General features: G+C 60.8%; 60 protein-coding genes and 2 pseudogenes (2 of these 62 cut by a window edge). 38 read left to right on the forward strand and 24 right to left on the reverse strand.

Translation table 11 applies throughout. The features are described 5' to 3' along the window. Window positions 1–927, forward strand: partial view of a recombinase family protein gene (locus ACE10X_RS17795; RefSeq protein ID WP_375764430.1) — the 3' portion only. Its footprint begins 588 nt before the window's first position; 927 of the gene's 1,515 nt are visible here — the last part of the coding sequence; the start codon falls outside the window, past its left edge; it ends in the stop codon at window positions 925–927. Window positions 928–1,011: 84 nt separating this feature from the next. Here ACE10X_RS17795 and ACE10X_RS17800 read toward each other — a convergent pair. Beyond that, window positions 1,012–1,373, reverse strand: a pseudogene (locus ACE10X_RS17800) (SOS response-associated peptidase family protein); the annotation flags it as partial. Between the two features lie 22 nt (window positions 1,374–1,395). Here ACE10X_RS17800 and ACE10X_RS17805 point away from each other — a divergent pair. Continuing rightward, complete coding sequence (locus tag ACE10X_RS17805; RefSeq protein ID WP_276325833.1) at window positions 1,396–1,518, forward strand: hypothetical protein; 123 nt, start codon at window positions 1,396–1,398, stop codon at window positions 1,516–1,518. A 348-nt stretch (window positions 1,519–1,866) separates the two neighbouring features. Here ACE10X_RS17805 and ACE10X_RS17810 read toward each other — a convergent pair whose 3' ends face one another. Continuing rightward, entirely contained in the window at window positions 1,867–2,124 is a 258-nt protein-coding gene (locus tag ACE10X_RS17810; protein ID WP_225162474.1) for a hypothetical protein, read from the reverse strand. 226 nt (window positions 2,125–2,350) lie between these two features. On the opposite strand from ACE10X_RS17810, the gene ACE10X_RS17815 reads away from it, so the two are divergent. Beyond that, window positions 2,351–2,683, forward strand: coding sequence for a hypothetical protein (locus tag ACE10X_RS17815; protein ID WP_225162473.1), 333 nt, complete (start codon window positions 2,351–2,353; stop codon window positions 2,681–2,683). A 29-nt stretch (window positions 2,684–2,712) separates the two neighbouring features. Here the strand turns inward: ACE10X_RS17815 and ACE10X_RS17820 are convergent, their stop codons facing one another. The 3 genes from ACE10X_RS17820 to ACE10X_RS17830 form a co-directional block, all read right to left on the reverse strand. Beyond that, window positions 2,713–2,946: a hypothetical protein gene (locus tag ACE10X_RS17820; protein ID WP_225162472.1), complete on the reverse strand. Its 234-nt coding sequence runs from the start codon at window positions 2,944–2,946 to the stop codon at window positions 2,713–2,715. Between the two features lie 278 nt (window positions 2,947–3,224). Beyond that, window positions 3,225–4,328, reverse strand: a complete 1,104-nt coding sequence (dinB, locus tag ACE10X_RS17825; RefSeq protein WP_375764431.1) for a DNA polymerase IV — start codon at window positions 4,326–4,328, stop codon at window positions 3,225–3,227. A 93-nt stretch (window positions 4,329–4,421) separates the two neighbouring features. After that, entirely contained in the window at window positions 4,422–4,961 is a 540-nt protein-coding gene (locus ACE10X_RS17830) for a hypothetical protein (protein ID WP_375764432.1), read from the reverse strand. A 696-nt stretch (window positions 4,962–5,657) separates the two neighbouring features. Here ACE10X_RS17830 and ACE10X_RS17835 point away from each other — a divergent pair. Together ACE10X_RS17835 and ACE10X_RS17840 are read left to right on the forward strand one after the other, a co-directional pair. After that, complete coding sequence (locus tag ACE10X_RS17835) at window positions 5,658–5,831, forward strand: hypothetical protein (protein ID WP_155258656.1); 174 nt, start codon at window positions 5,658–5,660, stop codon at window positions 5,829–5,831. 239 nt (window positions 5,832–6,070) lie between these two features. After that, a complete protein-coding gene (locus ACE10X_RS17840; RefSeq protein WP_225162469.1) occupies window positions 6,071–6,712 on the forward strand; it encodes a TetR family transcriptional regulator C-terminal domain-containing protein in 642 nt (213 codons plus the stop codon). An 11-nt stretch (window positions 6,713–6,723) separates the two neighbouring features. On the opposite strand, the gene ACE10X_RS17845 is transcribed toward ACE10X_RS17840, so the two are convergent. Beyond that, window positions 6,724–8,337 (reverse strand): AMP-binding protein, encoded by a 1,614-nt coding sequence (locus ACE10X_RS17845; protein WP_038381859.1) that lies wholly within the window; start codon window positions 8,335–8,337, stop codon window positions 6,724–6,726. A 279-nt stretch (window positions 8,338–8,616) separates the two neighbouring features. Here ACE10X_RS17845 and ACE10X_RS17850 point away from each other — a divergent pair, with 279 nt between their 5' ends. From ACE10X_RS17850 to ACE10X_RS17865, 4 genes are all read left to right on the forward strand, one after another. Further along, on the forward strand, window positions 8,617–9,822 hold the full coding sequence (locus ACE10X_RS17850) for an ABC transporter substrate-binding protein (protein WP_038381858.1): 1,206 nt from the start codon (window positions 8,617–8,619) through the stop codon (window positions 9,820–9,822). A 14-nt stretch (window positions 9,823–9,836) separates the two neighbouring features. Continuing rightward, window positions 9,837–10,982 carry an acyl-CoA dehydrogenase family protein gene (locus ACE10X_RS17855; RefSeq protein WP_038381876.1) on the forward strand — a complete coding sequence of 382 codons (1,146 nt, stop codon included), beginning with the start codon at window positions 9,837–9,839 and terminating at the stop codon, window positions 10,980–10,982. Window positions 10,983–11,049: 67 nt separating this feature from the next. Further along, on the forward strand, window positions 11,050–11,859 hold the full coding sequence (locus ACE10X_RS17860; RefSeq protein WP_038381857.1) for an enoyl-CoA hydratase/isomerase family protein: 810 nt from the start codon (window positions 11,050–11,052) through the stop codon (window positions 11,857–11,859). Window positions 11,860–11,891: 32 nt separating this feature from the next. Continuing rightward, window positions 11,892–12,998, forward strand: coding sequence for a nitronate monooxygenase family protein (locus ACE10X_RS17865; protein ID WP_038381856.1), 1,107 nt, complete (start codon window positions 11,892–11,894; stop codon window positions 12,996–12,998). Window positions 12,999–13,480: 482 nt separating this feature from the next. Here the strand turns inward: ACE10X_RS17865 and ACE10X_RS17870 are convergent, their stop codons facing one another. The 8 genes from ACE10X_RS17870 to ACE10X_RS17905 all read right to left on the reverse strand — a co-directional run bounded on the left by ACE10X_RS17870 (window position 13,481) and on the right by ACE10X_RS17905 (window position 20,090). Next, window positions 13,481–14,329, reverse strand: a complete 849-nt coding sequence (locus tag ACE10X_RS17870) for a VOC family protein (protein ID WP_038381855.1) — start codon at window positions 14,327–14,329, stop codon at window positions 13,481–13,483. Window positions 14,330–14,355: 26 nt separating this feature from the next. Next, window positions 14,356–15,246 (reverse strand): VOC family protein, encoded by an 891-nt coding sequence (locus tag ACE10X_RS17875; RefSeq protein WP_051002550.1) that lies wholly within the window; start codon window positions 15,244–15,246, stop codon window positions 14,356–14,358. After that, the gene (locus tag ACE10X_RS17880; RefSeq protein ID WP_028342784.1) at window positions 15,243–15,821 is read right to left on the reverse strand and encodes a TetR/AcrR family transcriptional regulator; all 579 of its coding nucleotides are present in this window, start codon (window positions 15,819–15,821) and stop codon (window positions 15,243–15,245) included. Before ACE10X_RS17880 ends, ACE10X_RS17875 begins: the two co-directional genes overlap by 4 nt. Window positions 15,822–15,975: 154 nt before the next feature. Further along, complete coding sequence (locus tag ACE10X_RS17885; protein WP_028342783.1) at window positions 15,976–16,299, reverse strand: non-heme iron oxygenase ferredoxin subunit; 324 nt, start codon at window positions 16,297–16,299, stop codon at window positions 15,976–15,978. Further along, on the reverse strand, window positions 16,296–17,057 hold the full coding sequence (locus tag ACE10X_RS17890; protein ID WP_038381854.1) for an SDR family NAD(P)-dependent oxidoreductase: 762 nt from the start codon (window positions 17,055–17,057) through the stop codon (window positions 16,296–16,298). The genes ACE10X_RS17885 and ACE10X_RS17890 overlap by 4 nt, the downstream gene beginning before the upstream one ends. Window positions 17,058–17,070: 13 nt before the next feature. Further along, complete coding sequence (locus ACE10X_RS17895; RefSeq protein ID WP_038381873.1) at window positions 17,071–17,556, reverse strand: aromatic-ring-hydroxylating dioxygenase subunit beta; 486 nt, start codon at window positions 17,554–17,556, stop codon at window positions 17,071–17,073. A gap of 10 nt (window positions 17,557–17,566) precedes the next feature. Next, window positions 17,567–18,862, reverse strand: coding sequence for an aromatic ring-hydroxylating dioxygenase subunit alpha (locus ACE10X_RS17900; protein ID WP_375764433.1), 1,296 nt, complete (start codon window positions 18,860–18,862; stop codon window positions 17,567–17,569). A 16-nt stretch (window positions 18,863–18,878) separates the two neighbouring features. Beyond that, window positions 18,879–20,090 carry an NAD(P)/FAD-dependent oxidoreductase gene (locus tag ACE10X_RS17905; protein WP_304555891.1) on the reverse strand — a complete coding sequence of 404 codons (1,212 nt, stop codon included), beginning with the start codon at window positions 20,088–20,090 and terminating at the stop codon, window positions 18,879–18,881. A 77-nt stretch (window positions 20,091–20,167) separates the two neighbouring features. Between ACE10X_RS17905 and ACE10X_RS17910 the strand changes: the two genes are divergently transcribed. The 6 genes from ACE10X_RS17910 (at window position 20,168) to ACE10X_RS17935 (ending at window position 26,236) form a co-directional block, all read left to right on the forward strand. Further along, window positions 20,168–21,316: an amidohydrolase family protein gene (locus ACE10X_RS17910; protein WP_375764589.1), complete on the forward strand. Its 1,149-nt coding sequence runs from the start codon at window positions 20,168–20,170 to the stop codon at window positions 21,314–21,316. Between the two features lie 73 nt (window positions 21,317–21,389). Continuing rightward, window positions 21,390–21,791, forward strand: coding sequence for a hypothetical protein (locus tag ACE10X_RS17915; RefSeq protein ID WP_375764434.1), 402 nt, complete (start codon window positions 21,390–21,392; stop codon window positions 21,789–21,791). A gap of 5 nt (window positions 21,792–21,796) precedes the next feature. After that, the gene (locus ACE10X_RS17920) at window positions 21,797–23,311 is read left to right on the forward strand and encodes an AMP-binding protein (RefSeq protein ID WP_375764435.1); all 1,515 of its coding nucleotides are present in this window, start codon (window positions 21,797–21,799) and stop codon (window positions 23,309–23,311) included. 30 nt (window positions 23,312–23,341) lie between these two features. After that, window positions 23,342–24,151, forward strand: a complete 810-nt coding sequence (locus ACE10X_RS17925; protein WP_375764436.1) for an alpha/beta fold hydrolase — start codon at window positions 23,342–23,344, stop codon at window positions 24,149–24,151. Continuing rightward, the gene (locus ACE10X_RS17930) at window positions 24,148–24,927 is read left to right on the forward strand and encodes a 2-keto-4-pentenoate hydratase (RefSeq protein WP_375764437.1); all 780 of its coding nucleotides are present in this window, start codon (window positions 24,148–24,150) and stop codon (window positions 24,925–24,927) included. The genes ACE10X_RS17925 and ACE10X_RS17930 overlap by 4 nt, the downstream gene beginning before the upstream one ends. 79 nt (window positions 24,928–25,006) lie before the next feature. Continuing rightward, window positions 25,007–26,236 carry an ABC transporter substrate-binding protein gene (locus ACE10X_RS17935; protein WP_038381850.1) on the forward strand — a complete coding sequence of 410 codons (1,230 nt, stop codon included), beginning with the start codon at window positions 25,007–25,009 and terminating at the stop codon, window positions 26,234–26,236. Window positions 26,237–26,648: 412 nt separating this feature from the next. On the opposite strand, the gene ACE10X_RS17940 is transcribed toward ACE10X_RS17935, so the two are convergent. Further along, a complete protein-coding gene (locus ACE10X_RS17940; protein WP_157787831.1) occupies window positions 26,649–26,957 on the reverse strand; it encodes a hypothetical protein in 309 nt (102 codons plus the stop codon). Window positions 26,958–27,192: 235 nt separating this feature from the next. Beyond that, window positions 27,193–28,083, reverse strand: a complete 891-nt coding sequence (locus ACE10X_RS17945; protein WP_375764438.1) for a 3'-5' exonuclease — start codon at window positions 28,081–28,083, stop codon at window positions 27,193–27,195. Between the two features lie 343 nt (window positions 28,084–28,426). On the opposite strand from ACE10X_RS17945, the gene ACE10X_RS17950 reads away from it, so the two are divergent. Beyond that, window positions 28,427–28,639 carry a hypothetical protein gene (locus tag ACE10X_RS17950; RefSeq protein ID WP_038381847.1) on the forward strand — a complete coding sequence of 71 codons (213 nt, stop codon included), beginning with the start codon at window positions 28,427–28,429 and terminating at the stop codon, window positions 28,637–28,639. Between the two features lie 15 nt (window positions 28,640–28,654). Here the strand turns inward: ACE10X_RS17950 and ACE10X_RS17955 are convergent, their stop codons facing one another. Continuing rightward, window positions 28,655–29,320 (reverse strand): SOS response-associated peptidase, encoded by a 666-nt coding sequence (locus tag ACE10X_RS17955; protein WP_038381846.1) that lies wholly within the window; start codon window positions 29,318–29,320, stop codon window positions 28,655–28,657. A 10-nt stretch (window positions 29,321–29,330) separates the two neighbouring features. Next, entirely contained in the window at window positions 29,331–29,537 is a 207-nt protein-coding gene (locus tag ACE10X_RS17960; RefSeq protein WP_028342771.1) for a hypothetical protein, read from the reverse strand. Window positions 29,538–30,231: 694 nt separating this feature from the next. Between ACE10X_RS17960 and ACE10X_RS17965 the strand changes: the two genes are divergently transcribed. The 4 genes from ACE10X_RS17965 to ACE10X_RS17980 all read left to right on the forward strand — a co-directional run bounded on the left by ACE10X_RS17965 (window position 30,232) and on the right by ACE10X_RS17980 (window position 33,621). Further along, window positions 30,232–30,429, forward strand: a complete 198-nt coding sequence (locus ACE10X_RS17965; protein WP_369525398.1) for a hypothetical protein — start codon at window positions 30,232–30,234, stop codon at window positions 30,427–30,429. Window positions 30,430–31,103: 674 nt separating this feature from the next. Next, entirely contained in the window at window positions 31,104–31,490 is a 387-nt protein-coding gene (locus tag ACE10X_RS17970; protein WP_369526742.1) for a thermonuclease family protein, read from the forward strand. Window positions 31,491–31,520: 30 nt separating this feature from the next. After that, a complete protein-coding gene (locus ACE10X_RS17975; protein ID WP_244435628.1) occupies window positions 31,521–31,787 on the forward strand; it encodes a hypothetical protein in 267 nt (88 codons plus the stop codon). A gap of 643 nt (window positions 31,788–32,430) precedes the next feature. Next, the gene (locus ACE10X_RS17980; protein WP_038381869.1) at window positions 32,431–33,621 is read left to right on the forward strand and encodes a hypothetical protein; all 1,191 of its coding nucleotides are present in this window, start codon (window positions 32,431–32,433) and stop codon (window positions 33,619–33,621) included. Window positions 33,622–33,941: 320 nt separating this feature from the next. On the opposite strand, the gene ACE10X_RS17985 is transcribed toward ACE10X_RS17980, so the two are convergent. Together ACE10X_RS17985 and ACE10X_RS17990 are read right to left on the reverse strand one after the other, a co-directional pair. Further along, a complete protein-coding gene (locus tag ACE10X_RS17985; RefSeq protein WP_038381844.1) occupies window positions 33,942–35,138 on the reverse strand; it encodes a lipid-transfer protein in 1,197 nt (398 codons plus the stop codon). Window positions 35,139–35,149: 11 nt separating this feature from the next. Continuing rightward, entirely contained in the window at window positions 35,150–36,709 is a 1,560-nt protein-coding gene (locus tag ACE10X_RS17990; RefSeq protein ID WP_038381843.1) for a class I adenylate-forming enzyme family protein, read from the reverse strand. Between the two features lie 138 nt (window positions 36,710–36,847). Here ACE10X_RS17990 and ACE10X_RS17995 point away from each other — a divergent pair, with 138 nt between their 5' ends. The 9 genes from ACE10X_RS17995 to ACE10X_RS18035 all read left to right on the forward strand — a co-directional run bounded on the left by ACE10X_RS17995 (window position 36,848) and on the right by ACE10X_RS18035 (window position 44,881). Next, the gene (locus tag ACE10X_RS17995) at window positions 36,848–37,480 is read left to right on the forward strand and encodes a TetR/AcrR family transcriptional regulator (RefSeq protein WP_028343928.1); all 633 of its coding nucleotides are present in this window, start codon (window positions 36,848–36,850) and stop codon (window positions 37,478–37,480) included. A gap of 276 nt (window positions 37,481–37,756) precedes the next feature. Further along, the gene (locus tag ACE10X_RS18000; protein ID WP_157787830.1) at window positions 37,757–38,287 is read left to right on the forward strand and encodes a cupin domain-containing protein; all 531 of its coding nucleotides are present in this window, start codon (window positions 37,757–37,759) and stop codon (window positions 38,285–38,287) included. Between the two features lie 122 nt (window positions 38,288–38,409). Continuing rightward, the gene (locus ACE10X_RS18005; RefSeq protein ID WP_375764439.1) at window positions 38,410–39,273 is read left to right on the forward strand and encodes a fumarylacetoacetate hydrolase family protein; all 864 of its coding nucleotides are present in this window, start codon (window positions 38,410–38,412) and stop codon (window positions 39,271–39,273) included. A gap of 425 nt (window positions 39,274–39,698) precedes the next feature. Next, on the forward strand, window positions 39,699–41,351 hold the full coding sequence (locus ACE10X_RS18010) for a carbohydrate porin (RefSeq protein ID WP_304555878.1): 1,653 nt from the start codon (window positions 39,699–39,701) through the stop codon (window positions 41,349–41,351). A 234-nt stretch (window positions 41,352–41,585) separates the two neighbouring features. Next, the gene (locus tag ACE10X_RS18015) at window positions 41,586–42,308 is read left to right on the forward strand and encodes an autoinducer binding domain-containing protein (protein WP_051003399.1); all 723 of its coding nucleotides are present in this window, start codon (window positions 41,586–41,588) and stop codon (window positions 42,306–42,308) included. Window positions 42,309–42,578: 270 nt separating this feature from the next. Continuing rightward, on the forward strand, window positions 42,579–43,157 hold the full coding sequence (locus ACE10X_RS18020) for an acyl-homoserine-lactone synthase (RefSeq protein WP_038388774.1): 579 nt from the start codon (window positions 42,579–42,581) through the stop codon (window positions 43,155–43,157). Window positions 43,158–43,316: 159 nt separating this feature from the next. Then, window positions 43,317–43,769, forward strand: a complete 453-nt coding sequence (locus tag ACE10X_RS18025; RefSeq protein ID WP_157788212.1) for an isochorismatase family protein — start codon at window positions 43,317–43,319, stop codon at window positions 43,767–43,769. A gap of 325 nt (window positions 43,770–44,094) precedes the next feature. Next, a complete protein-coding gene (locus ACE10X_RS18030; RefSeq protein ID WP_155258737.1) occupies window positions 44,095–44,241 on the forward strand; it encodes a hypothetical protein in 147 nt (48 codons plus the stop codon). A 16-nt stretch (window positions 44,242–44,257) separates the two neighbouring features. After that, entirely contained in the window at window positions 44,258–44,881 is a 624-nt protein-coding gene (locus ACE10X_RS18035) for a thermonuclease family protein (protein WP_375764440.1), read from the forward strand. 246 nt (window positions 44,882–45,127) lie between these two features. Here the strand turns inward: ACE10X_RS18035 and ACE10X_RS18040 are convergent, their stop codons facing one another. Then, window positions 45,128–45,268, reverse strand: a complete 141-nt coding sequence (locus ACE10X_RS18040; protein ID WP_196238231.1) for a hypothetical protein — start codon at window positions 45,266–45,268, stop codon at window positions 45,128–45,130. Window positions 45,269–45,418: 150 nt separating this feature from the next. Here ACE10X_RS18040 and ACE10X_RS18045 point away from each other — a divergent pair, with 150 nt between their 5' ends. The 7 genes and pseudogenes from ACE10X_RS18045 to ACE10X_RS18075 all read left to right on the forward strand — a co-directional run bounded on the left by ACE10X_RS18045 (window position 45,419) and on the right by ACE10X_RS18075 (window position 49,257). Next, window positions 45,419–45,613 (forward strand): helix-turn-helix domain-containing protein, encoded by a 195-nt coding sequence (locus ACE10X_RS18045; RefSeq protein WP_375764441.1) that lies wholly within the window; start codon window positions 45,419–45,421, stop codon window positions 45,611–45,613. A gap of 67 nt (window positions 45,614–45,680) precedes the next feature. Then, the gene (locus tag ACE10X_RS18050) at window positions 45,681–46,142 is read left to right on the forward strand and encodes a S26 family signal peptidase (RefSeq protein ID WP_304555869.1); all 462 of its coding nucleotides are present in this window, start codon (window positions 45,681–45,683) and stop codon (window positions 46,140–46,142) included. A gap of 345 nt (window positions 46,143–46,487) precedes the next feature. Then, on the forward strand, window positions 46,488–46,898 hold the full coding sequence (locus ACE10X_RS18055; protein ID WP_155258738.1) for a hypothetical protein: 411 nt from the start codon (window positions 46,488–46,490) through the stop codon (window positions 46,896–46,898). A 55-nt stretch (window positions 46,899–46,953) separates the two neighbouring features. Then, window positions 46,954–47,124 (forward strand): annotated as a pseudogene (locus ACE10X_RS18060) (PilZ domain-containing protein); the annotation flags it as partial. Then, window positions 47,066–47,695: a P-type conjugative transfer protein TrbG gene (trbG, locus tag ACE10X_RS18065; RefSeq protein WP_375764442.1), complete on the forward strand. Its 630-nt coding sequence runs from the start codon at window positions 47,066–47,068 to the stop codon at window positions 47,693–47,695. The pseudogene ACE10X_RS18060 and the gene trbG, both read left to right, overlap by 59 nt. Beyond that, window positions 47,692–48,981, forward strand: coding sequence for a TrbI/VirB10 family protein (locus tag ACE10X_RS18070; RefSeq protein WP_304555866.1), 1,290 nt, complete (start codon window positions 47,692–47,694; stop codon window positions 48,979–48,981). The genes trbG and ACE10X_RS18070 overlap by 4 nt, the downstream gene beginning before the upstream one ends. Before the next feature lie 3 nt (window positions 48,982–48,984). Next, entirely contained in the window at window positions 48,985–49,257 is a 273-nt protein-coding gene (locus ACE10X_RS18075; protein WP_051003395.1) for a DUF2274 domain-containing protein, read from the forward strand. A gap of 191 nt (window positions 49,258–49,448) precedes the next feature. On the opposite strand, the gene groL is transcribed toward ACE10X_RS18075, so the two are convergent. Together groL and ACE10X_RS18085 are read right to left on the reverse strand one after the other, a co-directional pair. Continuing rightward, window positions 49,449–51,089, reverse strand: a complete 1,641-nt coding sequence (gene groL, locus ACE10X_RS18080; RefSeq protein ID WP_304555864.1) for a chaperonin GroEL — start codon at window positions 51,087–51,089, stop codon at window positions 49,449–49,451. Between the two features lie 90 nt (window positions 51,090–51,179). Next, complete coding sequence (locus ACE10X_RS18085) at window positions 51,180–51,494, reverse strand: co-chaperone GroES (RefSeq protein WP_028344525.1); 315 nt, start codon at window positions 51,492–51,494, stop codon at window positions 51,180–51,182. 291 nt (window positions 51,495–51,785) lie between these two features. On the opposite strand from ACE10X_RS18085, the gene ACE10X_RS18090 reads away from it, so the two are divergent. Both ACE10X_RS18090 and ACE10X_RS18095 read left to right on the forward strand, forming a co-directional pair. Beyond that, a complete protein-coding gene (locus ACE10X_RS18090) occupies window positions 51,786–52,082 on the forward strand; it encodes a hypothetical protein (RefSeq protein ID WP_028344526.1) in 297 nt (98 codons plus the stop codon). A gap of 468 nt (window positions 52,083–52,550) precedes the next feature. Next, window positions 52,551–54,149 carry an FAD-binding oxidoreductase gene (locus tag ACE10X_RS18095; protein ID WP_038384009.1) on the forward strand — a complete coding sequence of 533 codons (1,599 nt, stop codon included), beginning with the start codon at window positions 52,551–52,553 and terminating at the stop codon, window positions 54,147–54,149. A 348-nt stretch (window positions 54,150–54,497) separates the two neighbouring features. Here the strand turns inward: ACE10X_RS18095 and ACE10X_RS18100 are convergent, their stop codons facing one another. After that, window positions 54,498–54,828, reverse strand: partial view of a site-specific integrase gene (locus tag ACE10X_RS18100; protein WP_028344528.1) — the 3' end only. 767 nt of this gene lie beyond the right edge of the window; only the last 331 of its 1,098 coding nucleotides appear in the window; its start codon lies beyond the right edge, outside the window — the gene reads right to left on this strand; the stop codon is at window positions 54,498–54,500.

The raw sequence follows: 54,828 nt of genomic DNA on the forward strand, positions 1-54,828 counted from the left end.
AAATGGATTTTCGCGCAATGTCTCAAGGGAAAATGCGATGCATGGATAGCGAGAGAGCTGAACCGCCGCAATGTGCAGACATCCACGGGGCACCCTTGGAATCCTGCGCTCATCTATCGCATTCTCAAAAACGAAGCCTTTATCGGAAACCTCCTTTACAATCGGGTCTCGCGCAAACTCAAGGGGCCAAGAGTCATCAATTCACCCGACCAGTGGATTCGCGTGGAACGGTGCATTGACCCGGTGATCAGCGTGTCCACCTTCGAACGCGTCCAAAAGATTCTTGCTAACCGGCGTGTCGAGGTATCAGAAACTGAAATGCTAGTTCGATTGCGCCGGACCCTCAAAAAAAGAGGACGGTTGAGCACCGGTATCATCAATAGCACTGTCGGATTGCCGAGCTTCCACACTTTCATTCGCCATTTCGGAACTATTCGAGAAGCTTACCGGTTGATCGGTTATACTTCCGAACGGGACCATACATACATTGATGCGAAAGAGCATTGGGCAGGGGAGATAGGAGCGCTGTGCCGGGAGATCGTGGCGGATCTCAAAGCGCTCGGCATAAAAGCAAACTCATCGGACGATCAACTCCTTATCGGAAGGGAGGTCTTGCTGGACTTTCGCGTTGCTCGCGCATATCGCTATCCCGCGTGTCTAAACCAGTACCGCATTCCATTCATTCGAAAGGTGATCTGCCGGTGGGTCGTCGTCATCAGGCTGACCAACGACGCCAAGTCGGTGCTCGACTACGTGCTGATCCCGAAAACAGGCTTGGTCAAACCAGATACGAGAGATGGCGTAAGAATAAGCGATGCCGCGCGAGACCGCCTTGGTTTTGAGATCTTCAAGTCGCCGCATACCCTGTCAATGGGGATACATCGAAAGCTTTCGCTTGGACGAACGGGAACTCGCAAGGTCAAATAACTGGCGCCGCTTCCGGAGCGCTTGCCAACAGCAAGGCTCATGACGTAGCCGGGTCCTCGTTCCGTCCCCTGGTTCACAGTCGCAAAGCTTATCGTCCCGCAAAGGTCGTTGCAGCGCTCTTGCCTCATCTCACGGCGCTCGCTCCATACGTCGCGCTCCTCGTCTGTAGTGAGGACAACGGGCATGACTTTGAGGTGGATTGACTCAACGACAGCGTTCGCCGGCCTCGCCAAAAAGCCATAAACGTTGTGAGGACCTGGGATCGACTTTGACTTGGTGCCCGATCACCCCCTTGATCGTGGTCCAGATGCCGGCGAAGGCCGTCAGCGGCCGATCGTCGTCAAGCGCGAACCAAACCACGTCCTTTTTCTTGGTCTCCAGGTTCGGCTCCGGAGCACACCGAAGCTATTGAACGGCACCAGGGAGCGGTTCTCCGGCTTAAGCCAGCCCGCAGCACATCGCTCAAGCATGAGGCTTTCCGCCTTTGTCGTCGAGGGCCTTGTCGGCTACGCGACCTTCGGCCATTGCCTCGACAGCCTCGACAACGTTTCGCCGCGCGGCTCGATCCTTAATCGCGCGGAATGCCCGTAGCAGTCGGAAGATGTCTGCCGCGTCTCGAGCGAGTTGCTCCTTCGTCAAAGGTGAATCCCCGCAATGGCCGCTGAAACGGACCGTGGAATCGAAAAGGACCGTCCAAGGGGCGGTCCTTTCCGGCCGGCTGCAATGGGCCTGTAAAAACTCGAAAGGTGAAAAATGCTCTGCAAGTTACGATAACATCGGCAGGGATTGTATTACGGCCGTCCTGCCTCTCCCGAAATCCGGATCAATACGGTGTTCTTGCCGTCGAACGAGCCGTGGCTGGGACAAGTGCAGTATGCGGCGATCCGACAGCTGCGCCGCCGCGGCGGTCAGAAGCCTAACAGGCGCTTGGCGGGACCCTCACTGGAGGACCTTCGGTAGCACGACAACGACATCGATTTCCCGGCCGATGATCTGCGACGCAACGATTGCGATGGGCAGGGCGAAATTGTCCTCGATTTCGGCTGCGCTCGATTCGTCTCTTGCGTAGACATACAGAAGATACCCGTCGATCTCCGCAAAGCGGATGCCGGCGAACACGCGGTCAAACGTTCCCGCGCCAACGATGAACGCCATTCTCGCCTGTATCGCGTAGTTCTGGATTTCGGTCAGGTCCATCTTGTTACCGTTAGGGATATTGCGTTGCTCGACATGTTAGATGTTTACGCCTCCTGCTGGCGGCAAGGGCTGTTTTTCAGAATCGAGCCGAAGGGCGAGCTCCGGACTGGGTGAAGGCGGTCCGCTTTGAGTTACCAACGGAAGGGCTCCTGGCCTATAAGAGGATGAGGTCACCGGTTAAGCCCGGTTACCTTTGACCGTCTCATGGTTCAGCAAGGCGCGCAGAGTGAACAACCCAGAAGCCGTCGCCGCAATCGTGTCGGCCCTCCGGGAGGCTCACGGGGACAACGTTGCTCGCGCCTTCCTTGCTGATGGGGTAACCCTTGCGGCGCTTGTCGACGCAGTTTTCTCCCTCCCGATAAAGAATAGTGTGGCAGTCAGAACGATCGCCCGCGCGCTCGAATCCGGAGATTTTGTTATCTCACCCGACGTCGGGCCGCTTTGGCACGTCAGATATGTGTACAGCCACCCGGGCTCGATGACCGTCGTAGACATGGTGGTGCTGACACCCGAGAGGACGTTCACGAGCACCGAGATCTCGTTGCAGCTGCGCGGGTGATCCCCATTGCAGTTCGGGCCTCAAGGACTCTATTGCAATTCCTGGATATGGCCGGTGCTGTCGACGAGAATGGACCGTTCCTTCCCATCCCGTGTGGCCTTGAACGTCTTGATCTTGCCAGATGGCACTTCGCGGATTTGCGAATAGCCAGCTGCTTCAAGCCTTGCCTTGATATTTTCCAAGGTGAGGGCAGATGCTGCCGCTGGGGCGTCGAAAACCGTCAGAAAGCAAAGGGCAGCGAGCTTTTGCGCTTTCATGTCCATTAGTCGATCTGAGTTGCCGATGATGCCGTCTCCTTGTCACAGCAGAATTGGACCAATTCTGCCCACTGTCTAGCGAGAAATGCATGGAAAGCGCTTAAGATGATTCAATGGGAAGCGGCGGTCGTTCGATGGACTGAGCGCGGAAGGGGCCGGCGAGTTCTGCGTGAATGCTACCCATGAAATTTCGCCCGAAGCGCGGTTTTCGCTCGGTCAGGTCATCCGGGGCCGGCTTGCGCAGCAGGCGCGATCTGAAATTAGAGGTGCGTCTATCGAGAGTGCTAAATCGGGAGATCGAGTTGAGGTTCCGCTCGGTCTTGGTCATGGAGCGCTGACAGCGACACGCCCAGCAAGCGTACGGATTTCGGCAAGGGCATCTCGTGCCGTAACAGGTCGAGAGCCAGACGCTCGAGGTCAGCGCGGTTAGATACCGGGCTAGACACCGATCTGCTGCGGGTAATGATCTCGAAATCGAAGAACTTGACCTTTAGCGTCACCGTGCGCCCTCGGCTGCCGGTGCTTTCGCAATGCCGCCAGACCTTGTCGATGAGCGACTGGAGCTCGACCGCCAGGGCGTCGAACGCTGTCAAATCGTTCGAGAATGTATTCTCTGCGCCGATGGACTTTCGTATCCGGTTCGCTCGAACCGGACGCTCGTCGACGCCGCGCGAGATGCAGTAGTAGTAGGCGCCGGATTTGCCGAAATTCGTGTTCATGAACTCGAGCGTCTGGTTGCGGATGTCGAGCCCGGTGAAGATGCCGAGGCCGTTGAACTTGGCTGTCGTCGCCGGGCCGATGCCGTGGAATCGGCCAACGGGGAGATTCTCCACGAAGGCAGGCCCCATCCCGGGTGTGATGACGAACTGGCCGTTGGGCTTACGATGGTCGGACGCGAGCTTCGCCAGGAACTTGTTGTAGGAGATTCCGGCAGAGGCCGTGAGGCCGGTTTCGGCGAGGATTTTGGCCCTGATAGCGGTAGCGATCTCGGTTGCGAGCGCGATCTTCTGAATGTTCTCGGTGACGTCGAGATATGCCTCGTCCAGCGACAGCGGCTCGATGATTTCCGTGTGCTCGGCGAAGATGTCCCGGATCTGCCGGCTGACGGCCTTGTAGACCTCGAAACGCGGCTTCACGAAAACCAGCTCCGGACACTGACGCTTTGCGGTGACCGACGGCATTGCTGAGCGGACCCCGAACTTGCGGGCCTCGTAACTCGCTGCGGCCACGACGCCGCGTTCTGCGGAGCCACCGACGGCCAGTGGCTTGCCGCGCAAGTCGGGATTGTCCCGTTGCTCCACCGACGCGTAGAACGCGTCCATGTCGATATGAATGATCTTGCGCGGTCGGGCCTCGCCGCTGTTCCGCGCCTGGTCTGGCGAATTCATTCGGAGACAGTACTCGAGGCCGTCGCGCGCGGGAATGGCGGGGAAAACGGGGAAAAGTCCGGTTCCGAACTGGCCGGTCGGACGTCGTGAGCCTCATGTTACCAACTCGCTATTGGACTTCGGCGATATCGCCCAGGCTTGGACGTTTTGGCCTTCGCCCGGAGTGTTTGTCTTCATTTCGTTGCGAGCCTTTTCATGAAGCAGTTTGACGAGCGGACGACCGCTAACCTCGATGTTGTTCTGGATGAAGTCTGCCGCGATCTCCCGAACGGCGGTGGCGATCACGAAACCAGGAAGTTCATCGCGCGAAAGCTGCTGCGGGCCGCCCAGCAGGGGAAAAAGACGCTTGGGGCTCTTGGGCGCGTTGCTCGACAGGCCTTGCAGGGGATTCCGGAAGACCGTCCAGCGTAACGCGCTGGGCAGGGTCTGCTGCTTCGCAACCAGGCGTTGATTGGAGTTTACGGCAAGTAAGCGGGGAGTGTTATGTACGATGTTTATTTGAACAGGAGCAACGAGCTTCTGGTTGTTATTCGGGGTGGCTCTATCCCTTCGGCAATCGCCGGAAGGTGGCGCAAACAGAAGCGTGTCGTTCGATCTGTCAGCCACGGTATTCGCGACGACGTCCGGCAGCATGGTTATCATCATCGCAATCTGGCGAAGCGATTGGTCGCCTCGACGAGGGCGGGGCTGCAGTAGGGATTATATTGCGTCGCACGGTGGGTGCTTGATCTCACCACAGTTTCGGGCTGACGCTATTCGACTGGCGTCTCAGGCACGATCGGAGATTGCGCCAATCGCAGGGAGATAAACCACCAGGAATCGCGCCGGGAGAGCGGGCCAACTAGTAGTGATCAGGACCGAACGTTGCTGCGCCCGTGATTGATTTTTGCCGAGATCTCCCTGCGAGATGCCTCGCATGAGGCCGTCGCGAAAGATACCCAATCAGCGCCGGGCCTCTTGCTCCGACTTCACTGAATTGCAGCCATAGCAACGAAACACATGGACCGCTTCGTACTTACCAACGGAGCGTAGTTCGGCCAACAGGGCCATATGACGACCGCAAACGTCACATTTGCATGCGAGCGCTTCCGTCTCTTGCCTGGACAGTGTTGGCATAGCGAACGTCCCATGCGCTATCCGCCGAGGGTTCGATCATGGGCCTCAGAACACGCTCGTTGTATCCGTGCGAATACGGGCTCTTGGTTTCCGGCGACGCTCTCCGCGTCCTTGATGGACCTTATATGTTATCGTCATGCCCCGAATGGGCTAAGCCTCCGTCGCAGTCGCGGCGTGTGGAATGTTGGACATCAACATCGCATACTGAGTGGCATGACGACCAAGACGCCTCATTTTCAGCCGGAGAAGACAAAAGACGGTCGCTGGTTTGTAGCGGTCAAGACCGGCAATGGGCCGGATTCTCACATCGGAGATTTTGATACGGAAGCCGACGCGGAGCGCTGGATTGCAACCAAGGCGAAGTACTGGCCTGGCAGAGAGAGCTGAAGTGCCGGGCTCCACTCTCCTGCGAATGCAGGCAATGCTAGCCTAATCCAGGCCAAATACCGGAAAATGGCTTGCATCGTTCCTGAAGCTTAACGGGAAAAACCAACGTGGTTTTTGCGATCCGGCACCTTGCTTCAGCGCAAAAGCTCTCACATGGGCGCGGGTGCGAAATTGAATGGACATTCAAAGAAATTCGATGATTTAGTGTGCCCGGTGAGCCGGGAAGAGGAGATCGTTGCTTGCAGAAAGCGGAAAAACGGGCGCGGGGACGCCCGGTGGGATCGTCCGATCAGGAAGCAAAGCGACATGAGTTCGTGATCGCAGTCATGAAGGCGATCGCGGAGCGCGGCTACAAGGACGTGACAGTGGCGACCATTTGCGAGGCGGCCGGCTTTTCGCGCGGTCTGATCGGGCACTATTTTCCTGGGAAGGACGCGTTGTTGCTTCACGCGGTAGGGGAAGTGGCCAAGGATTTTGAACTGGCGACGAGAGCTGCGGCGGAGGCGGCCGGCCAAGATCCGCTTGACCGCTTGCACGCTATCGTCAGCGCAAGTTTTCGGGCGCCCGTGTTCACGCCGGAAAGGGTCCTGGTCTGGGTCGCTCTGGCCAGCACGTCGCGCTGGTCTCCTGATCTTGCCGAGATTTATCACAAGCTGAACCGGCCGTATCGCCGTGGCTTGGCCAACCTTATGCAGCGCGCCGCGAATGCGCGGGGTGCCAAAGTTAATCCCGACCGTCTTGCGATCACGCTCACTCAGCTTACCGAAGGTCTGTGGTCCGGCTGGGCTGCCGATCCAAGAACGATATCCGCCGCGGAGGGAGAAGCGGCTTGTCACGACCTTCTCGACGCGTTCTTTCCGCCAAGAAGAGTGGCAAACTGAGGAGCTTGTAGCTAACTGCGCTTCTTCATTCCGCGCAGGTCAATTGCGCCGGTGAGGGTCCGGGGATCCAAGCCGGGTGCGAAGATTTGCGCCTTGTTGATCTTCTGAGTAGCGGTGACTGGCATCCGATCGAGGAACAGAATCCATCCGGGAGCCTTGTAGTAGGCGAGCTGCTCCTTGCAATAGTTGGCGATGTCGTGCGCAAGCTGATAGTTGGCCATACGGTTCGGGGCAGGGACGACGCAGGCAAAGATCTCTTCTCCCGCCTTCTCGTCAGGGACAGCCAGAATCGCAATCTGATCAACCGCGGGGTGCCGGCAAAGTACGGTCTCCACTTCGGTGGCCGCAATGTTTTCGCCAGAGCGCCGGATCATGTTCTTGCGCCGATCGACGAAATAGATGATCCCGTCTTCGTCCTGGCGAACAATGTCGCCCGAATGCCACCAGCCTCCGCTCCACCCGGCCTCGGTTGCGGCCTCGTCATCGAGATAGCCGGCAAAGAAGCCTTTGCGAGGATTTTCGCCGGCCAGCCGGACGACAAGCTCGCCTTCGGCTCCTGCCGCAACGTCGCTGTTGTGTTCGCCGACTACCCTTGCCTCGAGTGGACCAACCGCACGCCCGATCGCCCGAACGCCGATTGGCCGCGGGTCCTGATCGTTGGCCGTCCAGCGTCCAACCTCAGTCATCCCCCAAACCTCGAGATGAGGAATGCCAAAGCGTTCCTCGAATTCGCGGTGAATGGCAGGCTCCATTCCTGCGCCAAAGCCAAATCGGACGCCATGCGCACGTTCGTCCGGCGAACTGTCCAGGGCGACCAAGGCCTGTGGTACGGCTCCGATGTAATGCACGATGGTCGCCCGGGTGGTTGATACCTCGTTCCACCAACGCTTCGCCGAAAAATACTCGGGACGGATTACGCATCCCTGCGACAGCAGCATCGGCATCAGGGCGACTACGCCAGCATGGACGTGGAAGACCGGCATCGGGTTGAATAGGCGATCTTGGCCCGGCGCGATCGAAAAGCGGCCGCCGCTTCCTGCAAGAATAAAGAACCATTCGCCGGCGGAGAGCCAATAGTCGTTTGTGGTCAGGCAGCCTTTCGGGCGGCCAGTCGTGCCGGATGTATAGAAAATCCCTGCCTCGGTTTTTCGATCGAGCGTGCCGGCGGCCGCAGGTCGTTCCGGCGAGGGCAGCCGTTCCGGCAAGCTGTCCACGGTGAGGACGACGAACTGACCTGCCAATTCGTCCGCAACTGCAGTCAGCCGTTCAACGTGATGGGGAAGGGCGACCGCAAGGACCACGCCGCTGTGCTGCATCTGGTAGAGCAGTTCGGCGTGTCGGTGATCGGGGTTAACCGGTACCACGCTTGCTCCCACCGCATTGAGCGCTAGCAAGTGCAGAAAATAGTCGGGTCTGTTCTCGACGAGCAAGGCGACGCGATGTCCAAGCCCGTATCCGGCGCGCCTGTAGCATTCGGCGAGAGCCGCCACGCGCCGCATGACATCATGGTAGGTCCACTCAATTCCATCGGGAGCGTAGGAGGTGCCGGCTGGCACGCAGATGAAGGCGTTGTCCGGCGCTGCGGCTGTACTCGCGCGAAATGCTTCGAAGATCGTCTCGGGCACTGTCGTCCTTCTCCCAGGCCATTGCGGGCAAGTTCGACCAGCCGCTTGGGCCGGTCCCAGGCCGCGACTAGCCGCAATTTTGTCTACCGATCGGGCACGCCCGACTTGCGCGTTCCATGGCGGCAGGTCGCATCGATCGCCTTGTTCCGCTCTTCCGGCTCCAAGAACGATCCTAAGGGGGCGGCGGAAGAAGGCAATAATAATTTTGTTGAACGTCCGACAAATTATGCCATCATGGCGATGGAAGCCCAATAATCAAACAACGGTGGGGAGGTGAGCATGCTTTGGAGATGGACCGGGATTGGGGTCATCGCGCTGCTGGTCGTGGGGCCGGTGGCCGCGCCGGCCAGCGAAGATACGCCTGTCAAGATCGGCGTTCTCGGCGACCAGTCGTCGGTTTATTCCGCTGCCGGGGGGCGAGGCAGCGTCGAGGCGGCAAAGCTCGCAGCCGAAGATGCGGGGCCGGTGCTCGGCAAGCCGGTCGAGATCGTCTCGGCGGATTTCCAACTGAAGGTCGATGTCGGCGTTGCGATCGCGAGGAAGTGGTACGACGAGGAGAATGTGGACGCGATCATCGACGTGCCGTTCTCGGGCCTTGCCTTGGCTATCGCCGACATGACCAAGAGCAAGAAGAAGCTCGCGCTGTTCAATGCGGCGGCTAGTTCGGAGCTTACCGGCACGAAATGCTCGCCCTATGTCGCGCAGTGGACTTACGACACGTATTCGTTGGGGCATGGGCCGACCACTGGTCTCGTCAGTCGCGGCGAAAATTCATGGTTCTTTCTGACTAACGACACCGTGTTCGGCGCGAGCCTTGAAGGCGATGCGTCCGCGGCCGTCAAGGCCGGCGGAGGCACGGTGATCGGCTCGGTGCGTACGCCGACAGGCGCGACGGACTTCTCGTCGTTCCTGCTGCAGGCGCAAGCCTCCAAAGCGAAAGTGATCGGCGTCGTTGAGGCGGGTGCCGATCTTGCCACCGTTCTCAAGCAGGGCGAGGAGTTCGGCCTTAAATCACGGGGCCAGCGTCTCGCGGCGCTGATGGCCACGATCGACGCCATTCACGGCGTCGGTCTGAAGGATTCCCAGGGCATCATCGTTGCCGAAGCGTTTTACTGGGACCAGAACAACGAGACGCGCGCATTCGCCAAGCGGTTCTATGAGCGGATGAATGCCATGCCGACGCAAGTGCAGGCCGGCGCCTACAGCGTCGTCAATCACTATCTGAAGGCAGTCAAGGCCGTCGGCTCCAAGGATCCCGATAAGGTGATGGCCAAGATGCGGGAGATGCCCATCAACGACTTCATGTCGCACAATGCCAAGCTGCGGGCCGATGGCCGCGTACTCCGCGATCTCTACCTCTTCGAGGTGAAGTCGCCGAAGGAATCCAAGGTCGCCTGGGACTATTATAAGCAGATCGCCGTGATCCCTGCGGACAAAGCGGTGCGGCCGCTCGATCAGGGCGGCTGCCCGCTGGCAAGTCAATGACCCCGGATCAGCGCATGACCGCGACGCGTGATCTCGCCGAACTTGATCTCTTCCGTCAGACTGTTCGTCGCTTCCTTGCAGAGGAAGTCGCACCGAACGCGGATGCGTGGCGTACGAGGGGATATATCGACCGCGATCTGTGGCGCAGGGCAGGCGCGCTCGGCCTGCTTTGCGCCAGCTCTCCGGAGGCATATGGCGGTGGCGGCGGCGATTTCTGGCACGAGGCCGTCATCATCGAGGAGCTCGCGTGGATCGCGTTTCCCGATTTCAGCATACCGCTGCAGAATGTGATCCTGGCGCCTTATTTGACTCAGTACGGCACCGAGGAACAAAAGCGCCGCTGGTTGCCGCGCATGGCCAGCGGCGATCTTGTGGCGGCGCTCGCGATGAGTGAGCCGGGCGCCGGATCCGACGTCAGGGCCATCAGGACCCATGCGCGTCGGGACGGCGACGCGTATGTCGTCAACGGGCAGAAGACCTTTATCACGCACGGCCACACCGCGGATCTGATCTGCCTCGCCGTCAAGACCGATGCCGCTGACGACAACGGCGTTCGCGGCTTCAGCCTGCTGGTCATCGAAACCGCGAACACGGCCGGATTCCAGCGCGGGCGCCGGCTCGACAAGGTCGGCCTCAAGGCACAGGATACGGCCGAGCTGTTCTTCGATGATGCGCGCGTGCCGGTCGGCAATCTGCTTGGAGGCGTTGAGGGCCGCGGATTTTATCAGCTGATGGAGCAACTCGCCAAGGAGCGCATCAATATCGCCATGCAGGCGCTTGCCTTGAGCGAAGCCGCGCTGGCCGAAACCGTCACCTATGTCAAAGAGCGGAAGGTATTCGGCAAACGTCTGATCGAATTCCAGAACACGCGGATGGTGCTTGCCGAAGCCAAGACCGCCGCTTCCGTTACGCGTACATTTCTCGAATCCTGCATCGAACGGCTAATCGCCGGAACACTCGACGCGGAAACCGCGGCGATGGCGAAATGGTGGGCGACCGAGAAGCAGTGCGAGATCATAGACCAATGCGTGCAGCTGCACGGAGGTTACGGCTACATGCTGGAATATCCTGTCGCGAGGATGTGGTGCGACGGTCGTATCCAGAAGATCTGGGGCGGCTCCAACGAGGTCATGAAGGAATTGATTGCGCGGGCTTTGTAACCAGAACGACGGGACCAGACCGGCCGCGCAAGAGATCAGAGAACAACCATCCTGATTGGAGTCGACGATGAACCAGTACGCCAAATATGAATGCCTGAAGGTAGAGGTTGCCGACAAGATCGCGACCGTGACGTTGAATCGGCCGCAAGCGCGCAATGCCATCAACCAAAAGCTGATCCGCGAGCTGCGGACGATCTGGGACGACGTCGCCGACGATCATGCCGTCAATGTCGTGATACTGACAGGCGCCGGCGACTTCTTCAGCGTCGGCGGCGACGTGAAGGCGATGTCGGAGCGACCGGGCGGCGACGTGCTTGAGGAAGGCGAAGTGCATGACCCCATGATCAGCCGGCGCGGCGTTACCCGCCAGCTCGAGCTCGACAAGCCGATCATCGCGGCAATCAACGGCGATGCCATCGGGCTTGCGGCGACCCACGCGCTGCTCTGTGACATCACCGTGATGGCGGAGGATGCGCGGATCGGTGACACTCACGTCTCGCGTGTCGGCCTGGTCGCCGGCGACGGTGGCACCGTGATCTGGCCGCTGCTGGTCGGTATCAACAAAGCCAAGGAGTTCCTGATCCGTGGCACGCTCCTGAAGGGCAGGGAAGCGGAACGGGTCGGGCTGGTCAACCATGTCGCGCCGCGCACCGAGGTATTGGCCATGGCCCGCGAGATCGCTGTCGAGCTTGCCAACGGGCCGACCTGGGCGATCCGCTGGACCAAACTGTCGATCAACCAGATCGTCAAGGATCGGGTGAACCTGCTGCTCGAGGCATCGATGGCGCTTGAGCAGGTGACGTTCGAGACCGCCGACCACAAGGAGGCGACGATTTCGTTCAAAGAGAGGCGCAAGCCGAAGTTCGGTCAGGCTTGAACCGAACCTGCAACGCGTAGACTGGAGTGCCGATGCGCAACCGTATTACTGAAATGTTCGGGATCGAGGTCCCAATCTTCGGCTTTACGCACAAACCTGAGGTCGCGATCGAGGTGACCAATGCTGGAGGAATGGGCGCGCTGGCGGCCAGCTACTATCAGCCAGACGAGCTCGAACGCATCCTCACCGACATGGATGAGAAGACTGGCGGACGCCCTTATTGCATTGATGTTCTGTTCGCTAACAAGGTCGGGCAGGTCACACCAATGTCGGAACGGCTTAAGGCGCTGCCAAAGGAGCACATCGAGTTCGTCGAAAAGCTGTTGAACAACGCAGGAATCCCGCCATTGCCGCCGGAAGTCGAGGCGGAGATGCTACGCGAGAAGCCGCCGGGCCACGGGCACACCGAAGAGGGTGTTCTCGAGGTCCTGGAGATCGTGGTCCGGCATCCGCAGGCGAAGTTCGTGCTGAGCGCTATGGGCGCGCCGCCGGCCTATGTCGTCGATAGGCTGCACAGCCGCGGCATCAAGGTCGGTGCGATGGCCGGCAGCGCCGAACATGCGCTCAAGCATGTGCGGGCTGGCGTTGATCTGATCGTAGCACAGGGAAGCGAAGCAGGAGGACACACCGGTACGATCTCCTCAATGGTACTTTGGCCGGAAGTGGTCGAAGCGGTCGCGCCGATTCCGGTGCTGGCCGCGGGGGGCGTCGGTAGCGGCCGGCATGTCGCAGCCGCGTTTGCGCTGGGAGCCGAGGGCGTGTGGTGCGGGACGATCTGGCTCGGCGCTTCCGAGAGTGAGTTGTCTCCCGACATGCGCAAGAGGTTCGTAGCAGCGCGCTCACAAGACGCCATCCAGCGCAAATACGACACCGGGAAGCCGCTGCGCGGCTTGCGCAGCAAGTGGACAGACGCGTGGGATGCTCCTGACGCACCAGAGCCGCTGCCGCTTGCAGCGCAAAAGCTGCTTGTTGCACCTGCGCTCAAGCGGCTCGAACTGGCCAACGCGGTCGACTACATGGGTTACATGTCAGGGCAAATTGTCGGCAGCATCAAGGCTGAACGGCCCGTTCGCGATATCATGAAAAGCATGACATCCGAGTGCCTGGCCGTCCTGAAGACTTTAAGCTCAAAATCCTAGCTGTAGAATCTGCGCGGAATCGGCGTACGCCGCAGGCAGCAGCTAATATTGATCGCCGATGCGGATGACTCCGAGCCATCTTGCGCTTGTGCGAAGCAAGGACTGCCCGGCCGTTTGCCGCAGCATCCTGTTGGCCGCGAATGCACGCTGGCCAACCGTTCGACGCTTCGAAGCTTGTTTCCCGTCGGCCATTGGCGCCTCGGCACCGAGCATGGTTCGAAAGGTGATCGAGTATCGCGGGGTCTCAACCGCCAGAAATGCTGTGTCCCATATCCGCCGAGCTTCACCGGCCAAGGTTGATCCCGTCGAGCGCGAGGAAGGCTCGCTCTTGCTACCACGTTGGCGCGAAGATCGACCGCAGTTGGAGCAACGACTTATCAACGGGGCCGCAAGAAGCTCGCGAATGAGTTCTTCGCCAATTTCGCGCGAGCATTATAGCGGGACTGCCGGGCTGAACGCGCAGCAACGCGAGCAAGGAATTGTTAGCGCGCGCGACCCGATTTTGCGCCCCACATACAGAGGCTAGAGGGTTCGAAGCCGAACTGTCGAGGACGGTGCGTCGTTTCGTCCTCGATCTCATCTACGCCGACTGAATATTCGAATACCATCCCGTCTGGGCCCTGGAAATACAGAAACCGCGCGCCCGAGGTCGGGTGGCGGCCCGGACCAAAGACGATCGGAACGCGCTGGCCAGACAGATGATAATATGACCTCAGCACATCGTCGTTGCTTTCGACCTGATGGTTGATGTGGTGGACACCCGGCCCCCGACCAGGGGCGAGCGCCACAGTGTGATGGATCGCGTTAACCCGCATCAGCGCGATGTCGCCGATGCGGTCGCTGACCCGCGCGTTACACACTTGGGTCCAGAACAGTTCGTCCCGCACGGGATCAGTCGTAAATAGTCCTACATGACTGAACCCGGTAATTCCCGCATCGCGGGTGGCGAAATATCGCTTGCCGTTGCGCTCGGGGCGCACCACCAGCTCGATCTGATTTCCGGTCGGATCCTTGAAACCGATGAAGGCCCTGACCTTGCGGAGCGCGCACTCATCCGGCGTACCGGCGTGGACGGCATGTCCCAACGAATCGAGGGCCGCGCCGGCAGCGTTGAGCTTGTCTTCATCGATGACTTCGAAAGCCACTGTCTGGTCCTGCGGATCGCCCTCGAAATAGCAGAGCGTGTGGGCCCGGTCGTCGGACCGCAGATAGAGCGCTGCCTTCGCCTGCTCGCCAACCTGCAGGCCGAGGCTCCTGGTTGCGAAACTTTGCGCGTCCTCGAGGTTGGAAGTGCCCAGCCGTACATAAGCGAGATCCCGCAATTCAATCATGTTGCGCCTCCATATCTCAGCGTACGTCAATCGCTAGCCAGCTGTATTTCGGGGATGCCCTGGCATGGACTGCCCCATTCGCAAAGCGAGGAGGGGTGCGCGGAGAACTGCCGTGGGTGGTGATCGGGATCGACGTCCTTGAGGCCGTGGGTGTAGGAAAACACATACCCCTCTGGCCCTTCAAATCTCAGAAAGATCTGTCCGGATGCGGGCTCGCGTCCGGGACCGTGCAGGATCTTGATCTGGCGTTCCTGCACGAAATAGTGGCCCTGCATGATCGCATCCAGGCTTTCGACGCCATAGCTGACATAGAGAATGCCGGCTCGATCAGACGGGTAGAGGGCAAGGCGGTGGTGCTTCCGGTCGAGCCTGAGGTAGGTCACGTCGCCGGCCCAATCGCTGATCCGGGCGCCAAGGATGGAGCTCCAGAATTGCTGGTCGTCCTTCAACGTGAGACTGCGCAGTCCGACGCCCTGCAGTCCGGTAATGCCAGCGTCTCGGCTGGGAAAATAGCGGCGGCCGCTTTGCGCCGGCCGTAGCACCAGGTCGATCTCGTTGCCGCTGGCATCCCGCACGATGAGTGCATCGCGCACGAAGCGCTGCTTGCACTCATCGGGGTCTGCCCGGCGCGCCGTGAAGCCGCGCTTCTGAAGTGCTTGCTCCACGCGATCGAGAGCAGCCTGACCGGAAACCTCGATGCCGACCGAGGATGATGCCGTCGCCGGCACAAGCGACAACGTGTGATAGCGGTCGTCCGATCGGAACAGCAGGGCCTGTTTGTCGGGCACCGGCTGCAGCCCCAGGATGTCGGCGGCGAATGCTGCCGCCGGCTGCGGCTCGCGGACGGCCAATCTGACGTAGCAGAGCCCGATCAGTGAATCGTGCGGCGTTCCTTCTGCCGAAACCCGTCCCGTCATGTCCGCTTTCTCGACTGCGTGGGCATCGCATCCTCGATGTACTGCCGGACGATCGTGCGCCAGACACCAAGAAGGCGCGAGAAGCGATCCGGATCCTTCTCGATCAGCATCCTGACCGAGAAGCCGCGAACCACGCTCAGGGTCAAGGCAAGTACATCCTTCGCGAGCTGCTCCGGAATTCCCGACGATATCAGCGTATCGAGCCAGGTTGCCTCGATCGAGAAGCGCGTCTGCCGGGCAAACTGGTGCGTCTCGCGCCTCAGCTGCCGGGTACTGTCATCGCTCATTGCGACAGCGAGCTCGATGAAGAAATAGTCGCCGAAGAAGAAGTCCTGGGCGTCCTTGATGATGCCGTCGATCGGATCGCCGCCGTCGTGCCGCGCCGATTGCGCACGGCGCATGCTCTGGGTGAACGTGACCTCGTTGACATAGGCCAGCACAGCCACCACGAGCTCGTGCTTGCTGGGAAAGTGATGCATTAGTGCACCGCGCGAAACGCCGGCGAGGTCGGCAACTTCGATGGTGCGCAGGCCGCCGAGGCCGTTCCGGCGAATAAGCTTGACGGCGGCTTCCATCAGTTGCTTACGCGTAGTCTCGCTGCGCTCTGCCTGGGTTCGCCGAGGCGAGTATTTCGGCTCGGCCGTGCTGTCCCGGCGCGATCTCAGCTTTTGCCGGGGTGCCGGTGCGCGGGATGCCTGGGGGCCCCGGCGAGAGGTCAGCTTGGGGTCTTCAGAGTTGGACATAGACGCCGTCTTCAATCACCTTGACCGGGAAGGTCTTCAAAGGAACCGTACACGGCATGCCGGTCGGCTCACCGCTGGTGACATCGAATGTACCAAAATGCCAGGGACATTCGACGATGTTTCCCGTCAGGATGCCTTCGTCGGATAGCGAGGCCTCGCCATGGGTGCACAGGTCCGCCGTGGCGTAGATCGCACCGCCGACGTTGTAGATGGCGAGATTGGTACCGTCCGGCATCGCCGCGGGACGAATCTCCCCCTCAGGAAAGTCCTCAACCCTGCCGATGAGAATGCCGCTGGTCGTGATCGTCATAGCATCGTACTTCCGCCATTGACGCTGATAACCTGTCCAGTCACGAACGATGCCTCCTTCGAAGCCAGATAGCATACCATCGATGCCACTTCGTCCATCTCGGCCGCGCGTCCCATCGGCACCACGTCGATGAAGCGTTGCAGTGCCTTTGGCGCCTTGAGTGTAACTTGCCGCACCTGGGGGGTGTCGACGATGCAGGGGGCCACGACATTCACAGTGATGCCGTCCTTGGCAAATTCACGCGCGAGGCCGGTCGCCATCGCGTGCACGCCACCCTTCGCGGCATTGTAGGCGGCGTGATCCCAAAGCCCGTTGCGGACCGAGTCCGCTCCGATGTTGACGATGCGGCCGTAACCCCTGGCCTTCATGATCGGGACGGCGTGCCAGGTGCACCACAGCGTTGTCCAGAGATTGCGATCGATCGTGGTCCGCAACGTGGCCGGCGTGTGATCGAGGAACGGCTTGATAATCCCCCCGCCGGCGTTGTTCACGAGCACGTCGAGAGTTCCAAATGTCTCGACGGCAGCCTTGATGACGCCGCCTGCGACGTCCTCCCGCGAAAGGTCGCCGGCTCTTACGACCGGTCGCTGGACATCGCTCCTGGAGATGTCGTCGGCGACTGTCCCAAGGCGCTTCTCGTCAATATCCGAGAGCACGAGGTTGGCGCCGGCATCGGCAAAATGGCGAGCGATGACGACACCGATGCCGCTGGCAGCACCGGTGATCACGACCGTCTGTCCTTTGAAGCGGGAATTCATCTAATCTGACCTGTCAAAGAACGATACTGATGCGGCCGCTCGGCCGCAGGCCTTCGCCGCCGAGCAGGCAGCGCTTTTCCCGGATGCGAAAGCCTTCCCCTTGCAGCGCAAGGCGATATTTGTTCGTCCCGAAGTAGAGATCGGTGACGCCGTCCTTGGTCCGTAGCGTCTGGAACACGGCGCTGACGTCGAGCTCATCCTCATGTCGCGACTGAATGCGGACGTTGCCGACGATCCGGCTGGTCTTCGAATGCGGAAACTCCGCATGCGCGGTACGCTTCATCAGCCGTTTGACCCGCTCGCCAAGCCGCATGCGGTCGTCGGCGATGTAGAACAGACTGCTGTCCGACGATGCATCCGCCGGCAGGTCGGTGCAGGGCACTTCGTACCTGGCGTCCTCGGTGAAGAGTGTCAGCCATTCCGGCAATCGCCATTGATCGAGCAGCTCGGCCTCGTTGAACAGAAAATCTTCTACTTCGGTGCGGCTTACGGATTGCATTTCGTTCTCCTCAGGCCGCGACACTCTTGATGCCGGATGCCGGTGCGGGGAACATCTGCTTGTTCCACTGCGTCCAGAACGCGCGCATCTGTAGCTCGTCGTCGTGATGAGCCTTGTCCTTGCCCATTCCCTTCGAGATGTCGTTCCAAAGAGCTTCCTTGGAATTCTCGAAGCCACGTTGGCAATGCTCGAGCGCTTCAGCGTCGTCGGGCGTGGCAAAGCCGCCGGGGCCAAGGAACTCGAGAAAGTTATTGAGCCGATACTTTAGCGCCCACGCGGATTCGTCGTTTGGCGCTAACGCCCATGCATTGATGACCATGTAGTCGGGTGCCATTGGGTAATAGGTGCGCACGGTCAATGCCATGATGTCATTCACGACGAGATTTGGGAAAATGAAAAGGTTGCGGTTCTTGCGCGCGATCCGCTCGGCGCGCGCCTCGCCGTGACGCTGGACGAGATCGGCGTAGATCCGATCGATCTCGGACTTGCCGGCTTCTCCCCAGCCGGGAATCCACTGTGCGACCGGCCGTCCCCACGGCGCACCATATTCAAGCACCGCGTGGCCATTGCCGAGATCGTAGCCATAGCCGCCGCCGCCCATTCCGGTGGCAAGATTATCGGTCGAGCTCATAAGGATATCGAAGTACGTCGCGTGGGTGGTCGCGGCATGATAGCCGTCGATGCTGTTTTCGGTGAGCAGCTTCCAGTTGGCCCGGATCGAATATTCCTGGCTGCCCGCGACAATCGACATTCCGGCGTCGGTCTGATCGCATATCACGTCGAGGTATTCCTTCGCGCCGGCGAGGTAGTCGACGAGCGGAACAATGTCGCTATCGAATGAGACGAAGTTGAAGCCGCGGTAGGTCTCGAACCGCGGCACCGGTTGCATGTTCGAGGTGTCGCGGCCCTTGAAACCCTCGGGGTAGGAGGCCTCGCCCGGCTGGCTACGGAGCTTGCCGTCCGCGCCGAACACCCAGCCGTGATAGAAGCACTGGAATGACTTGGCGTTGCCCTTGCGCTCGCGGCAAACCTGAGCGCCGCGATGCGGGCAGGTGTTGAGCAATGCACGCAGCTCTCCCTTGCTGTCCCGGGTGAACAGGATGCCCCGGCCGGCCACCTTGCGGGTAACGAAGTCGCCGGGCTTGGGAAGCTCGGACGAATGCCCGAGGTATAGCCACGAGCGGTCGAATATCTTTTCCTTCTCGGCCCTGAAGATCTCGGGATCGACGAAGTTACGTCGCGCCACCTTGAAAACGCGCTGGACCGGATCGACGAGCAGCGCGGGCTGCGGGTGTTCTGCGTTCATTGCGGTGTCCTCTTCCCTAGGCGGCGAGTAAGCGCTTCAGCTGAAAGGCGGGATTCTCAAGTTCGTTTTTTCGAACCGGCTTTCGTGCGGCGACGAGACGGCGCAGTACCGCCATGTCTCGCGCGGCATTGACGGTGGTGCCGCCGATGATCTCGTCATCGCGGACGCTGATCGACGTGAAGCGCCCGGCGTCAACGTCGCCCCTGACTATCTCGTGTCCGCCGGCTGGATTGCCGACAACCTGGATGTTGGCGTCGTACTGGTCGGACCAGAACCAGGGCGGTGCGTCATAGGCGGTCTCTATTCCAGCCATGCACCTGGCGGTGGCGATCGCCTGGTTCTGGGCGTTTGCCCAGTTCTCGACGCGCATCCAGCGTTCATGGCTTCGGCTCCACTGCTCAGCGACGTCGCCTGCGGCAAAGATTCCATCGGCGGCGGTGGCGCCGGTCGGCGTGACGCGAATCCCGTGCTGGGACTCGAGGCCCAATTGGGCCGCAAGCTCGGTGACCGGTTCGACGCCGACTCCCACCAGGGCGATATCGACGGGAATGGTTCGGCCGTCGCCGAGCTCCAGTCCGTAAGACGTGGTTCGCACTACCACGGCGCCGCAGATAATCTCCGCACCCTTCGACGAATGGAGGTGGCGAAGAAATCGGCCGAGCGAGGGGGAGCCAATCTGAGGCAACAGGCCCTCGGCTTTCTCGATGATCGTGACCTGGCAACCCCGCCCAGTTGCGGCGGAGGCGACCTCGAGGCCGACGACCCCGCCGCCGACAAGCGCCACTCGCCGTCCCGGCTGCAATTCCCGGCGCAGAGCGAGCGCATCGCCGATGCCACGGAGATAGCGGACGGGAAGGGGGCCATTGTCGAGTTCGGGCAGTCGCCGCACCCGCGTCCCGGTCGCGAGCAGCAGTCGGTCGAACGAAAGCTCTTGCCCGTTTGCAAGGACGACAGCGCGCCGCTGTGCATCGGCGGCCACCACGCGCGACGAGGTGAGCAGGGCTATGTCGAGATCACGCCACTCCCGAGCCTGCCGGATCAGGGCCGGAACGGCTTCGCGGTCGATCAGCATGGCCTTCGACAGTTGCGGGCGCTCGTAGGGAAGATGCTCTTCTTCGCCGATCAGGCTGATCGGGCCGCGATGTCCGGCTGCACGCAATGCCTCGGCGGCCCGGGCACCGGCCTGTCCGGCTCCCACGATCACGATGCGCGCTTGCTGCGAATCCAACGTTGTTCGCTCCCTTAGCCGCTTCTCGGCTTGCGGCATTTTCGCTGCCGCTGCTTTGACGCGAAGGCGTCTTGACAGTGAAGATAAAAACAATCATTCCTGTTTGTAAAGTGAATTCTGCCACGCGCCGGATGGCGCGGGCAGGGATCGCGACAACAAGCTCGCAAGCGGGCAACAGGGAGAGCGTGTTGGGCGCCGTGATCGATATTCACACGCATGTTGTGCCTGCGCGGCTCGCCGCGGACCCAAAGCGGGATCCACGCTGGCCGAGCATCGAGCATTCTACCGGCGATCAGGCGTCGGTGATGATTGCCGGGAAAGTCTTTCGAAGGATTGATACCAGATCGTGGGATGTGCAGCGGCGGCTTGCTGACATGATCGAAGATGGCACCGACATGCAGGTGCTCTCGCCGATGCCGGAGCTGCTGTCGCATTGGCTACCGCCTGACGACGCCGAGTATCTTGGGGCAGCGATGAACGATCAGATCGCGGGCATGATTGCGCAGGCGCCGCGCAATTTTGCGGGCATAGGCATGGTGTGCATGCAGGATGTGCCGCGCGCCGTCCAGCAGCTGGAGAAAATCAAGGCGCTCGGCTTCGCGGGGATCGAGATCGGAACGCACATCAACGGCGTGGCACTCGGTAGCGAAAGCCTGTTTCCGGTCTACGAGGCTGCCCAGTCGCTCGATCTCGGCATTTTCGTGCATCCGCTGCACCCGAGCGGCATGGAGCGCTTGGGCAGCAGCCCGGAATTCGCAGCCACAGCCGTGTTTCCGCTCGAGACGGCGCTTGCCTCGGTATCACTGCTGGCCGCCGGCGTTCCGGAAAGGTTTCCACGGCTCCGGATCCTGCTCAGCCATGGCGGTGGAGCGCTGACATGGATTTTGCCGCGAATGGATTTTGGCTGGTTGCTGGGTGCAAAAGGCAAGATGACGCGGACACCTTCCGAACTGGCCAGGCAATTCTGGTATGACACGCTTCTCTACGATCCGGTGTCGCTGTCGTTTCTCGGCAATGCGGTAGGCGAGAGTCGGATCGTCGTGGGATCCGACTACCCCTATACGATACGGCAGAAGCAGCCCGGCACGTTCGCCACGCGGGCGCTCGGCAGCGATGCCGTGCTTGCCGAGAATTCCTTCGGTTTCCTCGGCCGGCATTATGACGTGGCAGTGCTCCGAGCCTCGGAAGCGCCAGGGACGAGCGAGGCGGGGCCATCCCATGGCTGACTGTCGTTCACTGCCGCAAATGTGCCTGCTGGGTCCAATTCCGCCGAGAACTCCGGGCCGTAGCGATGCTCAGGTGCCATCTGACGCGGCGCGGGGCGCAAGCAAATACGGCCGTATCCCCTTCGTCTACTTCTATCAGACTGGCGCGGCGGCCGACCCGGCATTCGGCCTGCTCGACATCGAGGTCGCAGTGCAGCGCCGTGAACCGGGAAGCTTCGCGTGCGAAGTCTACGCCATCGGAGACGGCTATCAGGCTGGACGTGGCGCAAGCACACACGAACCGATGGTGTTCGAATTCCGAGGTCGCGGTCGGACGATCGCGAGAGCGGAATGGCACTACCCGACAATTCTCAGCGGCCACATGGACGCGTTGACGTTTTCAGTTCCGCTTGAGCTCACGGAGGCTGAGTTCGCCCTGCTCGACAGCGTCTTGCTACCGCCAGCGCGTGCCGAGGTGACAGTGTGTTTGGAGTGAGTACGATGGCCGACAAGACGATCCTGATCGGAAATCGCTATGTTGCCCGCCAGGATCTGCTCGACTGCGGCAGCCGTGCCGCCACCGCGCTTGAGGCAGCCGGCGTCCGCGAAGGCGATGCGATCGCGCTCCTGATCCGCAACGATCCCTGCTATTTCGAGATCCTGCACGCTGCCGCGCTGCTCGGCGCCTATGTCGTCCCCTTGAACTGGCATAGCAAAGCCGACGAAATAGCCTACATCCTGGCGGACTGCACGCCACGGGCCCTGATCGGACACCGCGATCTGATCGGGGCGGTCGCCCAAGCCGTTCCTGCGGCATTGCCGACCTTTGTCATCGACGACCCCGCCGCTTCTGTCGCGCCGTCGGCGCTATCGGCTTCAATCAGTCACGATTGGCAGGCATTTCGCAATAAGGCTGCGCCTTGGGTGCAGCCGGCTCGCGCGCCGCGGGGCACGATGATCTATACGTCCGGCACGACGGGACATCCGAAAGGTGTACGGCGTGCGCCGATGACACCGGAGCAGATCAAGAAGAACGCGACGCTGCTTCGTGAGATTTACGGCATCGAAGCCGGCATGCGGGCTTTCGTCTGTGGTCCTCTCTACCACGCGTCGCCCGGTGCGTTCGCGCGACAGGCCTTCCAGCACGCCGACCTCACGGTATTGCAACAGAGCTTCGATCCCGAAGATCTGCTGCGTGTCATTGCCGAACATCGGATTACGCATCTGACAATGGTGCCCACCATGTTCGTCCGCCTTCTACGGCTTAGCCGCTGCGTTCGCAGCACCTACGACCTCTCGTCGATCCGCTGGGTGACGCACACCGGTGCTGCATGTCCGCCCGACGTGAAGCGCGGGATGATCGATTGGTGGGGACCGGTGATTCACGAGACCTATGGCGCGACGGAGACCGGCGCCGCGGTCGGCTGCAATACGGCAGAATGGCTTGCCCATCCAGGCACGGTCGGCCGGCCTATGACGGGGACCGAGCTCAGAATCTACGATGAGGAAGGCGGCGATGTTGCTGCGGGCGGAGTCGGCGAGATTTATCTGCGGACTGAAGCCTATTCGGATTTTACCTATCACGGCCGCCCGGAGCAGCGCGCACAGGTCGATCGCGCAGGGCTCGTGACGTGCGGGGATATCGGCTATCTCGACGCCGACGGCTTCCTCTACATCTGCGATCGCAAGCGCGACATGGTGATTTCGGGCGGAGTCAACATCTACCCGGCCGAGATCGAGAACGTGCTGGTCAATTGCCCCGGAGTGCGGGACTGCGCAGTGTTTGGCGTGCCCGACGCTGAATTCGGCGAAAGCCTGATCGCGGCGATCGAAGCCGAGCCGGACGGCTGGCCCGCACCGGATGACGTCACGGCTTTCCTGGAGCAGCGCCTCGCACGCTTCAAGGTTCCCAAGCGGTTTGTTTTCCACGATGCCCTGCCGCGGGAGGCGAGCGGCAAGATCTTCAAGCGGAAACTGCGCGACCACTATCTTCAAACCGGCGTTCGGCCGGTCTGAGTACCTATTGCCAATTACAGGAGATGAAGCGTGGATCTGAGTGACAAGTTCATCGACGTCGGAGGGACCCGCACGCGCTATCATGACGTCGGGCAGGGTGAGCCGACGATACTGATTCATGGTGGCGGACCGGGTGCGTCGGGTCTCAGCAATTATCGTAAGAATGTCGAGCCGCTGGCGGCAAGCCGCCGGGTCATCGTCGTCGATCTCCCCGGCTTTGGCGAGACCGAAGGCAAGCTGCAGGACGGGCCGATCTTCGCGGCCATGGGTGAGTTCGTCCGCAACTTCATGGATGCGATTGGCGTTCAGAAGGCAAGTTTCGTCGGCAATTCGCTCGGAGGCGCGACCTCGCTGATGGTCGCGCTTGAGGCTCCGGAGCGGGTCAACCGCCTTGTCTTGATGGGCACCGGAGGCAGCCATGCGATCTTTACGCCGATGCCGACCGAGGGGCTGCGCCGAATGGCAATGTTCCATGGTGGCGATGGACCGTCAATGCAGAAGCTGAAAGGCGTCATCGAGCTTCTGGTGTTCGATTCGAAATCGATCACCGATGCGCTGCTAGAGGAGCGGTTGAAGGCCGCGATGCGCAAGGACGTTATCGACATTTTCAAGCGCCCGCCGCTCGATATCTGGCGCGAAAATCTTGCCCGGCTGAAGCATCGGACGCTGATCGTTTGGGGACGGGACGATCGCGTGGTTCCGCTCGACTCTGCCTTCATCCTGCTCAAGACAATGCCGAACGCCGAGCTCCACGTTTATCCCAAATGCGGTCATTGGGCGCAGTGGGAAAAGGCCGATGAGTTCAACGCGCTGGTCGCCGACTTCCTGGATCGGCCATGAACGCGATCGTTGATAAGCTAGCAACGCGCCTGCAGGAAGCGGAATCGGCGCGGCGTCCGATCGACCCGATCGCGGCCGAGATCGGCACTGGCAATATCGAGATTGCCTATGCCGTGCAGTCCGAGGTGACCCGCCGTGGCCTGTCTGCCGGCAGACGGCTGGTCGGCCGAAAGATCGGCCTCACCTCGAAGGCGGTGCAGCAGCAGCTCGGCGTCGATCAACCCGATTATGGCGCTCTGTTCGCCGACATGGAAGTTCCGACCGGCGAGGCGATCGACACTACGTGGCTGATCCAGCCCCGCATCGAGGCGGAGATCGCACTCGTCCTGGAGCGCGACCTTCCCGGCGAGGACGTCACGCTCGGCGAATTGATGCGATCGACGGCCTACGCCGTTGCTGCGCTCGAAGTGGTCGACAGCCGGGTACGGGATTGGAGAATCAGTATTCTTGATACCGTTGCCGACAACGGCTCGAGCGCGCGGTACGTGCTCGGCGCATCGCCGCGCCGATTGACCGACCTGGACCTCGAGGCCTGCGGCATGACGATGACACGGAACGGTGTCATCGCATCCCTCGGCTGCGGCGCGGCCTGCCTCGGTCATCCCTTGCGTGCCGGGCTCTGGCTAGCCCGGGCGATGGCACGCGCGGGCCAGCCCCTGCGAGGTGGCGATGTCGTGCTGACGGGCGCGCTTGGTCCGGTATCACCTGTGTCGGCCGGCGAAGTTTACGAGGCGAAGATCTCCGGCTTCGGCCCAGTTTGCGTGACCTTCACATAGTCGCCGGGGATCAGGAGGCTATCAAGAGCCACTTCAAGAGCTTCAAATCACCAACAAACGATAATCGGGAGGATTGAACATGACATTGATTTCGCGAAGATCCGCCATTGCGGGGTTGGGAGCGAGCGCGCTTGCAATTGGAAGTACGTCAAGGGCACGCGCCGGAAACTATGGACCCGGCGTTACGGATACCGAAATCAAGCTCGGGACCACTGCACCTTACAGCGGCCCCGCGTCCGGATACGGCGTCTACGGGCAGGCGCAGACGGCCTATTTTCAGATGATCAACGACAATGGCGGTATCAACGGGAGGAAAGTCAACCTGATCTCGCTTGACAACGCGTTCTCGCCGCCGAAGGCCGTCGAGCAGACCCGAAAGCTCGTGGAATCGGAGGAGGTGTTTGCGATCGCTGGCTTCCTGGGAACGGCGGCAAATGCGGCCGTCATGAAATATCTCAACGCCAAGAAGGTGCCGAACCTGTTCCTGACCTCCGGGGCCGAACGCTTCAACGATCCCAAGGAATATCCCTGGATTGTGCCGTTCTATCCGATCTATGTCGCGCAGGGAGCCGCGCTGGGCGCACATATCGTGAGCGAGAAGCCCGATGCAAAGATTGCGATCCAGTATGTGAACGACGATCTTGGCAAGGACTTTCTCCGCGGCTTGAAAAAAGGTCTTGGTAGCAAGGCCGGCGCCGTCATCAAGGAAATCAGTCACGAGATCACCGAGCCGACCATCGACAACCAGGTCGCCGATTGCAAGGGAGCAGGTGCCGACGTCTTTGTGCAGTTGACCTACTCAAAATTTGCGGCGCAGGGCATTCGCAAGGTGGCCGCGCTTGGGTGGAAGCCGTTGCACATCATCAATTCGAACTGCAGCTCGATCGGAGGAACGTTGGCGCCAGCAGGGCTCGACAATGCGAAGGGGCTAGTCTCGGCGTGGTGGGAAGTCATAGCCACTGACCCACGCCAGCAGGACAAGCCTCGCGTCAAGGCCTATGTGGAGTTTATGAAGAAGTACATGCCGTCAGTCAGCATCGACGACAACACGGCAACGCCTGGCTACAACAATGCCTATATGATCGAGCAGGTCCTCAGGCGATGTGGCAATGAGCTCACGCGAGAGAATTTGCTCCGGCACGCGACCTCGCTGAAGGACGAGCAACCGCCGCTGTTTCTTGATGGCATCAAGGTCGGCAATTCGGCGACTGACTATCGCGCCGTCCACAACCTTCAAATCACCCGTTTTGACGGTGCCAACTGGGTCCCGATCGGTGACATGGTTGATCTCGACGGCATCGCGTCGTGATTGCAGTGGCGTCGGCCCAATGCGCGGACCGCGGGATCATAGACATTAGACGCTGAGGTCTAGCTCAGCTGCTACTTCGTCACCGGAGGCGCGCAAGGCCAAGAGGGGCAGCGTCATCACAACCGTTGAGTAGTCCTACTCGTCCGTCGACATCCGGACATACTTCGCTGCGCGCGATCCATTCGGCGTGGCCTTTCTCCAGTCGGGCGCTTCCCGCATGTCAGTGACCTTCAAGGGTAGCGGTAAGCTAGGGCTCAAAAGGTGGAGATTTCCTCTCTAAGGTGCCGAGGAATTAGGGTGAAATGCGAGCGAACGGAAGCGGGTGCCAACACTCGGCCGAATCGTAATGCTCCGAAGCTTATTGTCGGGTAAGACGGGGCAACTGCTTTCGGAATCGCCGGCTGATGGACTGCTAGCCTTGGGGCTTCATTCCCAGGCGTTGGCCGCAAATGCTGCCATACATGCCGACGACTCCACCGAGGCCATATCCGGCATTCGAATCTTCGGTATTGAGTTGTTCGACAATTCCGGTCGGCGAGGCGATCACGCTTACCGTGCAATAGCGCGTGCTCGCGGTGCCCCAGCCTCGATCCGTTGCAATATCGGTCACGGCTGAGAGCTGCCAGACATAGGATGATTGGCCGCTGTTCATTCTGAATGTGCTGGTTGGTGGACCGAACTGCACCAAGTCTATCGATGTTCTGGCCGATGTATTGATCACCGAGCCTTGCTACGACGTCCTGTTTGGATGCGGCGCAGCCAGCAAGCACTGCGCAGGCGGCAGCGACACTCAAAAGTCTAATTCTTGATTTCCCCCAGCGATCGGGACACCAAGCGCAACCAGAGGGCGAGATCAATGCCGATGTGACTAAAGTCTTAGGGACGTCGTGGATCCCTGTTGCCGGACTCAGCCGCATCGCGCGATAAGCATGCGACCGCTTGAGCGGGGTAGAGGATCAGATCCTCGCGGAAAAGCGGTCGAACGCAGTCAGGATCTCGGTTCGGATTCCGGCGTCCCGTTGATAGATCGTTTCCTGCAAGTATTTGATTTCGGCAGCTTGATGGCCATCATCGACGTCGATGTACCAGGACCGCGGCCGGCCATCGGCGCCATCGCTCCAGCGGTATCCGCGTCGCTTGAGCTCGTCCTTGAGCTCGAAGGGCGACTGCTCGGCCCAGACCCTGATCGTCTTGCGGCGGGCGCGCTCGAGCAGCACCGAGAGCACGGTGCGATTGAGCTCGGGCAGGGCCATCGCCAGGATCTCGAGCAGTGCCTGGCAATCGTCGACCGCCCGGTGCGCCTCATGAAACAGCCCGGCTTTCATCAAAAGATAGGACAGGCGCGATCCCTCGAAGCCGTGGCTGCGCCATTCGACCTCGCTGACCGAGCAGGCCCAGGCCTTGTGCACGAACAAAGACGCGTAACGCTCCATGAACTTGCGATCGAAACCGGCATTGTGCGCGATGACGACGACCGCCTCGGAAGCGAACGCGTTGATGCGGTCCTCATCGAGACTGTGACCAGCAACCATCTCATCGGTGATGCCGGTCAGCGCGGTGATCTCGGCGGGAATTGCGATCGACGGTTGGTTGAAGCCGCTAAGGGTGTCGATGACCCGACCGATCCTGCCGTCGGCAAGATAGCTGAACTTGACCATCCCGAGCTCGATGATCTCGTCTTTGGTGGTATCGAGGCCGGTGGTTTCGACATCGAGCAGGATCGCGGTCTTCTCTGGCTGTCCGTGTGGCGTGAATTCGGCGCGTGGAACCAGCCGTCGCAGCACCCGATAGTCGGGCGACTGTTCCAGCATGGCGGCGATCTCAGCAAGGGTCGGTTGAACGGTCATTATCGAGCGTGATCGGGGTGGGGCCTTGTGGCGGCGGGCGAGCTTACCCGATCAAGCCGGAACCGGCATCTTTGCGCCTGTGGATAGGTCCCGGCTCACTGCCGGCACCCGGCAAAGAGAAGGCCTTGCGTGAAATTGGCCTGGTGATGGAGCAGTTTTGAGCGCCGGCGGATGCGGGCGGCTCTCGTGACCGTGCCGCTTCGCGTCACGGCCTCGCTGCCTCGATCCCTCGCGCAGCAACCGGGCGTGCCTCGATCACATAATTCGGAAAAGACGAAATAAGACTCGACGAAACACCCAACTCACTTTTATCATGGTGCCTTCGGACAGTTAGGTGGTCGTGATGGCAGATCCGCAAGTCAGGTCTTCGGACCTCGTTGAAATCGCTCGCAGAAGCGGTGAGTTTCGCAAGCACTATGGTGTCGTGCTCGGAGCATTTCTGTACCTCAGTTCGATCAGCGCGGCGCGGCCGCGCTCGATCTGGTGGAGCGGGGTGCTGACGGCTTTGGTCGGTGCAATGACCCTGTGGATCAAGAGCCGCAGCGGCGGTGGCTGACCTGCGGTCTAGAGTTCAAGGGGCGGCCGTGACGTCCTCCTTATCAGGGCCACGCATTACGATCTGCAGCAGATCATCGGGCAGGGGGCGCTGCAGCGCCTTCGCCTCATCCCAGGAAGCGCGCATCCAGACATCACGCTGCTCCGCGGTGGTCAGGATGACAGGCATTGCCTTTGGATGGATCGGCCCGACAATCGCATTGGGCGAGGTCGTCAGGAAGCCGTAGACGAGGTGAGGGCCGGGGATCGGCTTCGACTTGGTGCCGCGGTCGCCGCTGAACTCGGTCCAGATCCCGGCGAAACAGAACAGCGGCCGGCTTTGCTCGAGCGCGAACCAGACGACGTCTTTTTTCTTGGTCTCGGGATTTGGCTCGGGGGCGTACTCCGCGAAACTGTTCGCCGGCACGAGACAGCGATGCTCCGGCTTCAGCCAGCCGCGCCAGTGCGGCGAGGAGGTGTTGCGGATGTTGGTCACCGGCGGCCCCCCGGTCTTGGGTGGAGGAGGCATGCCCCAGCGCATCAGCATCATTTCCGCGGCGTCGCTGGCATTGCGGATCACCGGTGCAGGGTAGTCTGGAAACACACCGGGCATCGGCGCAAGATTGCCGACATAGCGATTCATGTGCCTGAACAGGCCGGCGATCGCCGCCTGGTTGGTCGTGATCGAATAGAGATTGCACATCCGGCGTCGTCTATCCCGTGTGGGTCCGAAACCGCCCCCGCGTGAAGGCGTGCGAAACTGCCTTTCTCAATTCTACAATCTCGGCTTCCAGGAAATTGTTCGCAACGATCTGGGCACGAATGGTCGCGCGCAGATCGCCGCCGCAAACAGCGATCGCCTGGTCGACGGCAGCCTCAAGTCCATCGTCCTGTTCGTTCGGCTTGGAAACCGAGGACATTGGTCTTGTTTCCGGGTTGACCGTCGATGGCTCATGTTCTTATTTTGTTCTCATGGAGTCAAGCGGTGCCGTCCGTATTTAAGCCCCGGTGTCCTAAGCTGATTTTGGGAGTGTCCTAGTTCGGATTAAGCGAACGGAAACCGTAGCTTGGCCGCTGTTCTCAATAGGACCACCGAGAGCGCCATTGGATGTTCTGGCCCCATCACTTTCCATGGGACGCCATCCGTTCTTGATTTAGCTCAACGAGCGGAACAGCGACGGTGTCCGGGGTTCTCCGTGGGTGAACGGAGTGCCAGTCCCCCAGTTAGCGCGGTTTGTATACCGCGATGACTTGGTGGAATTCGTCGTCGTCGTCGACGGTCAATAGACCAACGACCATCCAGCCTGCGCACAAGCCGAAAACCATCAGCGCCATTTTTAGCCACGGTCTCATAAAGGCTAATATGCTCCGAGAACCAGCTATTTACCACCTCACGGCGCTTTGCCATGGCACAAATTGCACTAGCGGCCATCCGGCATTCGGGAATAGGATTTCAACCCCCAACCGTAGGGGTTGTGTCATGGGCAGTGACATACTTAAAGGCGCTTGCATTGTTCTGTTCGGACTAAGTCCACTCATCATCGTCGGCATAGTGATGTTCGCGCCGTGACGGCGCTGATACTGAGCCCGCGTGAAAAGAAGCTCCTGAGACGCATGGCTCTCGGGCGGCGCGATGCTGAGATTGCCGTGCAGATCGGCGGCACCGAAGCGCAGGTATCGGTTCAGCGCCTTCGCTTGCTTAGGAAGCTAGAAATCCACTCTCAAACTCAGATCGTGGACGCAGCGAAAAGATTGGCCAGTTGGCCAGCAGTAGCCTTTCACAAACCTGGCTCGGAGCATCGGGCTCGGTAGATGGCCCCAGCAACGGCCCCCATGCCCCCAAAGTTGCTGGGGCCGCTCAATAGTAAGGCCGCCTCAGTTGGCGGCCTCTTCGTCAGATCCGGTCATACCACGAGCGGGCAACGCCCTTAAGAGAAACGGCAAGTCGACGCCACCATGGCGCGAGCCCGGAATACCCCGCAATCGGCCTTAAGGGGCCGTCGAGCGGGTCAAGATGCTTGGGTTACCGACTGATACCAAAGTCACAGAGATTTCTGGGTGGTGCATACAGGGCACAGCTCCGCCAGCGCCATCATCGATGGCACGGATCCAAGCAACCACAGGCTAAAGAAAGCCGCCTAATCCGAAAGCCCGCCGCGATGGCGGGCATTTTCTTGCACCAAAGAAACGGCCCCAGCGAGGGCCAAATGAAAAGGGGCCGTGTCGCGAGACGGCCCCTCTACCGGAAATTTGAAAATTGCTTCGGAATGAAATCTAGCCCCGGCAAGAGCAAAGTTAGCGCCCAATGACGTAGAGGTGGATTCCGTAGAATCCCGGTGACGAGATGTCGCCCAAAGAAAAGGCCCTAGCGCCCGGGAGAGCGCTGAGACCAAGCTTGAGTCACATCCATGAGGTACGACAGTTCGGCCGATCAGAAGCCAGCCTAAGCTGACGATGAACGCGACGAGCGCATCCGTCTCCGGGGAATTGACGCGCCGGAGAGCAGCCAGCTCTGCCGCGGCGAGGACAGTCTTCAGTATCGCTGTGGCGCGCCGGCGGCAAACGACCTCGACGCCTGTATCGGCCGACGATCGGTCGACTGCATACCGCTCAGCCTCGATCCATATGGTCGGACGGTGGGGACCTGTTCGGTCGGCGGTGCCGATCTCGGGGAATGGCTTGTGCGCAGTGGCCTTGCACTGGATTGGCCTCGATACTCGAAGGGCAGATATGACGCAGCTCAGCAGGACGCAGAGCGCGCCGGTCGAGGTATCTGGAAGGGGAGCTATGTGGAGCCGTGGCTCTATCGCGCCTGCGTCCGGGCGAATGGTAAGCCGTCCTCCTGCTCGGACGATGCGAACGCGCATCCTTGATACAGGCGGACAATCCGGTTGTTGGCGGAAGTGACGCTGGCCTGGTTCGGGCGACTCACGTTACCAAATCGCCCTCGATTGCCTTCATTGCACGACGGGGACGACATGGTTGCAGCCACTCCTAAATTGCCAACTTCGGGTTACGGGCTCGAAGTGGATGGCCGGTTGAAAGTCGAATTCTCAACCCAGGCCGGCGCCAGGGCAGGTGGCGAAGAGCTCAAGAAGCGTTTTCCAAGGCTTCAGGTGAGAATCTATGACGCGGAAACCAAGGCTCGGGAGGAAATCCGGATTCCCTGAACCCCGCGTCTTCTCAGGATTTAGTTTGCGCGCGTGCGGCCGTCGCCGCGGCGGGCCCTCGTGAATCGAGCCGCGTGGCGTCTCGGCCATCCGGCTTCGATCCCCCGCGCGCCATCATGTGTCGCTCGCCGGAGGCACTCGCCCGCGGGCCCCGCCGTCTTGGCATGCCGGCGTCGTTATCACTGTCCCGCGCTCGGGTACCTTGTTGACCGGTCTTGCGACTGCAGTCGCCTCGGGGCCCGCGGCCATTGCATGCCCGCGTCGCTATCACTGCCCCGTCGGCGGCTGCCTTCCTTGGCTTTCTCACTCTCACCTTGAGTCCCAACCTCTGCCGAGCTGTCCAGCGTTCTCATCGATGAGAGGGAAGGGGCTCCGCCCCTCGCGCGCGCCAGGGTAGCGCGCCGGCTATGCCGGCGCCGCCCCGAGAGGTCTCCCCGGTCTTCCGCGCTTTGCTCATTTGCCGACCTTGGACGACGTGAGATGCGCTTGTGCAGACCCGCTCTTGCGAGCGGCCCTGTTCGGGCGGGCGAACCCCCTCCACTCGGGTCGCCCTGGCACTTGCTACCCCCGGTCTCGCCGACGGGCAGGGTTGCAGCGCAGTGCTGCCCTTCAACCTCAGTCCCTCAGGAGAATGACCGTGAACATGCTGAACCTTTCCCAGAGCGAACAGTCTACGTCAGGCGGCTTCCGCGTGGACGTATCGCGCGGCCAGCGGATTGGCCGCGTATCGTCCGAGTGGTTTGCGCGTCCGGATGACGAGCGGTTTCTAAATTTGCCGAACCTCTATGAGGTCGTGCGGAGCCGCGCCGAACGCGCGCAGGCGCGGACGGTGGAGACCCGGGCCATCCGGGTAGAGGCGAGGCGGGATAATTCGGAGCGGCTGGCCCTGACCGTGCCAGGAGGCGACGGGGCGGTGACGCCGACGCATTGGAGCTTTGGTCAGTTGTGCACGCTCGTTGGTGCGCCGACATCCTATCTGCGGCAGCTTCCTGCGGCGCTGGCAGCGATCAACCTGCAACACGGCTTGCTCTCGCACCGCGCCGAGCTCGTGAAAACCTTGGAGAGCAACAGCGGATGCGTCGAGCTTCGTGCTGTGACCGGGCCGGACTATGGCCGGATCTGGGACCACGAACTTGTCGCCGCGGTGATGACGATCGCGGGTAACGGCACAGGCGATACGCGGTGGAAGGTACCGGGCGTGCTGGATCGGGCGACCATGACCCATAATCCCTTTGTAGACGTGACCAGGGACACGACGACGCTCTACGCCAGCGACCGCGACGTGTTCCTATTCCTGGTCGACGACACCAACCCGATCGAGGCGGGGCGTTTAGCGGACGGATCGCCGGATTTGTACTTCCGGGGATTCTATTGCTGGAACAGTGAAGTCGGCAGCAAGACGCTCGGGATTGCAAGCTTCTATCTCCGCGCCGTCTGCATGAACCGCAATCTATGGGGCGTGGAGAACTTCGAGGAAATCACGATCCGGCATTCGAAATTCGCCGCGCAACGCTTTGCGCGTGAAGCGGCACCCGCGCTGACGAACTTTGCCAATTCGTCGCCCGCGCCCTTCGTCGCAGGGATCAGGGCGGCCCGGGAGCGGATTGTTGCTCGCACTGACGAGGACCGGGCGAGCTTTCTGCGCAGAGGCGGGTTTTCCAGATCCGAAATCTCGAAAATCATCGAGACCGCCCTCGGCGAAGAAAATCGCAAGCCGGAAAGTATCTTTGATTTTGTGCAGGGCATCACCGCGCTTGCCCGCGGCAAGGCGCATCAGGATGCTCGGCTTGAACTGGAGGGCAAGGCAAGGCGCCTGATGGAACGCGCAATTTGACGACATGAGCTGCGCAACCAGTTGCCGGTTGCGTGGCCTTGTCGGCCTGGTGCATCGTCGCCGATTTCGGCAAGCCGGATCGACGACGATGACGTGTCCTCCGCGCCCGACGCTCGCCCGGCCTTCGGCCCGGCTCGCCGCCAACAGTGCCGCACTATCGGGCCCAGATTATCCATCGACCATGGCTCATGTTTGGCGCTTGAGAAGATCGGCTGCCCAGAGGCCATCAGACGGCGTTGTCTCGCGGAGTATTTCACCACGGAGACGTTCGGCGGATGGAAGTTGCACCGTGGTCGCTGATGATGAGTCAGCTGCGCAGATCACATCTGCGAAGAGTTCTGCAGGATATGCACGAAACCCGCGCTGCCCAAGCCGGCGTTTTGTTGCAGCCCGGTGCGAGCTCCTTCAACCTGGCGCCGACCAGCGATGCCGCGAAGCTGCCATGTGAGTTCAGCGATCTGGGCCAGTCCTGTAGCTCCGAGCGGATGGCCCTTGGACAGCAGGCCGCCGGACGGATTTACGACAATGTCTCCTCCATAGCTGCCCCGGCCTTCGATGATGAATCGTTCGATCTCGCCTTCGGAGCAAAAGCCAAGCGCTGAATACATCAGCGCCTCGTTGCTGGTGAAGCAGTCGTGCAGCTCGACGACGTCGATGTCCTTCGGCCCGACCCCGGCATTCTCATAGGCCTTATCTGCAGCGTCCCGACCGAGCGCACGGAACATAAGATCCAATGGATCGCCCGAAAAGTGTTCAGTGCGATCGCTTATCCACCCAGATCCGATAACGCGCACATTTCTCTGCAAGCCGTGCCGCGCGGCGAACCTTGGCCCGCATAGGACCGCGGCCGCCGCGCCACAGCTTGGCGGACAAGCGAACAGCTTGCGCAGGCCTCGAAAGAGCAAAGGGCTCGCCAAGACGTCATCTTCCTGTAACGGTGTCCGAAACAAGGCGTATGGATTGGCTGCGGCGTGACAGCGTGCCTTAACCGCAATCTTGGCCAGGGCTCGATCGTCGACGCCGCAACGCTGCTGCAGCAATTCGACCTGACAACCAAAGAGCTGGATCGCTGGCGGTTTTGCACGATCATCGACGGTCAGGTCCATCATTTCCGCCACCCGGGCCAGGTGCGGGCCAACCGGATTGGGTCGATCAGCGAATACCACGTCCAGTGCGCCGGGAGCCATTTGCTCAAACCCCAGTGCCAGGATGCATGCGTCCGGCTGATTGCGGATCGTCTCGACCGCAAGCGCAAATGCGGTCGAGCCGCTGGCGCAGTTATTGTTCACGTTGATGATCGGTATTCCAGTTGCGCCCAGGTGACCGAGCGCAGCTTGGCCGGCGCAGCTGTCACCATACACGTAACCCGCATAGGCCCGTTGAAGGTCGGCATATACGATACCGGCGTCGTCCAGAGCGGCGCGCGCGGCTCCGGCACCCATAAGATCGTAACTTTGATTTTGACCGGGCTTGGCGAAGGGGATCATGCCAACCCCAGCGATCAGGACTTCAGCCATGCTGCTCCACCTCAATTCACTGCGCGTGTCCGCCCGTGCCAATAGGTTGCCCTCAGCTCGGTCTTGAGCACCTTCCCGGCCGCGCTGCGCGGCAGGTCCTCGACAAAATCCACGCTCTTGGGCGCCTTCACGCCGCCGAGGGTTCGCTTGACCAGGGCGATCAGCTCCGCTTCCGTTGCTTTGGCAGCAGGCTTGAGCTGAACCACAGCCTTCACGGCCTCGCCCCACTTATCGTCCGGTACTCCGATGACCGAACAGTCCTGCACGGCCGGATGAGCGGTCAGGACCTGCTCAATCTCGTTGGGAAAGATGTTGAAGCCCCCCGAAATGATCATGTCCTTCTTGCGGTCGACGATCGTGACATAGCCATGCTCGTCCATCACCCCGACATCACCGGTGTGATGCCAGCCAAACCGGCGGATAACTGCAGTCGACTCAGCGTCGTTGTAATAGCCGGGCGTAACCAGGGGCCCGCGCACGCAGATTTCACCGGCTCTCCCGCGCGGTAACTCTGCTCCAGCGTCGTCGAGAATGGCGACCCTGTTCCATACGCCGGGTCGTCCGACACTGTGCAGGCGGTCGATGTCGATTTCACCTCCGGCGCCCAGATAGTCCCATGGCGCCTTGAGGCAGATCGCAGCCGGACATTCGGCCTGACCGAACGTTTCCGACAACACCGGCCCGAATGCTCCTATGGCTTCCTTCAGTTTCTCAAGCGAGGAGGGCGCCGCTGCCACCAGCAGATGCCGCAGCGATCCATAGTCGTGCCGGCCAAGGTCGGGGTGAGCCAGCACCATGTAGAGCACCGTCGGCGGAAGGAAGAGATGGGTGATGCGGTGTTCTTGAATCGCCTCGAGAATGGCGCCGGCATTAGCCTTTGCCATGATGACGTTGCATCCACCCCGGCTAAAATGGAGGCAGCCGAGAATGCCGGCCGAATGCGTCATCGGAGCCACGACAAGATGCCGCGCGCCCTCGTAGTAACCGAAGTGGCTCATGAAATTACTGAACATTGCCGCGATATTGCCGTGAGTGATCATCACCCCCTTCGGCTGACCGGTTGTTCCGCCTGTTGGGAAGATCGCAAACATGTCATCTGGCGCGTATTCGCCGGTGAGATCGCTCGCCTGCTCCTGACTCGTCCAGGCATCGAGCGAAGGACCCAGTAGGCTTTCGGCGTCGAGGCAGACAGTGGCGCGCAGTTCAGGGACTTCCGGAAGTATGTGTTGTGCGTCCCTCTCATGGACCTGGCTGAAGAACAACAGCTCACCATCGAAGCGTCGTAGAAGGTCAGCGTTAACCGCTGGCGGATTGCGGGGATTGAGCGGAAGCCAAGTTGCTTCGGCGCGCATCAGCCCGATCAGGGTCACGAATGCAATGCTGCTATTGGGCGCCAAGATGCCGATCTTGGCGCCCTTACCAAATCCATGTTCCCGAATTGCTGCCGCGATCCGGCGCGTCAGACGATCAGCCTCTCGATATGTCAACATCTCGCCGCTTGCGAGATCGTGGAAAGCGACCTCGTCGGGATGATAGGCGACGCCCTGATCGAAGTGATCGATGATTCGCATAAGAGCTCACTGCTTAAGGTCAACAAGTTTGGTACCATATCGTGCTTACTGGTACCATCAGGGACTTGTCAACATGGCTCTGGGTTTTCCGCCGGGTGGCGCGCTATATCGGAAGACCTGCAACGAGGAGAGATATGGATGGGCCAAGGCACGCGCCGGAGCGAGGACCGCCAGCATGGGCGTCATAGGGAGATCCTGGATGGGCTCGAAGAGATATTCCTAACTGAGGGGTTTCAGACACCGACCGTTGCTGATCTTTGCGCGCGATTGCACTGCTCGAAGCGTTCGCTATACGAGATCGCGCCCACCAAGCCTGAGTTGTTTCTACTGATTCTGCGACGGGTGCTCGATCGTATCCGGCGACTCGGCATGCGCGGCGCGCTTGAGAAGGAAGATCCGCAGGCGCGTATCCTCGCTTATTTGCAGCCGGGCATCACCGAAAGCTCCCGAGCGACCCAACGCTTCAATGAGGATTTGAGAGCTTTTGAATCTGCGCGGCTGATGCTTGAGGAACACCAGAAGGAGCGGGTAGCGGTATTGCGCGATATAATTGAAGACGGCATCAAGAAGGGGCACTTCCGAACGTTGCATGCGCACTTGGCTGCCGAAATCTACCTGGCCGCGGCGAGACTAACCAACCAGCCCGAGGTACTTGCCGCTGCTGGACTCACCATGAGCGAAGCCTTTGCGGAGCTCCCGGACTTGCTCTTCCACGGGCTGTTCAAGCGCAACGACGACGCGCCTCGGCGCGCGGCGCCCAAAAGCCGTTAAGGTACCTTCAGCTTTCCGAATGCGGATATGGACGGCGGCGAGCTCGACTCGAGGGCCGCTGGCGGCCGATTTTTGCACGCCCTTGACCGATTTGCTGCGCTAGCCGCTTGACAGCGAACTGGTACCGAATTATCTGTTTTGGTACCAAGAATGCGTTGGGCAAGTGCGAGTCAACGTGACGATGGGGAGGCGGCGATCGCGGAACGGACGCGACCTCGTGTTGGTCATCCGCGCGCCGGAGCTCTCCTTACGCCTTGCCGGAAGAGAGGAGACACCATGAGGCGCTTTGTTGTTGGAAATGATGGGGGCGGAAGGTCAGATGTTCTGGCCGTTGATGATATTTCAGATCTGCCGCACCTCGGCTTTAACGTGTTCGGTCGTGATCTATGGATCACCCACGAGACTCCAGCAGATCTGTCCTGTTCGCGAGACCCCACGGTCGGCGCGACGATCCAGCACGAGCCCCCGGACGGAGGCACAGTTTTTCGCGCTGTTCGTTTCAGGCCCAATCCGGAGCCCCACTCGGCTGCGGAAGTCGAGGCAATGCATCGATCGATCCAAAGTGTGCATGTGCCGTCTCGCGAAGAGATCGAAAGGGCGAAGCACAGCTCCATGCACAAGACCGACACCCTCAACTATTTCATGATCGCCTCCGGACAGGTCTGGATGTTGACCGAGGGACGGGACGTTCTTCTTCAGGCCGGCGATGTAGTCGTGCAAAACGGTGGGATGCATGGCTGGCGCAATGATGGTCCCGACGATTGCGTATTGGTCGGTGTACTCGTCGATGGAAAGGTCTCGGCATGAGGCTAGTCACCTTCAGCGTCCAGAGCAGGCGTTCAGTTGGGGCACTCCTGGCCAATGACAGGATTGTCGATCTTACCGCGTCAACTGCGGCGGATTCTCGGGCCTCGGGCTGGTTCAGATCGATGCAAGACATGATTGAGGGGGGCGCGGAGGCACTTAGCCTCGCGCGACAAATCATCAGCCACCCTTCTGCCGCGGCCATTGTGCCGATGGTCGAGGCGAAGCTGCTCGCGCCATTGCCGCGCCCCGTTCGCATGCGCGACTGCAACATGTTTACGGAGCATGTGGAACGTTTCTTTGAGCGCAAGGACCAACTCGAAGCCGAGGCCGCAGCCGGCTCGGATCAGGCGGCAGCTCAACTCGCCGTTGCCAAACGGCTACGCTTTGATCTGCTCCTTGAGCGGCTGACCTACTATACGGTCGACCCTTTGTCCGTATCGGGCCCGGATGAGGATATTCAATGGCCCACTTATTCGATGGCTGCGGACTTTGAGCTGGAGTGGGCCGTCGTCATCGGGACGCGGGGCAAGGATATTCCGCTGAATGCGGCGAGAGACCACGTCTTCGGGTACACGATCTTCAACGATTGGAGCGCCAGAGACGAACAACTGATCCACATGGAAATGGGGATCGGGCCCGGCGGCGGTAAAGATTTAGATGGAGCGGTAACTCTTGGGCCGTGCATCGCGACCTCAGACGAGTTTCGCGACATGTCCGACGTACGCATGATTGCGAGAGTTAACGGCGAGGAATGGACCAACCGGTCCTCCCGGCATATGCGGTTTACCTTCGAGCAAGCAATCGTCGAGATGAGCCGCTCCCGCACCATTTACCCTGGCGATATCTTCGCGTCCGGTACGGTTCTCGGAGGTAGCGGTGTCGATCACGGCCGCTCACTGAAGGACGGCGACGCAGTCGAGCTTGAGGTCGAGGGCATCGGTGTATTGCGAAATCGCGTGCGCATAGCGACGCGCGGCTCGGGCTGATCGGAGGCGATGAACTTCGAATGGGATGGACGCTCGAACTCCTCCAACCTTGGAGAGACGATATGGATTGATCAAATGGGTCCTGTTCCGAATTGCCATTCCAAAACTTTGATCTGACCTGCATCGCATCTTAGTCCGGAGCGTCGGTCGAACTCCGCAAGTTCGTTGCGATGTGAAGCACCGGGGCACATGATCAGCAGCACGTCTTGATCGTTGGCGAACGCGCCTATCTCTTGGGCTGCAACGCTCCAACCCGCCACCAACGCGAAGAGCCACCTCTCCGACGGTAATTCCGTCGGCGAGGAGAGCTGCGCCGTTTTGTGAGATCTCAGCGCGAGCCAGCCTGGGTTCTCACGATAGGTGCGGCAACAATTTTGAGGTGTCTGCAAGAAGCAACGAAAAATACTTATCAGAGGGAGGATGGAATGAATCAACGTCTAGCAGTTTCCGGTGATCAAACTATAGCGCCGCCAAACCGGGATCAACTGCATCTGCGCCGGTATCGAGCACTTTGTCTGGGCTCGTTGAGTCTCGTTGCTCTTGCTGTGAGTGACGCGCCTGCTCGGGCAGATCTTGTCGAGCACAAGGCGAAGCCTGGCGAGATCATCACTAAGGGACAGAACGCACGCGCGGTTCCAGTCGGGAAAATGTCTGCCGATAATCGAAAGCGCGCATTGCGGCAAAAAGTTGCGTCGTCCGCGGACGGCAATGATCGGAAGATGGTTGAAGCGACTGCGCGCCGTCGTAAGGATCTTACCGAACTCAATAGGCGCTATGGAGTCAAGGGCTGGAATATTCCGTTCCCTTCCTACGGCGATTCGCTTCTGCGTGATGAAGGCGGCTGGCGCTCCGCATTGGCCTCAGCGGGCTTTGGTTTCCAAGCTTATAACATCGCGGTCTTTGAAGCCAATATGCTGGATACACCGCGGCAGGTGCCGAGCAATTATCCGCCTTGCACGTCACGCTACTCTCAAGCAACCGGCGCGATCTGCGCGGGCAACCAGACCTATTTCGGTCAACGTCCCAGCTATATCAATGAAACGATCGCTTGGCTTACCTACGATATGAGCCGCTGGGGTGTTCCCGACGGACAATTGATGGTGGCGGGGCTGTACAGCGCGGGCAACGATGTGGGGTACCTGCCAAATTCTCTCCAGCTCTATCAGCTCGCCTGGTATCAAACATTCCTCGACAAAAAGCTGGAAATCAAGTTCGGCTATGTGACCAACACGACGGAGTTTATCGGCACCTTCGTTGGTTCGAATCTTGCCAGTACGTTCGGGCCCAGTGGCTCGATCCCCATCCAGCTGGGTATGTCGATTAGTCCGACCCCGAGTTTCAGGACAACCTGGCACGTCACGGATACGATTTATAATCAAGCTGCTGTGCAACGCAGCCTGCCGATAAATAGCGTCACCGGGAACGTCATCTTTGATGAAGCGCTGACGAACCCGGCAGGCATCAACTGGAACGGACCAAAGGGCACCAGGGAGCTCTTCATCGATGAGCTCGGCTACAAACAGCCGGCAAGCCCGGGCAATCCCCAGACATGGCTGCGGCTCGACCTTCTCTACAACACTTCAACCTTCCGCGATTTTTCGCACCTACCGGCAAATCCGGGCGCAACGCGCGACGGCAACTTCGGCGTGACCTTTCTGGCCGATCGACAATTGTGGCAGCAGGACCACTCGTCACCATTAGCCGCCGCTCGCGGCCTGTATGCCGGCATATCGGTCATGTACGCACCGCCCGAAGCGACCGGTATTTCCCAATACTATGAGGGGCGGGCGTACTGGATTGGCCCATTTGACAACCGTCCGACCGACATGTTTTCCCTCGTCGCCGCTCGCAACGTTGTGAGCCACTATCTATCGGACGCAACCAACCGGTTCTCGGGGCTTACCGGAGTGTTTGCCGCCCGAACCTCCAATTCAGTCACGGCGACCTATACCGCGCATCTCATGCCCGGTCTCTGGGGTACGATTGGGGTAGGCTACACCGATCACCCAAGTCTCGCGTATTTCAAGACCGAGGGACCCTCATTCAACGTTCTCGCTTCTCTCCTCGTAAACATGTAGTGGCGCGTCATTTGATGCCATTGATTGGATCGCCAGATCTCGGGATCCAATCAATGGAAAACGTCGGCACCGTATGGCCAGGCCGGGCTGCGGAAACCATTGACGCAGCCCTGACGTGGAGTTGAGTGGGGCGATCGCCTGGCGGCCGGCGTTGCGCGATGGCGAAGGCCGCTTGCCGCCTGCCGATGGCGTGTCTCGTGTTTCAGCTGGGGACCTGACCGGGCCGATGGCTCAATGATGACAGCGGTCGATCGTTTATTTCAGGAGTTCGTCGATGCTATCTGGACGGTAGACGACGAGCAGGGGTTCGAAAAGGTCGCAAGACGCCTGACCCAGCGGCTTGGATTTCGATGGTTCGCCTATCTGCAAATTACCAACGACGCGCCAACGCTCGTCTCCTCCTATCCGAAGGCATGGACCGGGCGATACTTCGAACTTGGCTATCAGAAACTTGATCCCGTTGTGCGTCGAGCTCGTTCGGAAAATGAAGTTTTCTGCTGGGGTGACGGTGCACCCAAACCTGTCGGGACAAAGCAACAGCGTAGTTTCTTCGAAGAGGCCATGACGTTTGGCATCAGGTCTGGCGTCACAGTCCCGATTAGGGGCGGCTACGGACGGATGGCGGCGTTCACGTTGGCCACTGACGAGCCTGCCGCCTCAACGAGCCGGCTTGTCGCCGGTTCCAAGACCGCTGTTCACCTTGTTGGGCTTTATTTTCATGCCCACGCAGCCGCGCGTCTGAGAATGCCGACGCAAGGCACCACCACTCTTACCCAGCGCGAGCGTCAATGTCTTGCCTGGGTCGCCCGGGGCAAGACTGTCGCGGATATCGCCGTCCTCGTTCAGATCTCACCGCGTACGGTGGTGTTCCATCTCGAGAACGCTCGGCGCAAGCTGGACGCCGCAACGATCGCCCAATGCGTCGGCGAAGCGCTGCGCCGGGGGCTATTGCCCTGATTTCACTGCGCGCGGTCGGGATCACGACCCACAATAAATCGAGTCTCTTCCTCACTTGAGGAAGGGCATCTTCGATTGCTGAAATTGGCTCATTCTTGATAAGAGTGGATCTAGCTTCGCCTGTATCGGCTTCACACCTGCAAGATTCGACAGGCGCGCGATCCGTTCGCCTCTGGCTTTGTGACTTCCTGTTCTCAACCAGGAGGTCCTCATGCAAGTCGTTGCTCTCCGCCATCATCAGTCGGGCATCATCTCGATCTGCTTGCCGCAATGTTTCGCCTGCGCCGGCGCGTGTTCAAGGACCGCCTCGATTGGACAGTGTCGGTATCGGGCGAGTTCGAAATCGACGTCTATGACGCGCTCAACCCGACCTATCTGTTGATTACGACAGAGACCCGGGACGTCGTGGCATCCGTTCGGCTGCTACCAACCACGGGGCCCACCATGTTGACCGACACGTTTTCTTCCCTGCTCGCAGGCCAGCCGGCACCACGAAGCGAGCAGATCCTTGAAAGCTCCCGGTTTTGCGTCGATACCGCCCGCGCTCCCGAGGCGACGGAGGGCGGGCTCAATCGCACGACGTTCTTGCTGTTTGCGGCTATGATCGAGGGCATGCGGGCCGCCCGAGCGGATGCGATCGCAACTGTTACCGACGTACGCATGGAGCGCATTCTCAGGCGCGCCGGATGGCCGCTGGAGCGGATCGCACCAGCGCAGCGGATCGGCCAAACCATGGCTCTGGCGGGCTTCCTGCGGAATTCCGATGCTGCGCTAGCCGCTATGTACCGACATGCAGCTGTCGAAGGCCCTGTGATTCGGGATGAGCCGCTGCCTCTCGCTGCCGCCTGACTCCGACACCTTTCCGCTCTCTATTCGGTCCTTCGGTCCATTTCTCAAGTCAAAACGATGCTGGCAGATCCGCGGCAAAGTCGTCTGGTCCTGATCAATCCCGGGCGTAACATGCCCGGGACCCTATCGGTTGAACGCGCTGATGCTCGGCAGGAGAGCATGGCGCTCCTGCCGGCGGTGTTCGAGGTTTTTGGGGTCACGGCTAACGTGCTCGGTGAGCACGAACCGCCATGGGCCAGCCAGTTTCGCGGTCTTGCTGCGCTACCCGAGGCGGATCCTCTGGAGCTCTGGCGCAGCGACAGTTTCATGGCGAGCCTGACATCCGCAGACACGAGCCTGGTCTTGGTTGCCGGAGCGTGGCTGGAGGAGGACGTCCTGATCGCCGCGCTCGAGGGCACGAGGCTTGGTTACGATGTGCGAGTGCTTGCGGATCTCTCCCTCTTCCGCCGCGAACAGGAGCACCTGCATGCTCTCGATCGCTTGGCGCTGCACGGAATTCCGGCAACGACGATTCGCCAGACCATGCTTGAATGGGCGGCCTGCCTTGGTTGTCCGAGCGCAATACAGAAGGTACGGCAGCTTCTCGCCAGTCCGGAATGCGGACCGTCTTGAGCGCGTCCACTTACAGATGGCGCAATTGACGCGCGGGTCGATCGAACGGTGGCGCCCGAGGTCCATCGCGGTCATTGCGGCGAGCAGCTGTGCGGACTAGATGGCATCCCGCGAAGACCCCACGGGCCCAGCTCGGAGAGCGCTAAGCGTTTGCTCAGATGCAACCGGGCCTGCCGATTCGGCCGCCGTGGGCTCCGTCGCTTGTCGGGAGCCCCGAGTCGTGAATCAAACCATAACGCCCTGGAAATAAGCTTGCAGCGCAGGCTCCGCGACTCAGATTATGAGTCCGGCTCGATCCACGGAAGCAACTGGACGGAGCCGGCCCATGCCAAATGCATTCAGCATCTTTGTTGACGGCGGTGCCATGGTGAAGCGGTGCGTTGCGCAGTGTGTGGTCGGAGGGGCGACATTGACCGCGACGCTGGTGATGCTGGTGCGGGTCGTTTCCTCGCTGACGGTCGGGACGCCTTAGGGGGCGGACCGGACATATGGATCGGCTATCCCAAAGGATCACGTCAGGGCAGGGCATGCCGCCGGAATTCGTCGCGGTGCGGTTGGACCGGATTTCGGGATGGCGACGGCTTGCGGGCCGCGCATTCGCATTGCTTGTGATCGCCGGGGCACCGGCCGACCAGGCGCGCGCCGGCGACGTCGCCGGCCAGGCAAGCGTGATCGATGGCGACACCATCGAAATCCATGGCACGCGCGTGCGTCTCTACGGGATCGACGCGCCGGAGCACGACCAGCTCTGCAGCGACCGGCACGGCGGCCGCTATCGCTGCGGGCAGGTGGCCGCGAACGCGCTGGGTGCCTTCATCGGCAGGCAGGCCGTGGCCTGCGTCGAGGTCGACCGCGACCGGTACGGGCGCTCGGTCGCGGTCTGTAGCGCCGGCAAGGTCGACCTTGCGGAGTGGCTGGTGCGCGGCGGGCTTGCGGTCGACTGGCCGCGCTACAGCAAGGGTGACTACGCTGCGGCCGAAGCCTGGGCGCGCGGCAAACAAAGCGGCATGTGGAGCGGACGATTTGTCGAGCCCTGGCGCTACCGCCAATGTATCGGCGCCGGGGGCCGGCCAAATGATTGCTCCGCCGAAGGGGCGGGCGGACAGCGATAAGGCGAGGCGTCAGGGGCTGATCTGCGGGACCGCCGCGAACGGCAGTCTGCAATAGGACCGCCAGAGCAAAGAAACCGGACCCATGTGCATCAATCCGGTGGCTGCTCGAGCCGTGTGCACATGGGGCCGGCCTGGTCGTCGCCGCAGCCTCGCAAGAGCATCTTGCGATGCATCCGGTCGCCTCATCGCCATGATCGGCGCGACCGGCGATGCCGCGGCGGCCTGGGCGCGCGGAAAACCGCGCGCTTACTTCTTCATCTTCTTGGTCTTCTTGGCGACCTTCTTGGTCGCCTTCGCCGTCTTCTTCGCCTTCTTCGCTTTCTTGGCCATGTCGTCCTCTTGGTTTGGTTGGCTCGACGAATATGCGAACGCCGTGAATCTGCGCACGCACCATCAAGCTAATCTGAAACTAGCAAGATTGATACCACGTTGGGTTAACGCGTAGCCTGACGTTGCGGACCGAGCAGCGATGCCCGCGTGCTGCTCTTGCTCCGCAGATGTTTTCATATTCCCTTGCCGGCGAGATGGCGCGCCGATTTGCCGACGAGCCGCAGGCCCGTCGAGCACGCGGCCGCCTGGCTCAGGCTCACCAAGAACACGCTGGAGAAAATGCGCGTGCAGGGGCGCGGACCGGCTTACCGAAAGCACGGCCGCTACGTCCGCTATCACATCGAGGACCTCGTCGAATTCTCGCAGGCCAGCAAGCGGAGGTCGACCTCAGATGCGGATTGATCCACGCCGTCGTTTCAGAAGGGCCGCGATCCTCGTAGTCATGTGCGGCGGCATCGTCACGCTGTGCATGGCCTTTGCCGACCGCGCGCCGCTTCTGATCTACAACGCCGCGGGCAGCGCGCCGCTCGGCTTCTACGCGCTCGAGCAGCGCTTGCCGGTGAGGGGCGAGCTTGCGGTGCTGAGGCCGCCGCCTTCGATCGAGCTTCTGATCGTGGCGCACGAGATCGCGCCTCAGGCGGTGCCGCTGCTCAAGCAGGTGGTTGCGCTCCGGGGCGATGAGGTCTGCCGCACAAAGGACCCGACGGACGCGATTTCGATGGGTGGCAAGGTCATTGCCGAAGTGCAGGAGAAGGACCATGCAGGCCGGCCGTTGCCGTCCTGGGAGGGCTGCATGCGGCTCGTCGACGGGGAGTATTTTCTGCTGCAGCCGCATCCTCTCTCGTTCGATTCCAGGTATTTCGGGCCGGTCCTGCGCTGCGATATTCTCGGCGTCGCTCGTCCGCTCTGGACGTGGAAGCCGGACGTTTGAGTGGCGGGTAACGGTGCGCGTTCCGACGGAGCGCGCGCCCTGCCTCCGTTTCTTTGGCCTGGCACGATCGGCGGCGTCCAGCCAGGCTCTTCCAAAGAGATCTCGCGCCGATCGTCTTGTTGAACGCTTCGCCATGGTGGATCGGATGGACCGCAAAATGCGGTTATCCAATCTCTGATCGTTTGTCGAAATCGAAGCCATCGAACTCGCCGGCTGAGCTTGACATCGAGCGGCGAGGTTAAATCCGGCACCTAGCTACTCGAATTAGCCAGTCTTGTTCAGAGTAATCGGAGGTTAACCTCTCTGGTCGAGACTTTGCACTCAGCCTGACCGGAGACGTGGAAGTTGTCCTTCCAGCTGACCGTCCTGAAAGTGCTGGCCGGCCAGCCCGCCGGGCGAGCCTCCGTTGCCGAAGTTCGGCACGCGGTCGAAATACTGATGAACAGCGGTAAAGACTGGACTGATCGCATGAAGCGATTGGCCGAACATGCGCCTGACCTGAATATCTTCTCGGCCAAATTTGTGGTTCGCGATGCGGAGGGCTGGGAGATCACGGAAGAGGGACGGCAATTCCTCGCCGCGCTTCAAACGGCGGTCGCTGTTCGAAGGTCGCCGCTTCGCCCAGTCGACGATCCGCCAACGAGCGAGCCCGCCGTAAGGAATGCGCTGAAATTGTCTGATCCTCCGCGCGGGCACCGGCGCAACGGGCCGCGGCGCCGTCGCGGGAAAGGTCGATCCAGTCGGCGTACAGCGTGAAGCATTACTCGCACAGCATCGATCTTATTTGCATTGGTTATTGATGGACATGGACATGAATGCTCTTCCGGACAGGCGAAAGTCCGTGCGTAATCCATCGCTAGACAATGCGTTGATCAGGTTTGGTGACCTGTCATTATGCTGTGTCGTGCGCGATATCACAGAGAGTGGCGCAGCGCTCAGGGCAGAAGATCCGCCATCCTCACTTCCCGAACAATTCACGCTTATCGTTCCGCCCAGCAGGACCTACTCGTGCAATGTCGTTTGGCGTAAAACCGACGCTGCCGGACATCCAGACCAATCTGGTGGTCCTGACCGACCGGCGCGCCTACCACCTCGAGTTGGTCTCAACCAAGCAGACCTACATGGCTTCGATCTCCTGGACGTACCCGACGGATACGCTGGTTGCACTTCACAAGCAGAATGCGATCGCCCAGGCAAACGAGGAGCGGGTCGCCGATCGCGGCGTGCGGCTCGATAGCCTGGACTTCCGCTACCGTATCGAAGGCGATGACCCACCATGGCGACCAGTGCGTGCGTTCGATGACGGCCGCAAGGTCTATATCCAGATGCCATCCGGCCTGTCGCAGGGCGAGGCGCCGCCCCTGTTCGTCGCGGGCGCCGATGGCCGTCCGAATCTGGTCAACTATCGCGTCAGGGGCTCCTACTACATCGTCGACCGCATGTTTGGCGCCGCCGAGCTCCGTCTCGGCGAGGATCCCCAGCGCATCGTCCGGATCATCCGCATCGATGCGCGGCCGGTGTCGCAGGCCGTCAGCAGTGGGAGCGCCTCATGACGAGTGGGGTGGATCGGGAGCCGCCGGAGCCTCTGGAGCTGCGGGCACGGCCGCGGTCCATCCGGCGGTTGAACAGGCGCGCGCTCATGATCGGCTGCGCTATCACTGCACTGTTCATCGCCGGAGCGACGATAGTTGCGCTCCAGCCGCTGCGGCCTTTGAAGCACGCCGACCGCGCAGAGCGCTTCAACACCGACCGGAAGCAAACGGCGGACGGCCTGAACAAGCTGCCGAGGTCCTACGAGGAACTTCCGCCGTCAACGCCACGGCTTGGACCGCCATCCCCGGGCGATATTGGACGAGCTTTTGCCGAAAACGAAAAGAAAGTCGGCATCGCGCCATCATCGGATCCAGCCTTCCGCAGCAACCCGGAAGAGGACGCAGAAAGGGCGGAGCGCATTCGGCAGGTGCGCATCGCGCAGCAGGCGAGGGAATCGGGCTTGTTCTTCCGACTGTCGGAAAAGCAGGACAAGCGAAAGCAGGCCGGTGTCACGGACGTGGCAGCCAGCCAGCCGTCCCCGTTTCGGCCGCCGGCGGCCGATTCCGGGCCGTCCGCAGCGGAACTTGCGAAAACCGCGCGGGCAATGGTCGATCGATCGGACGAGATCGTACCCTCGTCGCAGGCACGAAAGCTCGCCTTTGTGGGAGCGAAGGCCGACACCGAGACCACCAATCCGCACGCGGTCGTCGCCGCGCCCTCCAGCTATGCCGTGATGGCTGGGTCGATTATTCCAGCGAGCCTGGTGACGGGGCTGAATTCGGACCTGCCGGGAGCGACGATCGCTCAGGTCACGGAGAACGTCTATGACACGGTAACGGGCGAGCATCTGCTGATCCCACAAGGGACGCGGCTCGTGGGCAAGTACGACAGCGTCGTCGCCTTTGGCCAGAAGCGGGCACTGGTCGTCTGGACGCGACTGATCTTGCCGAACGGAAATTCGATCGTGATCGAGAACCTTCCGGCCACGGATGTTGCCGGCTATGCCGGGCTCGAGGATGAGGTGGATTTCCATACCTGGCAACTGCTCAAGGGCGTGGCTTTGGCGACGCTGATCGGGGTGGGTACACAGCTCTCGATCGGAAATGACGAGAGCGATCTCGTGAAGGCGTTGCGGGAAAGCACGCAGCAGACAACCAATCGTGCGGGCCAGCGCCTGGTGGAGCGCCAGCTCGACGTGCAGCCGACAATCACGGTCCGACCGGGATGGCCGCTACGGGTGATTGTTTCTAAGGATCTGGTGCTGAAGCCGTACGAGGACGTTCAGACGGTCGCGAAGGGCAGGTGAAATATGAAGCTTGCGAAACTGCCTGATCGAACACCCGTGAGGATGAATCTTGTATTGGCGCCGAGCTTAGCGAAGCGGCTGCGGGAGTATGCTGATTTTTATGCGGAGACTTACGGCAGCAAGGAGGAGGTTGCCGAACTGATCCCGTTCATGTTGGAGGCATTTCTCGATAGTGACGCGGATTACAAATCGAGGCAAAAGGATGACAAACGTAAAAAATCGAGCCGACTGGACTGCTTGCAGGGCTTGCGTGAACCGGCGAACGACTCGGCCTGAGGGTTTAGGTCGTCCTTGCGAGAGTAGTCAGAGCTGAGGCTCCGCCGGAGCCCGCGTCTCCGCTTGATTCAACCCCTGCTGATGGGTCACCTCCGCGCAGCTGTTGTAGTCGAGTCGGACCCGTAGCTAACGCGGAAAGGCCCGGCAGCGATGCCGGGCCTTTTTTTCTCTTGAGCGCTGAACGGTTGGGCTCAGAAGTCCATGCCACCCATCCCGCCGCCTGGGGGCATCGCGGGACCGCCGGCGTTCTTCTTCGGCAGCTCGGCGACCATCGCTTCCGTGGTGATCAGGAGCGCGGCAACCGAGGCAGCGTTCTGGATCGCGGTACGGACGACCTTGGTCGGGTCGATGATGCCCTTGCTGACGAGATTGACGTACTCACCGGTCTGACTGTCGAAGCCGAACGCGTACTGATCCTTCTCCAGGATCTTGCCGACGATGACGGAACCATCCTCGCCCGCGTTGATCGCGATCTGGCGAGCCGGAGCCGACAGCGCCTTGCGCACGATCTCGACGCCGGTCTTCTGGTCGTCGTTCTTGGTGCGGATGCCCTTGAGATGTTCGGAGGCCCGGAGCAGGGCGACGCCGCCGCCCGGCAGGATGCCTTCCTCGACAGCCGCGCGGGTCGCGTGCATCGCGTCATCAACGCGATCCTTGCGCTCCTTCACCTCGACCTCGGTCGCGCCGCCGACGCGGATCACCGCGACGCCGCCTGCGAGCTTGGCGAGACGCTCCTGCAGCTTCTCACGGTCGTAGTCCGAGGTGGTCTCCTCGATCTGCGCCTTGATCTGGGCAACGCGGGCGTCGATGTCGGCCTTCTTGCCGGCGCCGTTGACGATCGTGGTGTTCTCCTTGTCGATCATCACCTTCTTGGCGCGACCGAGCATCTGCAGCGTGACGTTCTCGAGCTTGATGCCGAGGTCTTCCGAGATGGCCTGGCCGCCGGTCAGGATCGCGATGTCCTGCAGCATGGCCTTGCGGCGATCGCCGAAGCCCGGAGCCTTGACGGCCGCGACCTTCAGGCCGCCGCGCAGGCGGTTGACGACGAGGGTGGCGAGGGCTTCGCCTTCGACGTCTTCGGCGACGATGACCAGCGGCTTGCCGGTCTGCACCACGGCCTCGAGCAGCGGCAGCAGCTCGTTCAGCGAGGAGAGCTTCTTCTCGTTGATGAGGATGTAGGCGTCGTCCATTTCAACGCGCATCTTGTCGGCGTTGGTGACGAAGTAGGGCGAGATGTAGCCGCGGTCGAACTGCATGCCCTCGACGACGTCGAGCTCGGTCTCGAGCGACTTGGCTTCCTCGACCGTGATCACGCCCTCGTTGCCGACCTTCTTCATGGCGTCGGCGAGGAACTTGCCGATCTCGGCATCGCCGTTGGCCGAAATGGTGCCGACCTGGGCGATCTCCTCGTTCGAGGTGACCTTCTTCGAGTTCTTCTGGAGGTCCGCAACGACGGCTTCGACCGCGAGGTCGATACCGCGCTTCAGATCCATCGGGTTCATGCCGGCGGCGACCGACTTGGCGCCTTCACGGACGATCGCGGCAGCCAGCACGGTCGCGGTGGTGGTGCCGTCGCCGGCAGCATCCGCCGCCTTCGACGCCACTTCGCGCACCATCTGGGCGCCCATGTTCTCGAACTTGTCCTCAAGCTCGATCTCCTTAGCGACGGCAACGCCGTCCTTGGTGATGCGGGGCGCGCCGAACGACTTCTCGAGGACGACGTTGCGGCCCTTCGGGCCGAGGGTGACCTTCACCGCATTGGCAAGGATGTCCACGCCGCGTAGCATGCGATCGCGGGCATCGACACCTAGTTTGACCTCTTTAGCTGACATGTTTGTCCTCCCTGAATTGAAATTCGTCTCTCACCTGCGAGGCAGCATCGGCAGGCGCTCCTCAGAGGTAAGCGTTTGCGGCGGTCAGCGTTAGGCCGCCTTCCTGGAGCCGGCCACGTTGGTGAGAACGCCCATGACGTCGCTCTCCTTCATGATCAGAAGCTCCTGGCCGTCGATCTTGACCTCGGTGCCGGACCACTTGCTGAACAGGACCCGGTCGCCTACCTTGAGGTCAATCGGGATCAGCTTGCCAGCTTCGTCGCGACCACCGGGACCGACGGCGATCACTTCCCCCTGGGAGGGCTTTTCCTTGGCAGTATCCGGAATGATGACGCCGCCAGCGGTCTTCTCTTCGGCGTCGATGCGCTTGACCACGACGCGGTCGTGAAGCGGACGGAATTTCATGCGATCCTCCTTGGCTTTTTGATTATTGCTGGGTTGGCAGTCGCAATGAGCGAGTGCTCACCGGTCCTCACATAAGTCCGTGACACTCCGGCGCAAGGGGACCCACGTCGCCTGTTGGTCTTGGTGTCGAACCGCGCCCCTCACTTTGACTACGGCTGTTCGCGGGAGATCGGACGTGGTTGCGGGCATACCAAATCGACGCGAGTGACCCGACGCGGAAGTCGGTCCTAGTACAACGCCGGCTCAATATGCTTTGATGCGCGGGTTAGGACTGAGATAGATGGGTGGCTGATGTACATGTTCATTCGAAAGTACACCAACGTTCGCTCGGTTGCTGACGCTGCTCGCCGCGCCAAAAGTGGCATCGGTCAGATCCTAAGGGAATCGCACGGATTCAGATCCTATTACGTATTGGATGGGGGCGATGGCGTCGGTGTAGCTGTGATGATATTCGAGGACCGCGAAAGCGCCAATGCCGCGAACGATAAAGTTCTGGATTTCGTTCAAGCAAGCCTGCATGACCTTAATCTTGGAGACCCTGAAATCATTGCCGGGGAAATTTTGGTGAAAATAGAATCTGATGCGTAAGTCTTCCGCGCGTCGGTTGTCGCGGGAGGATCGTGCGCGGCGGTGCTGACGGACAATGTATCCGATTGCATCATCGCGGCTGCGTTGGCCGCATCCCAATCCGCTAACGAGCTCGAGGTCGCTTTCGGAGACCAAATACGTATCTCCCGAACCAGACGGGGTATTCCATTGGTCTGTGCAGTCTATCGCAATTCAGCATGCCAAGCTCTCTCAAGGTGTCGCACGACGTCCACCCGCGCGGAAGGCGGACTGACATGTGGTCGCACCCCATGCGGGTAAGACTGAGTCGGGTGCGGTGCCCGCTGCGGCGCCGTTTGCTGAAGGAACTGTCCCGCCGCCGCCGTCTTTCATACTCCTTCTCGAAAGCGTATTGTTTCGATCAAACGAGCTCACTCTGCAGCGCGGTCGTTCAGAGTATCTTGTTCTTCGATTCAAGAAGCTCTCAGCAACGAAACGCGGGGAACGCTCATGACCGGCGCAAGGCTGAAACATTACGGCTGGGGACGGGAAGGCGAAGGCATGAGCGCGGAAGAGCGGGCGTTTGTCCTCGGCCGCTACCATGCCAAGTTTGGCGCCCGCGAATTCGACACGGTAACTGTTCCCGGCCTTGAAGAGCTATCCTTGCGGGAGCCGCGCGTGGTGCTGCCAGCTTCGCTCACGCCGTTCTGCACGACCGAACGCTACGACCGCGCCGCGCACACTTACGGCAAGTCCTATCCGGATTACGTCAGGGCCATGCTCGGCGATTACGGTTGCGCGCCCGATATCGTGGCCTATCCACGCAACGAGACGGAGATATCGGCTGTCATGGACTGGGCGGGGTCCGTCGGTGCTTCGCTGACGCCGTTCGGGGGCGGATCCAGCGTGTGCGGTGGCGTCGAGCCGCTGGCCGATGGCATCAAGCACAAGGCGGCCGTCACGTTAGACCTGCGCAATCTCTCCAAGGTCGTCGAAGTCGATCCGGTCTCGCGCGCCGCATTGATCGACGCCGGCACCTATGGGCCATCGCTGGAAAACCAGCTCAAGCCGCACGGCGTCACGCTGCGGCATTTTCCGCAGAGCTTTGAGTATTCGACCTTGGGCGGTTGGATCGCAACACGATCGGGCGGCCACTTCGCCAGTCTCTACACCCATATCGACGATTTCGTTGAAAGCCTGCGTGTCGTGACGCCGGTTGGCGTCGTGGAGACGCGCCGGCTTCCCGGCTCGGGCGCGGGGCCGAGCCCCGACCGCATGTTCATTGGCTCGGAAGGAATCTTAGGCGTGATCTCGCGCGCATGGATGCGATTGCAGCCGCGTCCAAAATTCCGCGCCGGCACATCGGTTCGCTTTCCCACTTTCTTCGATGCCGCGCGCTCGGTGCGTGCGGTGGCACAAGCCGGCCTCTATCCCTCCAATTGCCGCATCCTGGATCCGCAGGAGGCGTTCAACACCGGTGCGTCCGACGGCAGCTCCGCCATCATGGTGCTTGCATTCGAATCGGGCGATCATTCCCTGGACGCCTGGTTCAAGCGTGCGCTCGAATGCTGCGCCGACCACCGCGGGACACCGGAGCCCGCAGAGGCCGGCGACGCGCATCTCGAAGGCGCGGCAGGCATCTGGCGCAACGCGTTCATTCGCATGCCCTATGCGCGCGAATTCTTGGCGCCCGTTGCTATCATCAACGATACGTTCGAGACCGCCATCACCTGGGATCGGTTCGAAAGCTTTCACGATCAGGTCAAGGCGGGAACAGAACAGGCGATTCTGCAAGCGACCGGAGTGAAGGGTGAAGTTACCTGTCGCTTCACCCACGTCTACCCGGACGGGCCAGCGCCCTACTTCTCCTTCCACGCACGCGGTCGGCACGGTGCGCTGCTCGCGCAGTGGAAGGCCATCAAAGACGCGGCGAGCGACGTGCTAATCGCGGCAGGCGGCACCATCACGCATCACCATGCCGTCGGCCGCGATCACCGACCCTGGTACGACCGGCAGCGGCCACAGCTTTTTGCCGCCGCGTTGCGGGCCGCCAAGCGCGAACTGGATCCCCACGGCATGCTCAACCCGGGTGTCCTGATCGATCCTTAGGCGGGTGCCGTTGACGCGGGTGTGGTGACCTCAGGATCTACTTGGACGAGAGAGTTGGAAGGCAATTTTGATCGCCGTGCTAGGCGTGGATATTTTCGCCGAAGCGTGGCTCAAACGCTCGGTCCGTGGTTCGCTAAGGCCCGCTGTCTGTCGGCCTCACGCTGGCGCGTAGTCAGCGCCACGACTGCGCCAGTTGTGGCGAGGACCTGAATCGTGGCGACCCATCAGGAGTCGTTTGCGCGGGTCGGTTTCATCGGCAAGGAGATATCCGCATTGCATTGCTTGGCGCCTATAGCGGACATACCAGCCAGTCGGATTGATGTCCGCCTTCAGAGGCGAGCACACATCCTAGCTCGCAACCAGCGTAGCCATGAATTGATCTATTGAGGGCTGCGCAGCCTTTTGCATTTTATGCAGGTCTTCAGGTTTGAGATTCGTATAACGCCGGAGCATGCGCCAGTCCTTGTGGCCGGTCACCATAGCGACTTGCTGGATTGAAAATCCGGCTTCAAACAGTCGGCTCGTCCCTTCATGGCGGAGGTCGTGAAAGCACAGATCATCGATATCGATTGCCTTGCACGACCTGTGGAAGGCGGCACCAACCGATTTTGAATGGTGAGGAAATACTCGCCCAACGCCGCGCGTGACGATCCGTTGCTCAAGAACGAGTTGCCATGCG

Source organism: Bradyrhizobium sp. Pha-3 (genome assembly GCF_042258325.1).
Lineage (GTDB): Bacteria > Pseudomonadota > Alphaproteobacteria > Rhizobiales > Xanthobacteraceae > Bradyrhizobium > Bradyrhizobium elkanii.

What these genes read in the sequence shown, in the direction of transcription:
- dinB (WP_375764431.1), bottom strand. Translation starts at nt 4,328, where the DNA reads ATGAATTCGCCAGACCAGGCGCGGAACAGCGGCGAGGCCCGACCGCGC.
- ACE10X_RS17865 (WP_038381856.1), top strand. Translation starts at nt 11,892, where the DNA reads ATGCGCAACCGTATTACTGAAATGTTCGGGATCGAGGTCCCAATCTTC.
- ACE10X_RS17995 (WP_028343928.1), top strand. Translation starts at nt 36,848, where the DNA reads ATGGGCCAAGGCACGCGCCGGAGCGAGGACCGCCAGCATGGGCGTCAT.
- ACE10X_RS17880 (WP_028342784.1), bottom strand. Translation starts at nt 15,821, where the DNA reads ATGGAAGCCGCCGTCAAGCTTATTCGCCGGAACGGCCTCGGCGGCCTG.
- ACE10X_RS18030 (WP_155258737.1), top strand. Translation starts at nt 44,095, where the DNA reads ATGCCAAATGCATTCAGCATCTTTGTTGACGGCGGTGCCATGGTGAAG.
- ACE10X_RS18000 (WP_157787830.1), top strand. Translation starts at nt 37,757, where the DNA reads ATGAGGCGCTTTGTTGTTGGAAATGATGGGGGCGGAAGGTCAGATGTT.
- ACE10X_RS17855 (WP_038381876.1), top strand. Translation starts at nt 9,837, where the DNA reads ATGACCGCGACGCGTGATCTCGCCGAACTTGATCTCTTCCGTCAGACT.
- ACE10X_RS17985 (WP_038381844.1), bottom strand. Translation starts at nt 35,138, where the DNA reads ATGGCTGAAGTCCTGATCGCTGGGGTTGGCATGATCCCCTTCGCCAAG.
- ACE10X_RS18050 (WP_304555869.1), top strand. Translation starts at nt 45,681, where the DNA reads ATGGCCTTTGCCGACCGCGCGCCGCTTCTGATCTACAACGCCGCGGGC.
- ACE10X_RS17885 (WP_028342783.1), bottom strand. Translation starts at nt 16,299, where the DNA reads ATGACGATCACGACCAGCGGCATTCTCATCGGCAGGGTTGAGGACTTT.
- ACE10X_RS17980 (WP_038381869.1), top strand. Translation starts at nt 32,431, where the DNA reads ATGCTGAACCTTTCCCAGAGCGAACAGTCTACGTCAGGCGGCTTCCGC.
- ACE10X_RS17920 (WP_375764435.1), top strand. Translation starts at nt 21,797, where the DNA reads ATGGCCGACAAGACGATCCTGATCGGAAATCGCTATGTTGCCCGCCAG.
- ACE10X_RS17810 (WP_225162474.1), bottom strand. Translation starts at nt 2,124, where the DNA reads ATGGACCTGACCGAAATCCAGAACTACGCGATACAGGCGAGAATGGCG.
- ACE10X_RS18085 (WP_028344525.1), bottom strand. Translation starts at nt 51,494, where the DNA reads ATGAAATTCCGTCCGCTTCACGACCGCGTCGTGGTCAAGCGCATCGAC.
- ACE10X_RS17900 (WP_375764433.1), bottom strand. Translation starts at nt 18,862, where the DNA reads ATGAACGCAGAACACCCGCAGCCCGCGCTGCTCGTCGATCCGGTCCAG.
- ACE10X_RS17820 (WP_225162472.1), bottom strand. Translation starts at nt 2,946, where the DNA reads ATGGACATGAAAGCGCAAAAGCTCGCTGCCCTTTGCTTTCTGACGGTT.
- ACE10X_RS17965 (WP_369525398.1), top strand. Translation starts at nt 30,232, where the DNA reads ATGGCTCTCGGGCGGCGCGATGCTGAGATTGCCGTGCAGATCGGCGGC.
- ACE10X_RS17875 (WP_051002550.1), bottom strand. Translation starts at nt 15,246, where the DNA reads ATGACGGGACGGGTTTCGGCAGAAGGAACGCCGCACGATTCACTGATC.
- ACE10X_RS17890 (WP_038381854.1), bottom strand. Translation starts at nt 17,057, where the DNA reads ATGAATTCCCGCTTCAAAGGACAGACGGTCGTGATCACCGGTGCTGCC.
- ACE10X_RS17830 (WP_375764432.1), bottom strand. Translation starts at nt 4,961, where the DNA reads ATGCTGCCGGACGTCGTCGCGAATACCGTGGCTGACAGATCGAACGAC.
- ACE10X_RS17935 (WP_038381850.1), top strand. Translation starts at nt 25,007, where the DNA reads ATGACATTGATTTCGCGAAGATCCGCCATTGCGGGGTTGGGAGCGAGC.
- ACE10X_RS18070 (WP_304555866.1), top strand. Translation starts at nt 47,692, where the DNA reads ATGACGAGTGGGGTGGATCGGGAGCCGCCGGAGCCTCTGGAGCTGCGG.
- ACE10X_RS17860 (WP_038381857.1), top strand. Translation starts at nt 11,050, where the DNA reads ATGAACCAGTACGCCAAATATGAATGCCTGAAGGTAGAGGTTGCCGAC.
- ACE10X_RS18025 (WP_157788212.1), top strand. Translation starts at nt 43,317, where the DNA reads ATGGCGCTCCTGCCGGCGGTGTTCGAGGTTTTTGGGGTCACGGCTAAC.
- ACE10X_RS17945 (WP_375764438.1), bottom strand. Translation starts at nt 28,083, where the DNA reads ATGACCGTTCAACCGACCCTTGCTGAGATCGCCGCCATGCTGGAACAG.
- ACE10X_RS18075 (WP_051003395.1), top strand. Translation starts at nt 48,985, where the DNA reads ATGAAGCTTGCGAAACTGCCTGATCGAACACCCGTGAGGATGAATCTT.
- ACE10X_RS17805 (WP_276325833.1), top strand. Translation starts at nt 1,396, where the DNA reads ATGAGGCTTTCCGCCTTTGTCGTCGAGGGCCTTGTCGGCTACGCGACC.
- ACE10X_RS18095 (WP_038384009.1), top strand. Translation starts at nt 52,551, where the DNA reads ATGACCGGCGCAAGGCTGAAACATTACGGCTGGGGACGGGAAGGCGAA.
- ACE10X_RS18015 (WP_051003399.1), top strand. Translation starts at nt 41,586, where the DNA reads ATGATGACAGCGGTCGATCGTTTATTTCAGGAGTTCGTCGATGCTATC.
- ACE10X_RS18035 (WP_375764440.1), top strand. Translation starts at nt 44,258, where the DNA reads ATGGATCGGCTATCCCAAAGGATCACGTCAGGGCAGGGCATGCCGCCG.
- ACE10X_RS17835 (WP_155258656.1), top strand. Translation starts at nt 5,658, where the DNA reads ATGACGACCAAGACGCCTCATTTTCAGCCGGAGAAGACAAAAGACGGT.
- ACE10X_RS17955 (WP_038381846.1), bottom strand. Translation starts at nt 29,320, where the DNA reads ATGTGCAATCTCTATTCGATCACGACCAACCAGGCGGCGATCGCCGGC.
- ACE10X_RS18090 (WP_028344526.1), top strand. Translation starts at nt 51,786, where the DNA reads ATGTACATGTTCATTCGAAAGTACACCAACGTTCGCTCGGTTGCTGAC.
- ACE10X_RS17990 (WP_038381843.1), bottom strand. Translation starts at nt 36,709, where the DNA reads ATGCGAATCATCGATCACTTCGATCAGGGCGTCGCCTATCATCCCGAC.
- ACE10X_RS17930 (WP_375764437.1), top strand. Translation starts at nt 24,148, where the DNA reads ATGAACGCGATCGTTGATAAGCTAGCAACGCGCCTGCAGGAAGCGGAA.
- ACE10X_RS17870 (WP_038381855.1), bottom strand. Translation starts at nt 14,329, where the DNA reads ATGATTGAATTGCGGGATCTCGCTTATGTACGGCTGGGCACTTCCAAC.
- ACE10X_RS17950 (WP_038381847.1), top strand. Translation starts at nt 28,427, where the DNA reads ATGGCAGATCCGCAAGTCAGGTCTTCGGACCTCGTTGAAATCGCTCGC.
- ACE10X_RS18020 (WP_038388774.1), top strand. Translation starts at nt 42,579, where the DNA reads ATGTTTCGCCTGCGCCGGCGCGTGTTCAAGGACCGCCTCGATTGGACA.
- ACE10X_RS17895 (WP_038381873.1), bottom strand. Translation starts at nt 17,556, where the DNA reads ATGCAATCCGTAAGCCGCACCGAAGTAGAAGATTTTCTGTTCAACGAG.
- ACE10X_RS17850 (WP_038381858.1), top strand. Translation starts at nt 8,617, where the DNA reads ATGCTTTGGAGATGGACCGGGATTGGGGTCATCGCGCTGCTGGTCGTG.
- groL (WP_304555864.1), bottom strand. Translation starts at nt 51,089, where the DNA reads ATGTCAGCTAAAGAGGTCAAACTAGGTGTCGATGCCCGCGATCGCATG.
- ACE10X_RS18005 (WP_375764439.1), top strand. Translation starts at nt 38,410, where the DNA reads ATGCAAGACATGATTGAGGGGGGCGCGGAGGCACTTAGCCTCGCGCGA.
- ACE10X_RS17960 (WP_028342771.1), bottom strand. Translation starts at nt 29,537, where the DNA reads ATGTCCTCGGTTTCCAAGCCGAACGAACAGGACGATGGACTTGAGGCT.
- ACE10X_RS18010 (WP_304555878.1), top strand. Translation starts at nt 39,699, where the DNA reads ATGAATCAACGTCTAGCAGTTTCCGGTGATCAAACTATAGCGCCGCCA.